The 57,671-nt window shown below is 44.7% G+C and carries 57 protein-coding genes and 1 other annotated feature (2 of these 58 only partly in view); of the genes, 44 read left to right on the plus strand and 13 right to left on the minus strand.

The features are described from left to right. Positions 1 to 1,160, minus strand: partial view of a hypoxanthine/guanine permease PbuO gene (gene pbuO, locus M1D69_RS06245; RefSeq protein ID WP_458104251.1) — the 5' portion only. It extends 139 nt beyond the left edge of the window; the window shows 1,160 of its 1,299 coding nt (coding positions 1-1,160); its start codon is at positions 1,158 to 1,160; its stop codon lies off the left edge, out of view. 96 nt (positions 1,161 to 1,256) lie between these two features. On the opposite strand from pbuO, the gene pepV reads away from it, so the two are divergent. Further along, positions 1,257 to 2,648 carry a dipeptidase PepV gene (gene pepV / locus M1D69_RS06250; protein WP_458106189.1) on the plus strand — a complete coding sequence of 464 codons (1,392 nt, stop codon included), beginning with the start codon at positions 1,257 to 1,259 and terminating at the stop codon, positions 2,646 to 2,648. 33 nt (positions 2,649 to 2,681) lie between these two features. Here the strand turns inward: pepV and cysK are convergent, their stop codons facing one another. Continuing rightward, positions 2,682 to 3,617, minus strand: coding sequence for a cysteine synthase A (cysK, locus tag M1D69_RS06255; protein ID WP_458104250.1), 936 nt, complete (start codon positions 3,615 to 3,617; stop codon positions 2,682 to 2,684). A gap of 148 nt (positions 3,618 to 3,765) precedes the next feature. Here cysK and thpR point away from each other — a divergent pair, with 148 nt between their 5' ends. From thpR to M1D69_RS06280, 5 genes are all read left to right on the plus strand, one after another. Further along, on the plus strand, positions 3,766 to 4,317 hold the full coding sequence (gene thpR, locus M1D69_RS06260) for an RNA 2',3'-cyclic phosphodiesterase (RefSeq protein ID WP_458104249.1): 552 nt from the start codon (positions 3,766 to 3,768) through the stop codon (positions 4,315 to 4,317). Between the two features lie 23 nt (positions 4,318 to 4,340). After that, the gene (locus M1D69_RS06265) at positions 4,341 to 5,255 is read left to right on the plus strand and encodes a hypothetical protein (protein ID WP_458104248.1); all 915 of its coding nucleotides are present in this window, start codon (positions 4,341 to 4,343) and stop codon (positions 5,253 to 5,255) included. A gap of 48 nt (positions 5,256 to 5,303) precedes the next feature. After that, positions 5,304 to 6,233, plus strand: coding sequence for a YegS/Rv2252/BmrU family lipid kinase (locus M1D69_RS06270; protein ID WP_458104247.1), 930 nt, complete (start codon positions 5,304 to 5,306; stop codon positions 6,231 to 6,233). 25 nt (positions 6,234 to 6,258) lie between these two features. Then, positions 6,259 to 8,415, plus strand: a complete 2,157-nt coding sequence (gene pulA, locus M1D69_RS06275) for a type I pullulanase (RefSeq protein WP_458104246.1) — start codon at positions 6,259 to 6,261, stop codon at positions 8,413 to 8,415. Positions 8,416 to 8,596: 181 nt separating this feature from the next. Then, positions 8,597 to 9,391, plus strand: a complete 795-nt coding sequence (locus M1D69_RS06280) for a phosphotransferase family protein (RefSeq protein ID WP_458104245.1) — start codon at positions 8,597 to 8,599, stop codon at positions 9,389 to 9,391. 3 nt (positions 9,392 to 9,394) lie between these two features. On the opposite strand, the gene M1D69_RS06285 is transcribed toward M1D69_RS06280, so the two are convergent. Then, on the minus strand, positions 9,395 to 9,673 hold the full coding sequence (locus M1D69_RS06285) for a YtzH-like family protein (protein WP_024122528.1): 279 nt from the start codon (positions 9,671 to 9,673) through the stop codon (positions 9,395 to 9,397). Between the two features lie 208 nt (positions 9,674 to 9,881). On the opposite strand from M1D69_RS06285, the gene trmB reads away from it, so the two are divergent. The 3 genes from trmB to M1D69_RS06300 all read left to right on the plus strand — a co-directional run bounded on the left by trmB (position 9,882) and on the right by M1D69_RS06300 (position 13,222). Beyond that, positions 9,882 to 10,523: a tRNA (guanosine(46)-N7)-methyltransferase TrmB gene (gene trmB, locus M1D69_RS06290; protein ID WP_458104244.1), complete on the plus strand. Its 642-nt coding sequence runs from the start codon at positions 9,882 to 9,884 to the stop codon at positions 10,521 to 10,523. Between the two features lie 70 nt (positions 10,524 to 10,593). Then, a complete protein-coding gene (locus M1D69_RS06295) occupies positions 10,594 to 11,439 on the plus strand; it encodes a YtnP family quorum-quenching lactonase (protein ID WP_458104243.1) in 846 nt (281 codons plus the stop codon). Between the two features lie 82 nt (positions 11,440 to 11,521). After that, positions 11,522 to 13,222, plus strand: coding sequence for an NAD-dependent malic enzyme (locus tag M1D69_RS06300; RefSeq protein ID WP_458104242.1), 1,701 nt, complete (start codon positions 11,522 to 11,524; stop codon positions 13,220 to 13,222). A 54-nt stretch (positions 13,223 to 13,276) separates the two neighbouring features. On the opposite strand, the gene M1D69_RS06305 is transcribed toward M1D69_RS06300, so the two are convergent. Continuing rightward, complete coding sequence (locus M1D69_RS06305; protein WP_010331516.1) at positions 13,277 to 13,594, minus strand: PepSY domain-containing protein; 318 nt, start codon at positions 13,592 to 13,594, stop codon at positions 13,277 to 13,279. 157 nt (positions 13,595 to 13,751) lie between these two features. On the opposite strand from M1D69_RS06305, the gene M1D69_RS06310 reads away from it, so the two are divergent. After that, entirely contained in the window at positions 13,752 to 14,825 is a 1,074-nt protein-coding gene (locus M1D69_RS06310) for a M42 family metallopeptidase (protein WP_024122524.1), read from the plus strand. Between the two features lie 57 nt (positions 14,826 to 14,882). Here M1D69_RS06310 and M1D69_RS06315 read toward each other — a convergent pair whose 3' ends face one another. Continuing rightward, on the minus strand, positions 14,883 to 15,329 hold the full coding sequence (locus M1D69_RS06315; RefSeq protein WP_024122523.1) for a YtoQ family protein: 447 nt from the start codon (positions 15,327 to 15,329) through the stop codon (positions 14,883 to 14,885). 77 nt (positions 15,330 to 15,406) lie between these two features. Between M1D69_RS06315 and M1D69_RS06320 the strand changes: the two genes are divergently transcribed. The 13 genes from M1D69_RS06320 (at position 15,407) to motS (ending at position 27,374) form a co-directional block, all read left to right on the plus strand. Continuing rightward, positions 15,407 to 15,523, plus strand: coding sequence for a hypothetical protein (locus M1D69_RS06320; protein WP_125825412.1), 117 nt, complete (start codon positions 15,407 to 15,409; stop codon positions 15,521 to 15,523). A 39-nt stretch (positions 15,524 to 15,562) separates the two neighbouring features. Continuing rightward, positions 15,563 to 15,886 (plus strand): thioredoxin family protein, encoded by a 324-nt coding sequence (locus M1D69_RS06325; protein ID WP_010331513.1) that lies wholly within the window; start codon positions 15,563 to 15,565, stop codon positions 15,884 to 15,886. 15 nt (positions 15,887 to 15,901) lie between these two features. Further along, positions 15,902 to 16,711, plus strand: coding sequence for a DUF1444 domain-containing protein (locus M1D69_RS06330; RefSeq protein ID WP_024122522.1), 810 nt, complete (start codon positions 15,902 to 15,904; stop codon positions 16,709 to 16,711). A 16-nt stretch (positions 16,712 to 16,727) separates the two neighbouring features. Beyond that, entirely contained in the window at positions 16,728 to 17,333 is a 606-nt protein-coding gene (ytpR, locus tag M1D69_RS06335) for a YtpR family tRNA-binding protein (protein ID WP_458104241.1), read from the plus strand. 160 nt (positions 17,334 to 17,493) lie between these two features. After that, the gene (locus tag M1D69_RS06340; protein WP_458104240.1) at positions 17,494 to 20,211 is read left to right on the plus strand and encodes a DNA translocase FtsK; all 2,718 of its coding nucleotides are present in this window, start codon (positions 17,494 to 17,496) and stop codon (positions 20,209 to 20,211) included. Between the two features lie 246 nt (positions 20,212 to 20,457). Beyond that, the gene (gene murC, locus M1D69_RS06345) at positions 20,458 to 21,756 is read left to right on the plus strand and encodes a UDP-N-acetylmuramate--L-alanine ligase (protein ID WP_458104239.1); all 1,299 of its coding nucleotides are present in this window, start codon (positions 20,458 to 20,460) and stop codon (positions 21,754 to 21,756) included. 162 nt (positions 21,757 to 21,918) lie between these two features. Beyond that, complete coding sequence (locus M1D69_RS06350; protein ID WP_024122518.1) at positions 21,919 to 22,338, plus strand: DUF948 domain-containing protein; 420 nt, start codon at positions 21,919 to 21,921, stop codon at positions 22,336 to 22,338. Between the two features lie 30 nt (positions 22,339 to 22,368). After that, positions 22,369 to 22,824: a YtxH domain-containing protein gene (locus M1D69_RS06355; RefSeq protein WP_458106188.1), complete on the plus strand. Its 456-nt coding sequence runs from the start codon at positions 22,369 to 22,371 to the stop codon at positions 22,822 to 22,824. Between the two features lie 24 nt (positions 22,825 to 22,848). Then, positions 22,849 to 23,175, plus strand: coding sequence for a bacillithiol system redox-active protein YtxJ (gene ytxJ / locus M1D69_RS06360; protein ID WP_458104238.1), 327 nt, complete (start codon positions 22,849 to 22,851; stop codon positions 23,173 to 23,175). Between the two features lie 236 nt (positions 23,176 to 23,411). Next, on the plus strand, positions 23,412 to 24,488 hold the full coding sequence (locus M1D69_RS06365; protein WP_458104237.1) for a bifunctional 3-deoxy-7-phosphoheptulonate synthase/chorismate mutase: 1,077 nt from the start codon (positions 23,412 to 23,414) through the stop codon (positions 24,486 to 24,488). 281 nt (positions 24,489 to 24,769) lie between these two features. Then, a complete protein-coding gene (ccpA, locus tag M1D69_RS06370; RefSeq protein ID WP_024122513.1) occupies positions 24,770 to 25,774 on the plus strand; it encodes a catabolite control protein A in 1,005 nt (334 codons plus the stop codon). 69 nt (positions 25,775 to 25,843) lie between these two features. Beyond that, a complete protein-coding gene (gene motP, locus M1D69_RS06375) occupies positions 25,844 to 26,662 on the plus strand; it encodes a flagellar motor protein MotP (protein WP_458106187.1) in 819 nt (272 codons plus the stop codon). After that, positions 26,652 to 27,374, plus strand: coding sequence for a flagellar motor protein MotS (motS, locus tag M1D69_RS06380; protein WP_458104236.1), 723 nt, complete (start codon positions 26,652 to 26,654; stop codon positions 27,372 to 27,374). Before motP ends, motS begins: the two co-directional genes overlap by 11 nt. Positions 27,375 to 27,385: 11 nt before the next feature. Here the strand turns inward: motS and M1D69_RS06385 are convergent, their stop codons facing one another. Genes M1D69_RS06385 through acuA form a run of 3 tightly spaced genes read right to left on the minus strand, consistent with a single transcriptional unit; the run spans position 27,386 to position 29,852 of the window. Next, positions 27,386 to 28,552: an acetoin utilization protein AcuC gene (locus tag M1D69_RS06385; RefSeq protein WP_458104235.1), complete on the minus strand. Its 1,167-nt coding sequence runs from the start codon at positions 28,550 to 28,552 to the stop codon at positions 27,386 to 27,388. After that, positions 28,549 to 29,193, minus strand: coding sequence for an acetoin utilization AcuB family protein (locus M1D69_RS06390; protein ID WP_458104234.1), 645 nt, complete (start codon positions 29,191 to 29,193; stop codon positions 28,549 to 28,551). Before M1D69_RS06390 ends, M1D69_RS06385 begins: the two co-directional genes overlap by 4 nt. Before the next feature lie 26 nt (positions 29,194 to 29,219). Beyond that, positions 29,220 to 29,852, minus strand: a complete 633-nt coding sequence (acuA, locus tag M1D69_RS06395; RefSeq protein WP_069487059.1) for an acetoin utilization protein acetyltransferase AcuA — start codon at positions 29,850 to 29,852, stop codon at positions 29,220 to 29,222. Positions 29,853 to 30,012: 160 nt separating this feature from the next. On the opposite strand from acuA, the gene acsA reads away from it, so the two are divergent. The 3 genes from acsA to sr7p all read left to right on the plus strand — a co-directional run bounded on the left by acsA (position 30,013) and on the right by sr7p (position 33,606). Next, complete coding sequence (gene acsA, locus M1D69_RS06400) at positions 30,013 to 31,734, plus strand: acetate--CoA ligase (protein WP_458104233.1); 1,722 nt, start codon at positions 30,013 to 30,015, stop codon at positions 31,732 to 31,734. Positions 31,735 to 31,788: 54 nt separating this feature from the next. Continuing rightward, positions 31,789 to 32,030: a binding site (T-box leader), on the plus strand. Positions 32,031 to 32,078: 48 nt separating this feature from the next. Further along, complete coding sequence (gene tyrS, locus M1D69_RS06405; RefSeq protein WP_069487060.1) at positions 32,079 to 33,347, plus strand: tyrosine--tRNA ligase; 1,269 nt, start codon at positions 32,079 to 32,081, stop codon at positions 33,345 to 33,347. A gap of 130 nt (positions 33,348 to 33,477) precedes the next feature. Beyond that, the gene (gene sr7p / locus M1D69_RS06410; RefSeq protein WP_258182092.1) at positions 33,478 to 33,606 is read left to right on the plus strand and encodes a small protein SR7P; all 129 of its coding nucleotides are present in this window, start codon (positions 33,478 to 33,480) and stop codon (positions 33,604 to 33,606) included. A 21-nt stretch (positions 33,607 to 33,627) separates the two neighbouring features. On the opposite strand, the gene rpsD is transcribed toward sr7p, so the two are convergent. Beyond that, positions 33,628 to 34,230, minus strand: a complete 603-nt coding sequence (gene rpsD, locus M1D69_RS06415) for a 30S ribosomal protein S4 (RefSeq protein WP_003152406.1) — start codon at positions 34,228 to 34,230, stop codon at positions 33,628 to 33,630. A 294-nt stretch (positions 34,231 to 34,524) separates the two neighbouring features. On the opposite strand from rpsD, the gene M1D69_RS06420 reads away from it, so the two are divergent. Beyond that, the gene (locus M1D69_RS06420) at positions 34,525 to 36,267 is read left to right on the plus strand and encodes a diguanylate cyclase domain-containing protein (protein ID WP_458104232.1); all 1,743 of its coding nucleotides are present in this window, start codon (positions 34,525 to 34,527) and stop codon (positions 36,265 to 36,267) included. 43 nt (positions 36,268 to 36,310) lie between these two features. Here M1D69_RS06420 and M1D69_RS06425 read toward each other — a convergent pair whose 3' ends face one another. Continuing rightward, the gene (locus M1D69_RS06425) at positions 36,311 to 36,799 is read right to left on the minus strand and encodes a GAF domain-containing protein (protein ID WP_458104231.1); all 489 of its coding nucleotides are present in this window, start codon (positions 36,797 to 36,799) and stop codon (positions 36,311 to 36,313) included. A 129-nt stretch (positions 36,800 to 36,928) separates the two neighbouring features. On the opposite strand from M1D69_RS06425, the gene refZ reads away from it, so the two are divergent. Beyond that, positions 36,929 to 37,564: a transcriptional regulator RefZ gene (gene refZ / locus M1D69_RS06430; RefSeq protein WP_010335311.1), complete on the plus strand. Its 636-nt coding sequence runs from the start codon at positions 36,929 to 36,931 to the stop codon at positions 37,562 to 37,564. Here refZ and hisJ read toward each other — a convergent pair. After that, positions 37,548 to 38,354 (minus strand): histidinol-phosphatase HisJ, encoded by an 807-nt coding sequence (gene hisJ, locus M1D69_RS06435; RefSeq protein ID WP_458104230.1) that lies wholly within the window; start codon positions 38,352 to 38,354, stop codon positions 37,548 to 37,550. The two genes, refZ and hisJ, sit on opposite strands and share 17 nt — an antisense overlap. A gap of 196 nt (positions 38,355 to 38,550) precedes the next feature. Between hisJ and ezrA the strand changes: the two genes are divergently transcribed. After that, positions 38,551 to 40,239 (plus strand): septation ring formation regulator EzrA, encoded by a 1,689-nt coding sequence (gene ezrA / locus M1D69_RS06440; RefSeq protein ID WP_044153843.1) that lies wholly within the window; start codon positions 38,551 to 38,553, stop codon positions 40,237 to 40,239. Between the two features lie 90 nt (positions 40,240 to 40,329). On the opposite strand, the gene brnQ is transcribed toward ezrA, so the two are convergent. Then, positions 40,330 to 41,670: a branched-chain amino acid transport system II carrier protein gene (gene brnQ / locus M1D69_RS06445; protein ID WP_458104229.1), complete on the minus strand. Its 1,341-nt coding sequence runs from the start codon at positions 41,668 to 41,670 to the stop codon at positions 40,330 to 40,332. 192 nt (positions 41,671 to 41,862) lie between these two features. On the opposite strand from brnQ, the gene M1D69_RS06450 reads away from it, so the two are divergent. From M1D69_RS06450 to M1D69_RS06470, 5 genes are all read left to right on the plus strand, one after another. Continuing rightward, positions 41,863 to 43,008 (plus strand): cysteine desulfurase family protein, encoded by a 1,146-nt coding sequence (locus tag M1D69_RS06450; RefSeq protein ID WP_458104228.1) that lies wholly within the window; start codon positions 41,863 to 41,865, stop codon positions 43,006 to 43,008. Positions 43,009 to 43,011: 3 nt separating this feature from the next. Next, positions 43,012 to 44,217, plus strand: a complete 1,206-nt coding sequence (gene thiI / locus M1D69_RS06455; RefSeq protein ID WP_458104227.1) for a tRNA uracil 4-sulfurtransferase ThiI — start codon at positions 43,012 to 43,014, stop codon at positions 44,215 to 44,217. 92 nt (positions 44,218 to 44,309) lie between these two features. Next, positions 44,310 to 44,525 carry an alpha/beta-type small acid-soluble spore protein gene (locus M1D69_RS06460; RefSeq protein WP_010335306.1) on the plus strand — a complete coding sequence of 72 codons (216 nt, stop codon included), beginning with the start codon at positions 44,310 to 44,312 and terminating at the stop codon, positions 44,523 to 44,525. A 178-nt stretch (positions 44,526 to 44,703) separates the two neighbouring features. Then, positions 44,704 to 46,293 (plus strand): acyl-CoA synthetase MbcS, encoded by a 1,590-nt coding sequence (gene mbcS, locus M1D69_RS06465; RefSeq protein WP_458104226.1) that lies wholly within the window; start codon positions 44,704 to 44,706, stop codon positions 46,291 to 46,293. 19 nt (positions 46,294 to 46,312) lie between these two features. After that, the gene (locus M1D69_RS06470; protein ID WP_458104225.1) at positions 46,313 to 47,911 is read left to right on the plus strand and encodes an amidohydrolase; all 1,599 of its coding nucleotides are present in this window, start codon (positions 46,313 to 46,315) and stop codon (positions 47,909 to 47,911) included. 17 nt (positions 47,912 to 47,928) lie between these two features. On the opposite strand, the gene M1D69_RS06475 is transcribed toward M1D69_RS06470, so the two are convergent. Beyond that, complete coding sequence (locus tag M1D69_RS06475) at positions 47,929 to 48,732, minus strand: NAD kinase (protein WP_024122495.1); 804 nt, start codon at positions 48,730 to 48,732, stop codon at positions 47,929 to 47,931. 184 nt (positions 48,733 to 48,916) lie between these two features. On the opposite strand from M1D69_RS06475, the gene sppA reads away from it, so the two are divergent. The 10 genes from sppA to argH form a co-directional block, all read left to right on the plus strand. Beyond that, the gene (gene sppA, locus M1D69_RS06480; RefSeq protein ID WP_458104224.1) at positions 48,917 to 49,924 is read left to right on the plus strand and encodes a signal peptide peptidase SppA; all 1,008 of its coding nucleotides are present in this window, start codon (positions 48,917 to 48,919) and stop codon (positions 49,922 to 49,924) included. A 12-nt stretch (positions 49,925 to 49,936) separates the two neighbouring features. Then, entirely contained in the window at positions 49,937 to 50,431 is a 495-nt protein-coding gene (locus M1D69_RS06485; RefSeq protein WP_044153850.1) for an RDD family protein, read from the plus strand. Between the two features lie 75 nt (positions 50,432 to 50,506). After that, complete coding sequence (locus M1D69_RS06490; RefSeq protein ID WP_044153851.1) at positions 50,507 to 51,187, plus strand: DUF2953 domain-containing protein; 681 nt, start codon at positions 50,507 to 50,509, stop codon at positions 51,185 to 51,187. Positions 51,188 to 51,200: 13 nt separating this feature from the next. Then, a complete protein-coding gene (ytfJ, locus tag M1D69_RS06495; protein ID WP_024122491.1) occupies positions 51,201 to 51,656 on the plus strand; it encodes a GerW family sporulation protein in 456 nt (151 codons plus the stop codon). 110 nt (positions 51,657 to 51,766) lie between these two features. Beyond that, the gene (gene tpx, locus M1D69_RS06500) at positions 51,767 to 52,270 is read left to right on the plus strand and encodes a thiol peroxidase (protein ID WP_024122490.1); all 504 of its coding nucleotides are present in this window, start codon (positions 51,767 to 51,769) and stop codon (positions 52,268 to 52,270) included. A 61-nt stretch (positions 52,271 to 52,331) separates the two neighbouring features. Beyond that, positions 52,332 to 53,318 (plus strand): class I SAM-dependent methyltransferase, encoded by a 987-nt coding sequence (locus M1D69_RS06505; protein WP_458104223.1) that lies wholly within the window; start codon positions 52,332 to 52,334, stop codon positions 53,316 to 53,318. 346 nt (positions 53,319 to 53,664) lie between these two features. Continuing rightward, the gene (locus M1D69_RS06510) at positions 53,665 to 54,852 is read left to right on the plus strand and encodes an acetate kinase (protein ID WP_024122488.1); all 1,188 of its coding nucleotides are present in this window, start codon (positions 53,665 to 53,667) and stop codon (positions 54,850 to 54,852) included. A 79-nt stretch (positions 54,853 to 54,931) separates the two neighbouring features. Next, a complete protein-coding gene (locus M1D69_RS06515; protein ID WP_458104222.1) occupies positions 54,932 to 55,444 on the plus strand; it encodes a MogA/MoaB family molybdenum cofactor biosynthesis protein in 513 nt (170 codons plus the stop codon). 168 nt (positions 55,445 to 55,612) lie between these two features. Further along, entirely contained in the window at positions 55,613 to 56,824 is a 1,212-nt protein-coding gene (locus M1D69_RS06520) for an argininosuccinate synthase (RefSeq protein WP_458104221.1), read from the plus strand. Further along, positions 56,821 to 57,671, plus strand: partial view of an argininosuccinate lyase gene (gene argH, locus M1D69_RS06525; protein ID WP_458104220.1) — the 5' portion only. The gene runs 535 nt beyond the window's last position; only the first 851 of its 1,386 coding nucleotides appear in the window; it begins with the start codon at positions 56,821 to 56,823; its stop codon lies beyond the right edge, outside the window. Before M1D69_RS06520 ends, argH begins: the two co-directional genes overlap by 4 nt.

Raw genomic sequence — 57,671 nt, forward strand, 5'->3', positions numbered from 1 at the left:
GTAAGAGGCATGGTCAGAACAACGAGAAATGCCGGAAATGCCTCGTCCATCTCCTTCCAGTTAATATTCGACACCGAGCCCATCATCAGGCTGCCGACAATAATCAAAGCCGGTGAGGTGATGGCGGATATGCCGGATAAGGCGCTGACAAGCGGACTGAAAAACATCGAAGCTGCAAACAATACCGCGACAGTTAAAGACGTAAGACCTGTTCTTCCCCCGGCTGCGACGCCAGCTGAAGACTCGACAAACGCGGTTGTCGGACTTGTTCCGAAAACAGCACCGACTGTGGTCGCCGTTGAATCAGCAAGCAGCGCTTTACGCGCGTTCGGGAGCTTGTTGTTTTTCATCAATCCGGCTTGCTCGGCCACACCGATCATCGTACCGGTCGTATCAAAAATCGTTACCAGCAGAAATGAAAAGACGACAGCGTACAGGCCGTGATGGATCACATCGCCAAAAGCGGAGAACGGATTTGAAATAATCAATCCCTCAGGCAAATGGGGAAAAGACATAAAGCCTTTAGGGAAACGCAGCTGGCCGGTAAAAAACGCGATCAAAGCGGTAGCTGCCATTCCGATAAATAACGCTCCGCTTACATTCAGCACCATCAGGATCACACTGATCAATAAGCCGATCAGTGTTAAGATAACCGCTGGAGAATGAAGGTTGCCGAGTGTGACCAGATTTGATTGATCTGCCGTAATTATTCCCGCCTGCCGTAAACCGATAAACGCAATAAAAAGCCCGATCCCTGTGGTGATCCCGTATTTTAAATTGTTTGGAATCGCTTCTATCAGTTGTTTTCTTAAAGGCGTTAACGATAGAATAATGAAGAGAACCCCTGCTGTGAATACTGCGCTGAAAGCTGTTGCGTACGTGATGCCGCCGCCGCTCGCGCCTACAACGTGATAGGCTAAGTAAGCGTTTAAGCCCATGCCAGGCGCAATGGCAATCGGATAATTTGCAGCCAGGGCCATCCACAGCGTTCCGACAATGGAGGCGATAATCGTTGCGGTAAAGACCTGGTCAAAAGGAACCCCGGCATTAGCTAAAATGACCGGATTCACCACTACAATATAGACCATTGTGAAAAAGGTCGTCAATCCAGCTATGATTTCTTGTTTAATCGATGTTTGCTGCTCTTTTAGATGAAACATAGTAACCTCCAATTACGAACGTTTTAACAAAACACCATTAATATTATTCGTTTTATTTAGTTTTTGCAAGTGATTTATTGCAGAAAGGGGATCATGATGAACTGGGAAGTCGAAGTGATCAGAAAAAAAGATGATTTGATTCGCGATACGCAGGAATTCTTGAGAATCAACAGTGTAATGGACGAAACAACAGCCGGGCCCGGCAAACCATTCGGAGAAGGGGTAAATGCCAGCTTGACCTCTTTGCTTGAGCTTGGAGAAAAAGAAGGATTTTCCGTAAAAAATCTTGACGGGTTCGCTGGTCATATCGAATGGGGCGAGGGTGAAGACATTGTCGGCGTTCTTTGCCATGTTGATGTTGTACCGCCCGGAGACGGCTGGACAAGTGATCCGTTTTCAGCGGACATCCGAAACGGGCGGATTTATGCAAGGGGCGCCATTGACGACAAAGGTCCGACGATGGCGGCGTTCTACGCGCTGAAAATCGTCAAAGACATGAATCTGCCGCTTTCTAAACGTGTCAGAATCATTATCGGAACAGATGAAGAAAGTGATTGGAGATGTGTGGAGCATTATTTCAAGCACGAAGAAATGCCGACTCTCGGTTTTGCGCCAGATGCTGATTTCCCGATTATTAACGCGGAAAAAGGAATTATTGATGCTTCACTGCTCATCCCGCACAGCGCAAACGAAGCCGCTTCAGAAACAGTTCTTGTCTCGTTTACATCAGGTCTCCGCTTAAACATGGTGCCAGACGCTGCGGAAGCCGTTATCAAAGGATCAAATATAGAAGAGGTTCTTGCCTCATTTAAAGACATGCTCCGCGCGACAGATCAAAAAGGTGAAGCTGAGATTGAGAATGGGCAGCTGATCTTGCGCATGCACGGACTTTCCTGCCATGCGATGGAACCGAACAATGGAGTGAATGCCGGCATCAAACTGGCAGAATTTTTGTGCCAGACTGAGTTGGATGCAGCAGGACAGCGTTTTGTTCAAGTCGTGACAGACAAATTTTCAGATGATACGAGAGGAAAGAAACTGAATATTGACTGTGAGGATGACATTAGCGGAGAGCTGACATTAAATGTCGGAACACTGCGCTATACAGAAGGGCAAGGAGGCGAGATCGGAATCAATATCCGCTATCCGGTAACGGCGGAAAGTAAAATGATTCGCGATGCTTTTGAAAGCGCCGCTGAATTTGAGCTTGGAGAATGTAAAGACAGCAAGCCGCATCATGTATCAGCAGACCATCCGCTAGTCAAAACACTGCAAAAGGTATACGAAGGCCAATTGGGCAAAAAAGCTGATTTAATTTCAATCGGCGGGGGAACGTACGCAAGATCTTTGAAAGCCGGCGTCGCATTCGGACCGCTGTTCCCCGGACGTCCCGACAGTGCGCACCAAAAAGACGAATATATTGAAATTGATGATCTCCTCAGAGCGACTGCTTTATATGCGCAGGCCATCTACGAACTTGCAAAATAAAAGGACCGGCTTCTTCTGAAGCCAGTCCTTTTTTTACACAAATGACCATAAATCAGTTGATAAATATCGTTCTCCGGTATCTGCTGTCATACAGACAACGACTTGATCAGGAGAGAGACGTTTGGCTGCTTCAATCGCCGCGAAGCAGGCAGCGCCTGAAGAAGGCCCGACGAGAATTCCTTCCTCCGCAGCAAGGCGTCTGGTTGTCGTATAAGCATCCTCATCAGTGATTTTAATAATTTCATCATATACATCTTGATTTAAAACTGGAGGAATGAAGCCTGGGCTTGTTCCAACCAGCTTATGCGCACCCGGTTTTCCGCCTGATAATACCGGAGACCCCGCAGGCTCGACAACTTGAACCAAAATATCCGGGAAAAGTTCTTTTAGCGCTTCACCGGTTCCTGTAATGGTCCCGCCAGTACCGGAAGAAGCGACAAAAGCGCCTAGCGGTTTTCCGATTTCTTTTATTGCCCGGGCAATTTCAAGAGCAGTTGTTTTTCGATGCGCGTCAGGATTTGCGGTATTATCAAATTGCATCGGAATGAAGCTGTTCGGAATTTGTTCGGCGAGCTCTTTTGCTTTTTTAATGCTGCCCGGCATTCTTTCCGATCCGGGAGTTAACACAACCTCTGCACCATAGGCTTTGAGGAGGTTGATCCGCTCCTTCGTCATTGTATCCGGCATGACTAAAATCGCTTTATAGCCGCGGGCCGCCGCATTCATGGCGAGTCCGATTCCGGTATTTCCGCTGGTCGGCTCAATGATGACTGAGCCAGGCTTGAGTAAGCCGTTTTGTTCTGCTTCTATGATCATATTGTAAGCGGCTCTGTCTTTCACACTGCCGCTTGGATTGAAAAATTCAAGTTTTAAATAGACTTGTGCTGCGTTTTCCGGCTGAAGCCGATTCAATCTCACAAGCGGTGTATCTCCTATAAGATCAGAAGTGTTTTCAACGATTTTCAACATTGTCATTCCTTTCTGAATAAAACAAGTGTCATATAATATCCTAACATAATAAACGTTTGCGCGAGAGTGTTTTCATATGCGGTTCCTCTATTCGCGCAGCCTCTTTATTGATAAAATAATAGCAGTCAAAGAAGGGAGTGTCAGACAGATGTCAGATATCCGGCCTCATTATTTCATCGGCGTGCCCATTCCGCCGGAAATTGCAAATCCGATTTACCAGGCTGCGAAAAGCGAGCCGGCGCTCACGTTTCAAAAATGGGTGCACCCGCTTGACTACCATATCACGTTAATTTTTCTCGGTGCGGCGGACGAAGCGCAAATCAAGCAGCTTGAAGGCTTGCTTGCCGAGATAGCTGTTGATGCCAATCCGTTTACAATCGAGTTTGACAAAATAGATGTGTTCGGAGACCGCAGGCAGCCGCGCGTGTTACATGTGGAGCCGAAGAAGAATCCGGCGCTCGAAACACTGCGGGAGCGTACAAAACAAGCTGTTCTTCAAGCAGGCTTTAAAGTGGAAAAGAGAGCGTATCATCCCCATATGACGCTGGCAAGAAAATGGACAGGCCAAAAGGGATTTCCGGCGCATGTCCCGTTTAAAAGCGGTGAGGTTTCAACGGCTATTGAACGATTTTCACTTTTTCAGACACACTTAAATCAATCACCAAAATATGAGGAAAAATACAAATTTCATTTAACTTAATTCATGCGGAGTGGAGAAACAAAATGGCACAAATCATTAAAATACATGATTATATATCGAGATATGAACTTGATCCGTACCATTATATGAATCAGTTTATACGGCTGAAAAAAGAGCGCTGGCTTTTACTATTAGAAGCAGCGGAGCGCCAGCATGAAGAAAGACAAGCCAGTGCTGAACAGCCGGAACCGGTGCAGAAACGAAAAAATTTTTCTTTGAAAAGAAGAAAAAAAGAGATAGAAGCCGATATACAAGAAGAGAGACACCAATGGTTTGAGGAAGAAGACGATCTGAACGTAAGGCTGCCGAAGAGCAGGATGGCGCTTGCTTCCTTTTATAAAAGACATTTATATGAATTTCAGCTCAAATGGGCAAGCTCTACTCTTTCCGAGATGTCAAATCTGTCAAACCAGGTGAAGCAGGACCGCATTTTGCGTTTTCTGGCCCAACAGCTTCCTGATTCTTATTTTATTATGTATAAGCCTGTGCTCAAAATTCAGCAGGCGGCAGTAGAATTAAGCATAGTGATCATTTCGCCTCTTGACATTTTTTGCGTTTCTTTTATAGAGGCAGAGGAAGACAGTGTGTACATAGGATCTAAACATCGTTTTTGGGAGAAGAAAACAGGCTCTCAGACTGAATCGGTATTAAATCCGGCGTTGAGTCTGTTTCGGACGGGATCTGTTGTGTCGAAGATTGTAAAGGAAAAAGGCGCTGATATTCCAGTATCGAAACTACTCCTGAGCAGAACGTCATACATCGATTACCCCGAGCCGCCGTACGGTCTGGAAATAGTGGACAAACGGGGCTTGGCGGAATGGATGGAGAGGCAGAAGAAAAACACTGCTCCGATAAAACATCATCAATTAAAGGCTGCAAAGGCTTTGTTGTCTTATTGCCTGTCAGACTCCTATCGCAGACAAGAGTGGCTGGAGTAAAGCAGAACGATTTGAGCGGTTTTCTCATAACATAAGCAGGTGAGAAAGATGAGCCAATGGTTTTTTATTATTAATCCGGCAGCAGGGCATCGAAAAGGCCTGCGTGTTTGGAAGTCGATACAAAAGGAATTACTGAAACGAAAGATTGAGCACCGCTCATTTTTAACTGAACATCCGGGACACGCGGAGGTTCTCGCCCGGCAGATTTCAACAATACAGGAACATAAGCTGAAACGCCTGATCGTTATCGGCGGAGACGGAACGATGCACGAAGTCGTCAACGGGCTGAAAGATGTTGACGATATCGAACTGAGTTTTGTGCCGGCTGGCGCGTACAATGATTTTTCCAGAGGATTCTCCATTAAGAAAATAGATCTGATTCAGGAAATCAGACAGCTGAAGCGTCCGTTAACGCGAACGTTTCATTTAGGAAGCATTAATTTGCTTCAGGATAAATCGCAGGTTCTTTATTTTTTGAATCATATCGGAATCGGCTTTGACGCATATGTCAATAAGAAGGTGATGGATTTTCCATTAAAACGGGTGATCCAGTTTCTGCGCCTCCGCTTTGTTGTCTATCCGCTTTCCCATTTGTACGCGTCGGCTACCTTTAAGCCGTTTTCGTTGGCTTGTACAATTGAAGGAGAGACACAGGAATTTCATCATGTCTGGTTTGCGGTCGTCTCCAATCATCCGTTTTACGGAGGCGGCATGAAGGCGGCCCCGCTTGCGAATCCGCGCGAACAGGCATTTGATATCATCATTGTTGAGAATCTGCCGTTTTTGAAAAAGTATTGGTTTTTATGCTTGATGACATTTGGAAAACACACCAAAATGGACGGCGTAACGATGTTTAAAGCGAAAGACATTACGTTTTACACGAAGGACAAAATTCCGTTCCATGCTGACGGAGAAATCATGGGTACAACCCCATTCCGTCTGGCATCGAGCCCCTCACCCTTACGGATCAAAACATAAACGTTTTTGGAGGAGAGAGATTCTGATGGTCAGTATCCAACGCAGCTTTGAAGCGTATGCCGATGAAATGAATATCATTACGGTTCTGATTTCTGCTGATCAAAAAGATACCTTTACGCCGCCTTTTCAGCTTGAGACAGATACAGCGGAAATTCCTCTGACAGTCAGTCAGGAATGGCAAATAGAAGGGAAATACAAGTATGTATGTGTAGCTGAGCAGCCGGTGACTTTCGGAAAAACGCATTATGTCAAAGCATCCGGCGGCGGAAAAACGGATCTCCAAATCGGGGCGGTTGTCAGGACGGATGCCTTTGATGCTGCATTTTATTATGACGGAGAGCTCGGAGCTGTTTACACTTCGGATTATACTGAATTTAAGGTATGGGCGCCTGCTGCGACGTCAGCTGCCGTCAAGCTGTCACATCCCGAAAAAAGCGGGCACACGCTTCAAATGACAAGAATGGAAAATGGAGTATACGCCGTTACAGCGGCTGGAGATCTGCACGGTTATGAGTATGTGTACCGGATTTGCAACAATTTAGAATGGACAGAAACGGTTGATCCGTATGCAAAAGCTGTGACGGTCAACGGAGAGAAGGGTGTTGTGCTGCGCCCTGATCAAGCAAATTCGGCTCCTTCGCTTACACCATTTTCAGACCCAGTTGATGCCATTATTTATGAGATGCACATCCGAGACTTCTCCATTCATGAAAACAGCGGTATGAAGAACAAGGGGAAATATGCGGCGCTTGCTGAAACGGACACCAAAACGAAAAATGGCAGTTCTACAGGACTTTATTATTTAAAAGAGCTTGGCGTTACGCATATAGAGCTTTTGCCGTTAAACGATTATGCCGGAGTTGATGAAGAAAATCCGCTTGCCGCCTACAATTGGGGCTATAATCCGCTTCATTTTTTCGCCCCGGAGGGAAGCTATGCCTCCAATCCTCACGACCCTCAGACAAGAAACACAGAAGTAAAACAATTGATTCACACTCTGCATCAGCATGGCCTGCGTGTCATTCTGGATGTTGTTTATAACCATGTATATCAAAGAGAGCACTCGCCCTTTGAAAAAACGGTGCCCGGTTATTTCTTCCGGCATGATCAATTCGGGATGCCTTCAAATGGCACCGGCGTAGGGAATGACATCGCCTCAGAAAGGCGGATGGCAAGGAAATTCATTACAGATTGCGTCATGTATTGGCTGAAGGAATACGATGTCGACGGCTTCCGCTTTGATCTGCTCGGCATTTTAGATATTGAAACGGTTCTTCATATGAAAGAAAAAGCATCTGAGGTAAAGCCCGGAATCCTTCTTTTTGGGGAAGGCTGGGATTTGGCAACACCGCTGCCGCCTGAACAGAAAGCGACATTGGCGAATGCATCGAAAATGCCGGGCGTCGGTTTTTTTAATGATTCGTTTCGTGACGCTGTTAAAGGGAATACCTTTCATATCGCGGCTGCGGGTTTTGCCCTTGGGAACCGCGAAAAAACGGAAACAGTCATGCACGGGATTGCCGGATCTTCCGGATGGAAAGAAGCAGCCCCGCTTGTGTCTGCGCCGAGCCAGTCCATCAATTATGTCGAGTCGCATGACAACCACACATTTTGGGATAAAATGAGCCTCGCGCTTCCTCAAGAAAGTGAGAGCCGAAAAAGAACCAGGCAAAAGCTGGCGTCTGCAATCATTCTGCTGGCCCAGGGAGTGCCGTTTATTCACAGCGGACAGGAATTTTTCCGGACGAAGCAGGGGGTGGAAAACAGCTATCAATCCAGTGACAGCATCAACCAGCTGGACTGGTCGCGGCGTGAAACATTCAAGCAGGATGTTGACTATGTCCGCAGGCTGATTTCGCTCAGAAAAGCGCATCCGGCATTCCGGCTTACGTCATCAGCCGATATTCAGCGCTGCCTTGAATGTCTGGCTCTCAAAGAGCACCTTATTGTATACCGGCTGTTTAACCTAGGCGCAATCGACGAATGGGAAGAAATCATTGTCATCCATCATGGCAGCCCTGATTCTGTTACATGGCAGCTGCCGAAAGATAAGGCTTACCGTCTTCTATGTGATACTGACGGGTTTCGTGCTGATCCGGAAGAAATCAAGAAAGCGGTTGCTGTAAACGGCATCGGAACGGTTATCTTATATTTAGACCGAGATCTTACGAGTTTTGCTTGACGAAGTTTGTGCTATAGCGCTAAAATTTAAAAGACGGCTATTGATTAGCATATGAGACTCTCAATAGCTGTCTTTTTTATTTTTCATACGATTCGTACGAAAAAGGCATTCGCTGGATAGACTGAAGACGAATAGGCCTTTATTCTAAAATATTTTAAGAAATGATGGGTTGAACATTGATATGAACTGGTTGGGACAATTACTAGGTAGCGATTGGGAGATCTTCCCCGCCGGAGGAGCTACAGGAGATGCATATTATGCGAAACATAACGGGCAGCAGCTTTTTTTAAAACGTAATAGCTCACCTTTTTTAGCTGTTTTATCCGCCGAAGGCATTGTTCCTAAGCTGGTTTGGACAAAACGGATGGAGAATGGGGACGTCATAACGGCCCAGCACTGGATGACCGGCAGAGAGCTGAAGCCGAGAGACATGAGCGGACGGTCCGTTGCTGAATTGCTTCGTAAAATACACACATCAAAAGCCTTGCTGGACATGCTGAAGAGACTTGGAAAGGAACCGCTGAATCCAGGGACTCTGCTGTCTCAGTTGAAACAGGCTGTATTTGCTGTGCAGCAATCTTCGCCGCTGATTCAAGAAGGGATTAAGTATTTAGAAGATCATCTGCATGAAGTGCATTTCGGTGAGAAAGTCGTTTGCCATTGTGATGTCAATCATAATAACTGGTTATTGTCTGAAGACAACCAGCTGTATTTAATTGACTGGGACGGCGCCATGATCGCTGATCCGGCGATGGATCTGGGGCCATTGCTGTACCACTACGTCGAAAAGCCAGCTTGGGAGAGCTGGCTGGGCATGTACGGTATTGAGTTAACGGACGGCCTTCGGCTAAGAATGGCATGGTATGTGCTATCTGAAACAATCACTTTCATTGCCTGGCATAAATCCAAAGGAAACGATAAAGAATTCCATGATGCAATGGAAGAACTGCATATGCTGATGAAGCGGATTGTTTAATAATCAGGAATACGAATCCATTTCCTCTACCCATTGAGACAAGCTGCTCTGATGCTCTTGTATGTGTGAGTCGATGGATTTGGATGATATTCCTGATTGGCTGTATCGGTACACATCTTCCAGCACGTTTTTTAAGTGTGAATCGAGCTCGGTGTTTGCCATCAGCGATTTAATCACACGTTCAAGCTGTTCGTACTCTGCGACTGTTCCGCAGCAGTCTAATTGATGGTCAGTCAAAATGTCCTTCAATAGATCAACTTGATTCTCGTAATTTAAACCCATAAAACGGTACACATCCCTTCAGTATCTTACGGGTTAAATTGTTCAAAACAGGATGGTTTTATGCATGAGACACGAGTGTTCCGACAGATGGGAACCTCTTTTTTTATGTGATCTGCTCTAAAAAGGCGCACCTTCAAAAACAAGCTTGCGGGTCTTTTTAATTCATGGTATGTTGTTAGTCGAAATAATAGATAGAGGTGTCAATCATATGAGAATGCGCCACAAGCCTTGGGCTGATGACTTTTTGGCTGAAAACGCAGATATTGCCATCAGCAATCCTGCTGATTATAAAGGAAAATGGAATACAGTGTTTGGCAACAGCAATCCGATCCATATTGAGGTCGGTACAGGAAAAGGGCAATTTATTTCCGGGATGGCCAAACAAAATCCTGACATTAATTATATTGGTATTGAGTTATTTAAAAGCGTCATTGTGACAGCTGTCCAAAAAGTAAAAGATAGCGAAGCGCCGAATGTAAAGCTTTTGAATATAGACGCGGACACGCTGACAGACGTGTTTGAGCCGGGTGAAGTCAAACGGGTGTACTTGAACTTTTCTGATCCTTGGCCGAAAAACCGCCACGAAAAACGCCGTCTGACGTATTCCCATTTTCTTAAGAAATATGAAGAAGTAATGGGGAAAGACGGAGCAATTCATTTTAAAACAGACAACCGCGGCCTGTTTGAGTACTCGCTGAAAAGCTTCTCGGAATACGGTCTGCTGCTGACATATGTCAGTCTTGATCTGCATAACAGCGATATGGAAGATAACATCATGACAGAATATGAAGAAAAATTCTCAGCACTCGGCCAGCCGATCTATCGGGCTGAAGTTGAATGGAAAGCGTAAAACAGACTCTGACACAGGAGTCTGTTTTTTTTATGCGCTGTTTGCTACGATAATGACAGGGGGGATGAAGATGGAAACGATGAAAATTGGAAACACGACGATAACTTGGCTTGACGGAGGGGTGACTCACATGGACGGAGGAGCCATGTTCGGCGTTGTTCCAAAGCCGTTATGGTCAAAAAAATATCCAGTCAATGAAAAAAACCAGATTGAACTAAGGACAGATCCTATTTTGATTCAAAAGGACGGGCTTAATATCATTGTCGACGCCGGAATTGGGTCCGGCAAGCTGACTGATAAACAAAAACGAAACTATGGCGTGACACAAGAGTCGAATGTGAAAACATCATTAGCGGCGCTCGGATTAACAGCTGCTGATATAGATGTGATTGCTATGACACACCTTCATTTCGACCATGCATGCGGTTTAACAGAATATGAAGGAGAGCAACTTACCTCTGTCTTTCCGAATGCAGTGATTTATGCATCAGCCATTGAATGGAATGAAATGCGCCATCCGAATATCAGATCGAAAAATACCTACTGGAAAGAAAACTGGGAAGCGGTTGCCGGCCAAGTGAAGACCTTTGAAGACACTTGCACGATAACAGAGGGGGTTACACTGCATCATACCGGGGGCCACAGTGACGGCCACTGTATTCTTGTATGTGAGGATGCGGGTGAAACCGCGGTACATATGGCGGATTTGATGCCGACCCACGCCCACCGCAATCCATTATGGGTACTGGCTTATGATGATTATCCGATGACCTCTATACCGCAAAAGCAAAAGTGGCAGGCGTATGCAGCGGAAAAAGACGCATGGTTTATTTTTTATCATGATGCCGAATATCGCGCACTGAAATGGGATGGGGACGAAAGGATTACAGAATCACTCAAACGAAAGAAACAATAGCATATTTTCATGTTTACCCTGCATGATTTCCGGCTAATAAAGCAAACCTAGTACTAATTATGCTCAGAAAGGAAGAGGCAGGGTGAAACAATTTGAAGTAACGAACGAAGGAGAAATTCAGACAACATTAAGAGGCCTTGAAGTACTCTCTGTTCCTTTTTTGAACAAAGGAGTTGCTTTTACAAACGAGGAAAGAAAAGCGCTCGGATTGAATGGCTTTCTGCCGCCGAAGGTATTGACCATTGATGAACAGGCAAAAAGAGCGTACGAACAGTTTTCCTCACAGCCTGATGATTTAAGTAAAAACGTTTATTTGACTGCGCTGCACGATCGAAATGAAACGCTGTTTTACCGTTTGTTAAATGACCACTTAGGGGAAATGCTCCCGATTGTATACACGCCGACAGTAGGTACGGCCATTCAGAGATACAGCCATGAATACAGGAAGCCGAGAGGGCTCTATCTGTCCATCGATGACCCGGAAGGCATGAGAGACGCATTTAAACAGTTTAAAGACAAAAGTGATGCCATCGATTTAATTGTCGCAACCGATGCTGAAGGAATTTTAGGAATCGGAGACTGGGGAGTCGGCGGTATCGCGATATCAATTGGCAAACTTGCGGTATACACGGCCGCTGCGGGAATTGATCCGAGCAGAGTGCTGGCTGTCGTTTTGGATGCGGGCACAAATCAAGAGAGCCTCTTGAACGACCCGCTTTATGTCGGCAACCAGCATTCCAGAGTGCGCGGTGAACGCTATGACCAATTTATTGATGAATATGTCTCACTTGCGAGAGAGACATTCCCGAATGCATTGCTCCACTGGGAGGACTTCGGAGCGAAAAATGCGCGCAGCATCTTGAAACGCTATAAAGATAAAATATGTACGTTTAATGATGATATCCAAGGTACAGGCGCTGTTTCACTGGCGGCAGTCTTATCCTGTGCAAAAGCGTCTAAAGTGCCGCTGAGGGATCACAGAGTCGTCATATTCGGAGCGGGGACGGCAGGAATCGGAATTGCTGAACAGCTGCGGGAAGCCTTGGTGCGCGAAGGGCTGAGTGAGGAAGAATCATACCAGCGATTCTGGTGCATAGACCGGAACGGGCTGTTAACAGATGATATGGATCAGCTTCTCGATTTCCAAAAGCCTTATGCCCGTTCGGCTGATGAAGTGAAGGATTATCAGCGTAACGGAGAAGGCGGGGGCATTGATCTTCTTGAAGTGGTCCGGCAGGCGAAACCGACGATCCTGATCGGGACATCTACGGTTTCCGGTGCCTTTACAGAAGAAATTGTCAAAGAAATGGCGTCACACGTAAAACGTCCGGCGATTTTGCCGATGTCGAATCCGACGACTCTTTCTGAAGCAAAACCGCAAGATTTAATTGAATGGACGGAAGGCCGTGCGCTTATCACGACAGGAAGCCCGTTCCCGCCAGTGGAATATAACGGCGTGACATATCATATCGGACAGGCCAACAACGCACTAGTCTTCCCAGGTCTTGGGCTTGGAACGATTGTCACCAAATCAAAATTAATCACCGATGGCATGTTTGAAGCATGTGCCCGCGCGATCGCAAGTATGGTCAATGTCGGCGTGCCTGGCGCGCCGATGCTTCCGAAGGTGGAGGATTTACGGACTGTATCGGCAACGGTTGCAGTTGAAGTCGCTAAAACCGCCATTAAGGAAGGCGTGGCCACTGAAGAGCCTGAGGACATCATTCAGGCTGTGCAGGACGCGATGTGGTATCCGGTATACAAACCAATTCGCGCGATATAATATAAAAAAGAGCCGCTGCATGGGCAGCGGCTCCTATTTTACGCTTGTCCGGTGTTAAGACGCGATTGTATCGATAACATCTACAATTCTCCCCGTTTTCGCATCCACCATTACTTCATATTGCTCTAGTTCTCCGAAAGCTGACCGTGTAACACCGGTCTTGTACACCTGCACGGTTTCTCCATTCACATTGTAGGGCTCCGGCTGGGTGTAGATCCATGATCCATCAATCGGCCCCCGCTGTTTAAAAGCGGATTTTACGATACGAAGCGCTCTTTCTGAAGAAATATAAGGCTTCATCACATATTGCTTCACAACAACAGCCGTACAAATTCCAAGTCCTGCTCCTAAAAGAAGATGACGCAATTTCAAAATAAAGCACCTCCTGATTGATCGTACTTTCATTATACAGAAACCGCCAAATCCTGTTAAGCGATACGCGGCTCATTGAGCAGATTCAATCAGCGTGCTTGGAAAACAGGATTTTTTCTAATAAAATAAAAGAACTACATAGAAATGAGGGGAAAACATGAATCAAGAAACGAAAGCGCTTTTCCAAACACTGACGCAGCTTCCTGGAGCGCCGGGCAATGAGCATCAGGTCCGCGCGTTTATGAAGCAGGAGCTTGCCAAATATGCCGATGATATCGTTCAGGACAGACTGGGAAGTGTTTTCGGAGTCAGAAAAGGCGGAGAGGACGCGCCGAAAATCATGGTGGCTGGACATATGGATGAAGTCGGATTTATGGTGACATCCATTACAGATAACGGATTACTCAGGTTCCAAACGCTCGGCGGCTGGTGGAGTCAGGTGCTGCTGGCGCAAAGAGTGGAAATTCAAACAGATAACGGCCCGGTTCCGGGGGTTATTTCAAGCATACCGCCGCATCTGTTAACAGATGCTCAGCGAAACCGTCCGATGGATATCAAAAACATGATGATTGATATCGGAGCGGATGATAAGGAAGACGCCATCAAAATCGGCATTAAACCGGGCCAGCAAATTGTCCCTGTATGCCCGTTTACCATTATGGCGAATGAAAAGAAAATATTATCAAAAGCGTGGGATAACCGGTATGGCTGCGGATTGAGCATTGAATTGCTGAAGGAATTGCAAGGAAAAGAACTGCCAAATACGCTTTACGCTGGCGCAACTGTTCAGGAAGAAGTCGGCTTAAGAGGCGCGCAGACAGCGTCTCATATGATCAAACCGGATTTGTTCTTCGCGCTTGACGCCAGTCCGGCAAACGACATGAGCGGCGATAAACAGCAGTTTGGGCAGCTTGGGAAGGGCTTTTTGCTGCGCATACTTGACAGAACGACAGTCATGCACCGCGGAATGAGAGAATTTGTTCTGGATATGGCTGAAACGCATCAGATTCCATATCAATACTTTGTTTCCGGCGGCGGAACAGATGCAGGCAGAGTGCATATTTCAAACAGCGGCGTTCCGTCAGCAGTTATCGGGATCTGCTCCCGCTACATTCATACAAATGCGTCTATTATCCATATTGATGATTACGCTGCGGCTAAAGAAATGCTGATAAAGCTCGTAACTGCCTGTGACAAGCAGACAGTTGAAGCAATTAAAGAAAATATGTAAAACCTGAAGAAAAAGCTTGTTGAGCAAGGCTGTAAGCCATGTCGACAAGCTTTTTTCTTATTTTGTTTCAAATACATAGGAAAGTGCTTTAATGGCTTGGTTCACCGTTTCAACAGTCATATTCGCTTTGTTTGAAAGCTCTTTTAATGGGTGGTGGAGCGATTCAGGACGAATGATGATCAAGGGTTTGCCTTTTGCGATGGCATAGGAAGCATCCATTGCTGTGTTCCATTGTTTATACTTTTCGCCAAACAAGGCGATTACAAAGTCGGCTTTATTCATCAAGACGGCAGTTCTGAAGTTATTGATATCAGAAGCCTTGTCGTCCTTATAGACAGCGTTTGGCTGAGCGCCCATGATTTCTTCACCGATATTGTCTGAACGGTCGTGATGCTCCATCGGGCCGACAAACGTAATCGGCAGCTTCAGTGACTTCGTTTTCTCCTTTATTTCCTCACGCCAATTGCTGTGGATTTCTCCGGCTAAATAGACGATAAACTCCAAACTGGATCCCTCCTTATGTATGACCATTTGTCAATTTGACCCTCATGTAAAAGATGTTAAACGAAACGTGCTTGATAATGCAAATAAAATATGATAATGATAATGGGAAAGCTTATCTTACATATTCATTCGTTGCATATAAGTGGTTTTGCCGCAAGCAGTTTGGTATGATCCAAATGGACGAGTATCGATAAACTAACATGTAAGAACATAAACAACTGGAGGGATATTTGATGAAAAAAATCGAGACAACACAAGAATTGGAAAAAGCGGTAAAGGATGATTGGGCAGTATTTATGTTTTCTGCCGACTGGTGCCCGGACTGCCGTTTTGTAGAACCTTTTCTTCCGGAATTGGAAGCAGACTTTCCTGAATTCACTTACTACTATGTAGACCGCGACAAATTTATTGATACATGCGCAGAGTGGGAGATTTACGGCATTCCAAGCTTTGTTGTGTTTAATGAAGGAAAAGAAGTGAATCGTTTTGTGAGCAAAGACCGCAAAACAAAAGAAGAAATTGAACAGTTTTTAACTGACTCTCTCGCAAAAGCGTAAAGGAGGATATCCGGTTTGAAAATGACCTCAAGGAAGCTGTCAGACATATTGAAACAGCGCCTTCAGCACGAGAATCGCTCCTTTTTATTTGACAGAGAAAAAGACACCCTCCGTGTTGAGGATGAAACAACTAAAAAAGGAATTACGCTCGACCTGCCGCCGATTATTGCAAAATGGGAACTGAAAAAAGACGAAGCCATTGACGAGATCGTTTACTATGTATCAGAAGCCATGACAGCTATGGAAGGGAAGTCGCAGGAAATAACCGGGAAGGAAAGCCGCATTTATCCGGTCATCCGCTCAACCTCTTTTCCGGACAAGTCCAGCGAAGAGATCCCGCTTATTTATGACGATCATACCGCAGAAACAAGAATTTACTATGCTCTTGATCTGGGCAAAACCTATCGTTTAATTGATCAGCGCATGCTTGAGAAAGAAAACTGGACAAGGGAGCGGATCAGAGAAACGGCTGCGTTTAACCTCCGCTCTCTGCCGACGGTTGTCAAAGAGGATACAGTTGCCGGCAATCTCTTTTACTTCTTCAGAGCAAACGACGGTTACGACGCCAGCCGGATTCTGAACGAAGCGATTTTAAATGAGTATAAACAAAATGCTAAAGGTGAGCTTGCGATCTCTGTTCCGCATCAGGACGTTCTGATACTTGCTGACATTCGGAATGAATCAGGGTATGATATTTTAGGACAAATGTCGATGAGCTTCTTTGCAGGCGGCACCGTTCCGATTACGGCGCTTTCTTTCCTGTACAATGAAGGAAAGCTGGAGCCGGTGTTTATCTTGGCAAAAAGCCGTCCGAAAAAGGATTAGAAAGGATTTTTTACTTATGAACGCTTTTTATAATAAAGAAGGTGTGGGAGATACACTTCTGATCTCTCTAAAAGACGTAACGCGCGAGCAAGTAGGCTATGAAAAACACGGCGACGTCGTCAAAATTTTCAATAGCGAAACAAATGAAACGACGGGTTTTAACATCTTTAACGCGTCTTCATACTTAACCATTGATGAAAACGGCCCTGTTGCCCTTTCAGAAACATTCGTTCAAGATGTGAATGAAATGCTAAACAGAAACAGCATTGAAGAAACATTAGTCGTTGATTTATCTCCAAAGTTTGTTGTCGGATATGTTGAATCAAAAGAAAAACATCCGAATGCGGATAAATTAAGCGTATGTAAAGTCAACGTAGGAGATGAAACGCTTCAGATCGTTTGCGGCGCGCCTAATGTTGATCAAGGTCAAAACGTTGTCGTTGCCAAAGTCGGCGCTGTAATGCCGAGCGGACTCGTCATTAAGGATGCTGAGCTTCGGGGCGTACCGTCGAGCGGAATGATCTGCTCCGCAAAAGAGCTTGCATTGCCTGCCGCTCCGGCTGAAAAAGGAATCCTTGTATTAGAAGGAGACCATGAGGCTGGAGACGCGTTTCAGTTTTAGACTCCCATAAACGCGCCGAAAAAATCGAATCATGTTAAAAAAGCCGCTAAGCCCTTGTTTAGCGGCTTTGTTTTGCTGAAAGCTTAATCTTTTCTGGGCCGACAAGCAGTGGTATACTAAAAATCGTCCCAGAAAACTATAAGGGAGTTAGAGATGAATTATGAGTTGGCTTCATAAATTTTTTGATTTGTTTTTAGGAGAGAGTGAAGAGGACGCTGAACGGCAGACAAAACCTGCTCAAATTCCGAAACAGCCAGAATCGCATCACTCCGAAGGGCAATTAAAACGAATGGAAGATCCTAAAATATATTACGAATATCCTAAAGGCAAGTTCCGTTTTCCGGTTGTGCCTGACGGATACCAAAAAAATGATTTGAGAAGGCGCCGCCCGCCATCGGAGGAACCGCAAGCGGAGCCTCGTTCTAGCGCTGCTCAGCACAGAGACCGCACAAATAATGAAAAAGAGCACCATACATATGAAAAATCAGAGCCGGCCAAGAAACCTTTTAAACCGACAAATATACCTTCGCCTGTATATGGATTTAATCAAAAACCATCTGTGAAAAAGGACGTGCCGAAACAATCTGCGGAAAAAAAAGGTGTGCAAAAAAAGCCGGAACCTGCAGAAGAGAAGGTAACGCTGCTTTCAGAAGAAATCGAACGCGAACGCTATCCAATGCAGGACCGGCCGCCGCAGAAACAGAAGAAGGAGCCTCTCTTTTCATATGACCGATTCGAAGAACAGCCTTCTGGCGTCCTAAAAAGTACGAATGAAACAATGGCAAAGCACTCCGCAGAGGAGCTGTCAGACAAAATGGCTCCAAAAGATGCTGAGATGAGGTCAGAAGAAACAGAACAAATGAATATGCAGCAGGAAGAATCTTTCTTGCGCGAAGAAAAATCTTGGGAAGAGGCTGTGACAGGTGCTGAAACTGAGGCAGAAGAGCCGTCAGCCAACGAAGGAAACGTTCGTGAAAAAGCTGTTCCAGAAACTGCTGACACCATGTCAGCCCCAGCAGAAAAAATGGAATTCCATGAGCATGAAAAACCTTTCTTGCATAATGAACGATACGAGGAAGAGACTGTGGCAGATGCCGGGCAAGAAGCAGAGGAACTGTCAGACAGCCATACAGCTGCTCACGAAGAAATCATTCCGGAAGCTGCATCAGCTCAAGTGATAGAGGAAAACAGCCAGCCTGAAGCAACCGCGGCCCAGATAAATGACTATCCAGAACCGGAACATAGCACAGAAGAGGATTCTCAATCCCATTCTGCGGCGGATGAAAGCCGGGAGGAAGAAGTTTCTGCGGGTGAAAGACGCACGGCCCCAGCAGAACAGCAGAACAGAACCGAGAAGTCGGGTGACAATCCTGAACGAAGTCCAGCACTTCAGAAGGGACCGTCTGTTCCTTTTAATGTTATGATGCTGAAAAGCGATGCGCATAAACAGCAAAAAGCAGGGGAGCGCCGCGGAAGCTATGTGTTCCCAAATGTCGCACTGCTCGATGTGCCGCCAGCACAAGTTCAGGACGATTCTGCGTGGATAGAAAACCAGTGTCAGCTGCTTGATTTAACTTTGAAAAACTTTAACGTTCGGGCCAATGTGGTTCATGTAACGCAAGGGCCGTCAGTCACAAGATTTGAAGTACACCCTGAACCGGGTGTAAAGGTGAATAAAATCACCAACCTGTCTGATGACATTAAACTCAGCCTGTCCGCCAGAGATATTCGAATAGAAGCACCGATTCCGGGGAAAAACACGATCGGAATTGAAGTGCCGAACCGCACGAGCAAGGTGGTTGATTTGCGCCAAATGATTCGCAGCTCTGCTTTCAGGACGAGCAAGTCACCGCTTACGGCAGCACTTGGATTGGATATTTCGGGGAATCCTGTTGTCATTGATCTGAAGAAAATGCCGCACGGTCTTATTGCCGGAGCTACAGGATCGGGAAAAAGCGTGTGCATCAATACGATTTTAGTGAGTCTGCTTTATAAAGCTGATCCGAGTGAAGTGAAGGTGCTGCTGATTGATCCGAAAATGGTAGAGCTTGCGCCTTACAACAAAATTCCTCATCTCGTCAGCCCTGTCATTACCGACGCCAAAGCGGCTACAGCTGCTTTAAAATGGGTCGTTGAGGAAATGGAGCGCCGCTATGAACTGTTTGCCCATTCCGGTGTTCGCGATATTGACCGTTTTAATCAATTAACCTCTGATCACCAAACGGGCGAAAAATTGCCGTATTTAGTTGTGGTCATTGACGAGCTTGCCGACTTGATGATGGTAGCTCCAAATGATGTAGAAGAAAGCATTGCCCGGATTGCTCAAAAAGCAAGAGCCTGCGGAATCCATTTGCTAGTCGCGACTCAGCGTCCGTCAGTCGATGTCATTACCGGTCTGATTAAAGCGAATATCCCGACGAGAATTGCGTTTTCTGTCTCCAGCCAGGTTGATTCCCGAACAATCATTGACATGGCTGGTGCGGAAAAACTTCTCGGCAAAGGAGATATGCTCTTTTTAGAGAACGGTTCTGGAAAACCGGTCCGTCTTCAAGGCAACTTTGTATCGGACCGGGAAATTGACCGTGTCGTTTCCCATGTCAGAAACCAGCTGCCGCCAGCTTATTTATTCGAACAGGAAGAATTAGTCAGACAAGGCTCTGCCTTAAAGGAAGAGGATGAGCTGTTTTATGAGGCGTGCGAATTTGTTGTTGAGCAAAACAGTGCAAGCACGTCAAGCCTGCAAAGAAGATTTAGAATCGGATATAATCGGGCTGCAAGGCTGATTGATATGATGGAAGCGGAAGGTATGATCTCTGAGGCGAAAGGAAGCAAGCCTCGAGAGGTGCTGATCACTGCAAGTGATTTAATAAACGAATAATATAGGTTCATTTTCACAGCAAACATGGTATGATAATGGATAGAGCATTTAACAGCTATGCCGCTTTACAGCAAATGGGCATAGAAATCGTGATATTCAGGTTTAATCGGAAAGAAATAACCGGATACTGAACATAACAAAAAATATAAGGATACGCCGTCAGGCGGCTTTTCAGCCGCCGCGGTCGCAAATTGAAATGAACGTCATATACTGGGGAACAGATAGACGTTTGTTGGAGGTACAATTATGACTGTTTATCATTTTGTTGGAATAAAAGGGACGGGTATGAGTCCGCTTGCCCAAATACTTCATGATAATGGATATACTGTCCAAGGATCGGATATCGAAAAATTCATTTTTACACAAACGGCGCTTGAAAAAAGAAACATCACTGTTCTTCCTTTTAGCGCGGATAACATCAAACCCGGCATGACAGTTATCGCCGGAAACGCATTCCCAGACACGCATCCAGAGATTGAAAAAGCCATGTCTGATGGAATTCCGGTGATTCGTTATCATAAGTTTTTAGGTGATTACATGAAAAAATTCACCAGTGTCGCGGTTACTGGTGCGCACGGTAAAACGTCGACTACGGGGCTGCTGGCTCACGTCATCCAAAACGCAAAACCGACGTCTTTCTTAATCGGGGACGGAACAGGCCAAGGAAATGAAAACAGCGAATACTTCGTATTTGAAGCGTGCGAATACCGCCGCCATTTCTTAAGCTATCAGCCTGACTACGCGATTATGACGAATATTGATTTTGATCATCCTGATTACTTCTCAAATATTGACGATGTGTTTGACGCTTTTCAGGAAATGGCTCTTCAAGTTAACAAAGGCATTATTGCCTGCGGGGATGATGAGTATCTGCCGAAAATCCATGCAAATGTGCCTGTCGTTTATTACGGCACAGGAGAAGAAAATGATTTTCAAGCGAGAAACATCGTAAAAAGCACAGAAGGGACAACTTTCGATGTCTTTGTCCGCAATACATTCTATGACACATTTTATATTCCTGCGTACGGCCATCATAATGTATTGAACTCATTGGCGGTCATCGCGTTGTGCCATTATGAGGAAATTGACGCCAGCGTTATTAAACATGGCCTCAAATCATTCGGCGGCGTCAAACGCAGATTCAATGAGAAACAGCTCGGAAACCAAGTGTTAATTGATGACTACGCTCATCACCCGACAGAAATAAAAGTGACGATTGAGGCGGCAAGACAGAAATACCCTGATCGTGAAATCGTTGCGGTATTCCAGCCACATACATTTACGCGGACACAGCAATTCCTTGATGAATTTGCTGAAAGCCTGAGCGGGGCAGACTGTGTGTATTTATGCGACATCTTCGGGTCAGCCCGGGAAAACGCAGGTAAGCTGACGATCGGCGACCTGCAGGGAAAAATTCATAATGCCAGGCTGATTGCAGAAGATGATACATCTGTTTTAAAAGCCCATGATAAAGCCGTTCTCATCTTTATGGGAGCAGGAGATATCCAAAAATATATGAGAGCCTACGAAAACGTCATGGCATAATAAAAAGCAGTGATTTCACTGCTTTTTATTTATCTGAAGAGACATCCTCTTAAAGGATTTTTCAAATGTAATGGAGAATAATATGTATACAGCCCAACAGATATGTTTATGATTTTACAAATCGGGTAAACAGCAGTATATCCTGCAGCAAGGAGGTTTAAGATGATTATCATTCTTTATTTAAGCGTTGCGCTAATCGCAGTAGCATTTCTCGTCTTAGTGATCTATTTGTCTAAAACACTAAAGTCACTGCAGCTGACATTAAAACATGTTGCATCCACGCTCGAAGGGCTGGAGGGACAAATGAAAGGCATTACCACTGAAACTGCCGAGCTTTTACATAAGACCAACCGCTTGGCTGAAGATATTCAGGAAAAATCAGAAAAGCTGAACACGGTCGTTCATGCTGTTCAAGGGGTGGGAACCTCTGTGCAGCAGTTCAATACATCAATGAAGCAGGCGGCAGGGTCTGTATCGGCATCAGTGAGAGAAAACCAAGATAAAATCAATCAGGTTGTCACCTGGAGCCAGGCAGCAATGGAAATTTGGGAGAAGTGGAAGCGAAAGAAATCAGCTCTTTAAGAGAGAAAAACACTTTGAGGAGGAATAATGATGAGCAAAGATGGAATTAATAGTAAAGATTTTTTAATCGGTACTTTAATCGGAGGAATCATCGGAGCCACCACTGCGCTTTTCCTAGCACCTAAATCTGGGAAAGAACTACGAGACGATCTCGGAAATCAAGCTGTTGCTCTGCGGGATAAAACAGATAAAATGACGGCAGACGCAAAAGAAAAAGGCACACAATATGTCAGCATTGCAAAAGACAAAACATCTAACATCACACAGCTTGTCGCCGATCAGTCAGGACAGATCATGAACAAGGTCAAAGATTTAAGAGACCGTTCAAAATCTGCAAATACCGAGTCATCATCTGCTATGCAAGATATGAAAAACGAAGCAATGCAGGCGGCTAACGAAGCAAAAGATCAAGTCCTCCAAACGAAAGAAGACGTAAAAGACGAGCTGAATGATGCACAAAAACAGGCCGAGCACATCAACCGCTGAGCCCGGAAGGAGCAGACTTGACTAATGGCAAAACAGCTAATTCAATCTGAGGAAGAGTTTAAGCGTATTGCAGAAAAGGAAGGCACATTCTTGTTTTTTAAGCACAGCTTAACATGCCCGATCAGCCAAGCCGCATTTCAAGAATTTGATGCCTTTGCAAATCGGCATGAAGAAGTGCCGGCTTACTATCTGCAAGTACAAGAGGCACGGCCCCTGTCAAATTTCATCGCAGAAACATACGGAGTCAAGCACGAAAGCCCTCAAGTTTTCGTGATCCAAAACGGTGAAGTAAAGTGGCATACCTCACATTCACAAATTACAGAAGCGGCGATTGAGCAGCATCTGTCCTAGAAAAAAGCGTCCAGATATGATCTGGCGCTTTTTTTTTTTTGAAAAAACTATTGATCATTTTCTTCACATCATGTACGATAGCATCATACATTACTTTATCACTTAAAAGCGTTTGGGTAATAAAGTAGGCTTTTTTAAAAATTTTGTATTTCAGTATTTCCATTTGGTTTTACTTATAGTAAGATGCATGTTAACTACAAAATAAAAAATGAATGTGCAGGGAAAGGATGAAAAAAATGAGCAACACAGAATTAGAGCTTCTAAGGCAGCAGGCAGACGAATTAAACTTGCAAATTTTAAAATTAATCAACCAGCGCGGAAATGTTGTGAAAGAGATCGGTAAAGCGAAAGAAGCCCAAGGTGTCAATCGCTTTGATCCCGTCAGAGAACGCACAATGTTAAATAAAATCATTGAAAACAATGACGGACCATTCGAAAATTCTACTATCCAGCACATTTTTAAAGAAATCTTTAAAGCAGGTTTAGAACTTCAGGAGGAAGATCACAGCAAAGCGCTTCTTGTTTCCCGTAAGAAAAAACCTGAAGATACAATCGTTGATATCAAAGGTGAAAAAGTCGGAGACGGCCAGCAAAGATTTATCGTCGGACCGTGTGCGGTTGAGAGCTATGAGCAGGTGGCGGAAGTGGCTGCGGCTGCTAAAAAACAAGGGATTAAAATTCTTCGCGGAGGAGCCTTTAAGCCTCGTACGAGCCCATACGATTTCCAAGGCCTCGGTGTAGAAGGACTCCAAATCTTAAAACGTGTAGCGGACGAATTTGACCTGGCTGTTATCAGCGAAATCGTAACGCCGGCTCATATTGAAGAAGCGCTTGACTACATTGATGTGATTCAGATCGGTGCGCGTAATATGCAGAACTTTGAATTGCTGAAAGCTGCAGGTTCCGTGAAAAAGCCTGTCCTTCTGAAACGCGGACTTGCTGCAACGATCTCGGAATTCATCAATGCAGCTGAATACATTATGGCACAAGGAAATGATCAAATTATCCTTTGTGAGCGCGGTATCAGAACATACGAAACAGCAACGAGAAACACGCTCGATATTTCAGCTGTGCCAATTCTGAAACAGGAAACGCATTTGCCGGTCTTTGTTGATGTGACGCATTCAACGGGCCGCCGCGACCTCCTTCTTCCGACAGCTAAAGCCGCTTTAGCGATCGGTGCTGACGGCGTAATGGCAGAGGTTCATCCTGATCCATCAGTCGCACTTTCTGACTCTGCTCAGCAAATGGCGATCCCTGAATTCGAAAAATGGCTGAATGAACTGAAACCAATGGTGAAAGTCAAAGCCTAATGGAATGAGATCAATACAAAAGGCCGCATATGCGGCCTTTTTTTGCGCTTTCTCGTTTATTTAATTATAAAACTCAAGTATACGTTTTCATCATCTATAAAAACGTGTATAATTTCATGAGAAGTATTTAAATTTGATGAATAATGAAAAATAATGTAGACTACTGACTTACGCTTACAAATCATAAACGACATAAATTCGGACATTATGACATTTCTCTACATAAAGTGTTTATGCTATAGATAAGGATAAGTGTATCCAGTAAAAGGAGTGGTTTTAGGATGAGCAATATTACGATCTACGACGTAGCGAGAGAAGCTAATGTAAGCATGGCAACCGTTTCCCGTGTCGTGAATGGAAACCCGAATGTAAAACCGACAACGAGAAAGAAAGTCTTGGAAGCCATTGACCGTCTCGGCTACCGTCCAAACGCGGTGGCAAGAGGGCTTGCAAGCAAAAAAACAACAACTGTAGGTGTCATCATTCCTGATATCTCAAGCATTTTCTATTCAGAGCTTGCGCGCGGAATTGAAGATATCGCGACAATGTATAAATATAACATCATTTTGAGCAACTCTGACCAAAACTTGGAGAAAGAGCTGCACTTATTAAACACAATGCTCGGCAAACAGGTCGACGGCATCGTATTTATGGGCGGAAACATTACGGACGAGCATGTAGCGGAATTTAAGCGTTCGCCAGTGCCGATCGTGCTTGCCGCTTCTGTTGAAGAGCAGGGTGAAACACCATCAGTCGCAATTGATTACGAGCAGGCGATTTATGACGCGGTGAAGCTTTTGGTTGATAAGGGGCACACTGATATCGCGTTTGTTTCCGGCCCGATGACAGAACCGATCAACCGCTCAAAGAAACTGCAAGGCTACAAACGGGCGCTTGAAGAGGCGAATCTTCCGTTTAATGAACAATTTGTCGCTGAAGGTGATTACACGTATGATTCCGGACTTGAGGCGCTTCAGCATCTCATGAGCCTGGACAAAAAACCGACAGCGATTCTTTCCGCAACTGATGAAATGGCGCTCGGCATTATTCATGCCGCACAGGATCAAGGCCTGTCCATTCCTGAGGATCTCGACATTATCGGCTTTGATAATACGAGATTAAGCTTGATGGTTCGGCCGCAGCTTTCAACAGTAGTTCAGCCGACGTATGATATTGGCGCGGTTGCCATGAGACTGCTGACAAAGCTCATGAATAAAGAGCCGGTGGAAGAGCATATTGTCGAATTGCCGCATCGCATAGAGTTAAGACAGTCAACCAAGTCATAAGAAAAACAAGAAAGCAAGCTTCACCTCTAAGGTGGATTCTTGCTTTTTTCGTATGAGTGAGGAGAAATGATGAAACGTTTTGATTATCTTACACCTGTTGGTTTTGTGTTAGGAACGATTATTATTGTGATTGGAATTATTTCCGGATCGGGAATAAGCGGTTTCCGCTCTTTTCTAGATCTGACTTCTTTCTTTATCGTAACAGGAGGGCTTTGCGCCGCTGTTTTTATCAGTTTTCCGCCAAGAGAGCTGAAAAAAACGCCCACTGTGTTAAAGCAGGCATTTATCCGCCAGGAAGACAATGTAAAAGATCTTGTGAAAACCTTCGTTTCCCTTTCCGATCATGCGCGAAAACATGGGCTTTTATCACTGGATGATCAGGCCAGAGAAATCAGAGATCCATTCTTGAAAAAGGGGCTGCTTCTGACGGTTGACGGCTGGGATGAAGAAACGATTCGGCTTGTCATGGATTCAGAAATTGCAGCAATGGAGGAACGGCACCGCAAAGGGCGGCGTGTTTTGGAGAAGGCGGGGGAATTTGCTCCGGCATGGGGCATGATTGGAACACTGGTCGGGCTGGTGCTGATGCTCAAAAACTTAAATGACCCCGATATGCTCGGTCCGAATATGGCTGTTGCACTTTTGACGACCTTATATGGATCATTGCTGGCAAACATGGTATTTAATCCGATTGCGGCTAAGCTCGAAGAAAAAACAGAAAGTGAAATCTTCATCAAACAGGTGATGGTGGAAGGTATCATCGGGATACAATCCGGAAAAAATCCGCGCAATCTGGAAAGCCAGCTCGTTGTTTTCAGTTCTCGGGAAGAATGGCGGAAGCAGCATAATCAAGTAAAGACAAAAAAGGGATCTGTACATGAAGCTTAGAAGAGACCGCTTTGAACGAAGGAATGGAAACGGGAAAAACAATCAATCATCCTCGGGCTGGATGGTCACCTTTACAGATCTGGTTACGCTGATCCTTGTGTTCTTTATTTTACTTTTTTCGATGTCGCAGATCGATCTGCAGAAATTTAAAGCAGCGGTGGACTCAATCCAAAAGGAAGGCAGCGGACTTCAGCCGGACCAAACGTCCATAGAAAAAAAGGATACATCGCCAGCCGATGCAGAGAAGCAAGAGGATCAGCAGGATCAGCTTCTCAAGAAAGTAAATACATATATAAAAGACAATCATTTGAAGGCCACAGCCAAACGAGATGAACGCGGTGTCGTGCTCGTTCTGCAGGAGGCTGTGCTGTTTGATACAGGTGAGGCAAAGGTGCTGAAAAATGCCGAAACGCTTCTTCACCAAATTGCAGTCCTTCTTCAGACTATTCCAAATGATATACAGGTGGAGGGCCATACAGACAGCCGAAACATTTCAACGTACAGGTATCCGTCCAACTGGGAGCTATCCGCAGCACGGGCAAGCGGAGTCATTCAATATTTCACATCAAAAGAGAAACTCCCGTCGAAGCGATTTATCGCTGTTGGCTATGCGGATACAAAGCCTGTAAAGGATAACAAAACAAATGAACACATGAAGGAAAACAGACGTGTAGAAATCGTCATCAAAAAATCAAAAACGACCTCTTCGTGAAGGTCGTTTTTTTATTTTGTTTTTTCCTGACGCTCTGAACGTATCGCATATAACGCTTTGCTGACGGTTTGGGCATTTTTTTCTGTAATTTCTGGCTTGCGTGGAATCGCCGGATATAAATCGGCGGGATCGCTCCAGCTGGACGGAAGGGTGACTGGGCATTGCTTTTGCCATTTTGCGATCCATTCAGATGGAATGTCATGTCCCGGATCGATCCCTTTCATTTCAAGCCATACTCGGGCCCAGGCACGGGGCACCACACGCCAAATATCATATCCGCCTCCTCCGACGGCGATCCATCTTCCGCCGCAATATTGATGCGCTAAAGCGTGAGCAAGCCGCGGAATCTGTTCGTAAATGGCAATCGTTGCCGACAAATGCGTCAGCGGATCGTAGTAATGGGCATCAGCTCCATTTTGGCTGATAATCACATCCGGCTGAAAATAAGCGGCGATTTCTGAAGCTGCTGTCTGGTAAGCCTCAATAAATGAATCATCCTCTGTAAACGCATCAAGCGGGATATTAAAGGAATATCCGTAGCCTTTTCCGCTGCCTTTTTCCTGAATCTGACCGGTTCCGGGGAATAAATACCGCCCCGTTTCATGAATGGACAGGGTGCATACGTTGGGATTATCATAAAACGCAAATTGCACACCGTCTCCGTGATGGGCGTCCGTATCAATATACAGCACCTTGGCTTGATATTTTTTCTGAATATATTGAATCGCTACAGCGCTGTCGTTGTATATGCAAAATCCCGAAGCCCTTCCGCGAAACCCGTGGTGCAGGCCTCCCCCGAGGTTGGCAGCATGCAGTGCTTGTCCAGACATGACATAATCCGCAGCTGTTAAGGTTCCGCCGACTAATAGTGAGGCCGCTTCATGCATGCCTGCAAAGACGGGTGTATCTTCAGTGCCGAGCCCGTAGCTTTCCCCTTCTTCGGGTGGAAGTTTTCCGGCGCCGGCAAGCTGTACTGCCTGAATATAATCGTCCGTATGCACAAGAGCCAGCTCATCTTCTGCCGCAAGCCGGGGACTGACGATATCCCCCTCGTCAAAGGCATCCATCGATTTGAGCAAATCATATGTCAGCAGAACACGCTGCTGATTAAAGGGGTGCTCCTGATGAAACATATAAGTCTGATAAGAGGGAGAATAAATAAACACACTGTCCCTCATAGCTGATCCCTGTGCTCTGACGGCCAGACGATGAGATGCCCGTTTTTTTGCAATTCCTGCAAAAACGGCAGCGGATTCATCGTCTTGATACGGAATACAAGCACCTTTGCGCCGGAATCGTCATGGGGATAGACAAGAACGCTCAGTATTTTGACCTGAAGTCTTTGGCAGAGGCTACTGATATCGGCGAGGCTTTTTGTGATGTCATGTACTTTTATTTCAACCTGCGATCCGGGCTGGTCAGCGCCTGTCAGCTTCACAAAAGTCCGCAACAAATCGGTTTTTGTCAGAATGCCGATTACCTCTTGATGCTGCACGACTGGAAGGCAGCCGATGCCGTGCTCGTAGAAAACGGCTGATATTTCTTCAACAAAATCAAGCGGATGGGCGCACACGACGTCTTTTTTCATAATTGATTCCACGCTTCGTGTGAGAAAACGGCTGCGTTTGCTTTCTTCAAAAATGCTGGGGCTGGCCTGTTTCATATCTCTGTCTGTAATCATCCCAATCACATGACGGTCTTCATTAATAATAGGCAAATGCCTGATATGAAATTCCTCCAGCTTGTGTATGGCCGTTTCAAGCGTATCCGTTTTCGTTAATGTGATGACATCCTTTTTCATGATTTGCTCAACAATCATTATCTTTTCCCCTTTGTCAGTGTCAGTTAATACATATAACGATGATAAAAACGGAGCCTGTCAAATCGTTCAATTGATTCCTGGCTGACGTTTTTTCCGATGCGCGCCATCAGGCAGTTCGCAGGATGGGAGCTGATCTCGGGCTCATCGGTGGCAAACCAGACCAATCCGCCTGCGTTCATCATTTTCTCCATGATCTTTCTGTACTCCCACACATCCTTTTTCATCCCTTTTAAATCCCAATGCCAGTAATATTCTGTCGTCATCACAATGTAGTTCTCCATTTGCTCGTCCATCATGCTGACGGTCAGAAGTGTTTTTCCGACAGAACATCCCCGGTATTCCGGTGCCACCTCAATGGCTCCGAGCTCAAGCAAATCCTCCATATTTCCTTCTGACCATCTTTCGAGCGGGTCAGGGTATAGATACGTCACATAGCCGACAATGGCCTGGCCGTCTCTGGCAATGATAATGCGTCCCTCAGGAAGGCCGGCAATATCGACTAATGCTTCATGCTGTTCCCGGGGCGGCCGAAATGCGGTCAAATCCTTATGAAACTCATAACCTGCCAAGTCTTCTGGAGAGACAGGCCCTTCTATCAGTAAGGAGCCGGTTGCTGTTTTGATGTTTGCAGAGTGATATGTTTTATGATGTTCCACTGATTCACCGTCCCATCAATTTCTATAAAAAATACATGCCTCCTTTAAGAATAACAAATTATAAAGCGTTTTCAACATGGTTTATATTTTAAAAATTGAGAAGAATATGAATATATACTATAATAAATGTGACAACTTCAGCAAAGGGGGATGTTTGGACATGAATTTGAAAGCGTTGCCAGCGATAGAGGGGGATCATAACCTAGAAAACTACGATGAAACGTATCGGCAATTTGATTGGTCCGAAGCGGAGAAACATTTCTCTTGGCATAAGACAGGGAAATTGAACGCGGCTTATGAAACGATAGACCGCCACGCCGAATCTTTTCGGAAAAACAAAATAGCACTTTATTATAAGGACGCAAAACGGGATGAAAAATACACATTTAAAGAAATGAAAGAAGAAACAAACAGAGCCGGGAATGTGCTGAGACGGTATGGAAATGTGGAAAAAGGGGACCGCGTTTTTATTTTTATGCCGAGATCACCCGAGCTTTATTTTATTATGCTAGGCGCTATCAAAATTGGCGCAATCGCCGGGCCGTTATTTGAAGCGTTTATGGAAGGGGCTGTTAAGGACCGGCTGCAAAACAGCGAGGCAAAGGTTATTGTCACGACGCCTGAGCTTTTGGAAAGGATTCCGGTTGACAAGCTGCCTGATTTACAGCATATATTCATAGTCGGCGGCCAGGCTGAAAAGAGCGGGACAAACATCATTCATTATGATGAAGCGGCTAAGCATGAGAGTACAAGACTGGACATTGAATGGATGGACAAAAAAGACGGCTATTTGCTTCACTATACATCAGGATCTACGGGTACGCCGAAGGGTGTGCTTCATGTCCATGAGGCGATGGTTCAGCAGTATCAGACAGGAAAATGGGTCCTTGATTTAAAGGAAGAGGACATTTATTGGTGCACAGCCGACCCAGGCTGGGTGACTGGAACGGTGTACGGGATTTTTGCGCCGTGGCTGAACGGAGCGACAAATGTGATAGTCGGCGGACGATTCAGCCCGGAAAGCTGGTATGGAACGATTGAGCAGCTTGGCGTAAACGTCTGGTACAGCGCGCCGACTGCCTTTCGAATGCTGATGGGGGCCGGAGATGAGATGGCTGCCAAATATGATCTGACTTCACTCCGCCATGTGCTGAGTGTCGGTGAACCTTTAAACCCGGAAGTGATCAGATGGGGGCATAAAGTTTTTAATAAACGGATTCATGATACATGGTGGATGACAGAGACGGGCGGCCAGCTGATCTGTAACTATCCTTGCATGGATATTAAACCAGGCTCGATGGGAAAACCGATTCCCGGTGTAGAAGCAGCAATAGTTGACAATCAGGGGAACGAGCTTCCGCCGTATCGAATGGGGAACCTCGCCATTAAAAAGGGCTGGCCTTCTATGATGCACACGATTTGGAACAACCCTGAAAAATACGAATCTTATTTTATGCCTGGCGGATGGTATGTGTCGGGTGATTCTGCCTACATGGATGATGAAGGGTATTTTTGGTTCCAAGGCAGAGTGGACGATGTCATCATGACCTCCGGTGAGCGTGTCGGACCATTTGAAGTGGAAAGCAAGCTTGTCGAACATCCGGCAATTGCGGAGGCGGGGGTCATTGGAAAACCTGATCCCGTGCGCGGCGAAATCATCAAAGCCTTTATCGCTCTCAGAGAAGGGTTTGAGCCGTCTGATAAACTGAAAGAAGAAATCCGCCAATTTGTCAAACAAGGCCTTGCAGCCCATGCGGCTCCGCGTGAAATTGAATTTAAGGATAAGCTGCCAAAAACACGGAGCGGTAAAATTATGAGACGTGTGCTGAAGGCGTGGGAGCTGAATCTTCCGGCCGGAGACCTATCAACGATGGAGGATTAAAAGGCGCCGTTGACACGGGATTTTATTTATGTTAAAAATGAGATAGCTTCATATGAAAAGGTAAAGATTGAGACAAGTAGAATATCCTTACGTTCCAGAGAGCTGATGGCCGGTGAAAATCAGCACAGACGGATATATCGAATACACTCATGAACCGCTTTTGCAAACAAAGCCGCTCAGGCTTTCAGTAGTGAAAGAACGGACCTGATCCGTTATCAGGCAAAGTGATAAGAGCGAAAAGCTGTATGTATGCTCTTATTAGTAGGGTGGTACCGCGATAATCAATCGTCCCTTCGTTTACACGAAGGGGCGTTTTTATTTTATTAAAAAAGGAGCTTTATCTCATGACAAACTTACTTGAAGACTTATCCTTCCGCGGATTGATTCAGCAAATGACGGATGAAGAAGGACTGAATAAACAGCTGAACGAAGAAAAAATCCGCCTGTACTCAGGCTTTGATCCGACAGCAGACAGCTTGCATATCGGGCACCTGCTGCCAATTCTAACACTCCGCCGTTTTCAGCTTGCGGGGCACCATCCGATTGCGCTTGTGGGCGGCGCGACGGGTTTAATCGGCGATCCAAGCGGAAAAAAAGCTGAGCGTACGTTAAACACGGCTGATATCGTTGTCGAATGGTCGCAAAAAATCAAAAATCAGCTTTCAAGATTTCTTGATTTTGAGTCAGCGGAAAACCCGGCTGTTATGGCAAACAACTACGACTGGATCGGAAACCTGAATGTGATCGACTTCCTTCGTGACGTCGGCAAAAACTTCGGCATCAATTACATGCTGGCAAAAGATACAGTCAGCTCCAGAATCGAATCCGGCATTTCTTACACGGAATTCAGCTACATGATTCTTCAATCTTATGATTTCTTAAACCTGTACAGAGAGAAAAACTGTAAGCTGCAAATCGGCGGAAGCGATCAATGGGGCAACATTACAGCTGGCCTTGAGCTGATCAGAAAATCTGAAGAAGAAGGAGCAAAAGCATTCGGTCTTACGATTCCGCTTGTAACGAAAGCGGACGGCACAAAATTCGGAAAAACCGAAGGCGGCGCAATTTGGCTTGATAAAGAAAAAACGTCTCCATATGAGTTCTATCAATTCTGGATCAATACAGATGACCGTGATGTAGTGAAATATTTAAAATACTTCACGTTCCTTTCAAAGGAAGAAATCGAAGAATATGCTGAAAAAACTGAAACAGCACCTGAAAAGCGTGAAGCGCAAAAACGCCTGGCAGAAGAAGTGACAGCGCTCGTTCACGGACGCGAGGCACTGGAGCAAGCGATTAATATTTCCCAAGCATTGTTCAGCGGCAATATTAAAGAGCTTTCTGCCCAAGACGTAAAAATCGGTTTTAAAGATGTGCCTTCTCTAGAAAAAGACAGCGCTGAAGAACTGTCACTCGTAGATGTGCTGGTTGAATCGAAACTGTCACCGTCTAAACGCCAAGCCCGTGAAGATATTAAAAACGGAGCCGTTTACATTAACGGTGAACGCCAGACAGAAATTGACTATATCTTATCTGCTGAAGACCGCATTGAAGATCAATTTACTGTTCTGCGCCGCGGGAAGAAAAAATACTTCCTTGTCACATATAAATAAGAAAAAAACATCCTTTGCTTAATTGGCAAAGGATGTTTTTGGTTTAGCGCATAGGAATTTGAGGGAAAGAGTATATTAGATAGGGCAAACACGACCATTCACCACCTTTTCATAGGAGGGAGAGCTCACCGTGAATCTCATGTGTACGATCGCCAAAGAAAGATTACAGCGGGATTATTGGGAGCAGCAGGCCAGAGAAAGTGTTGTCCAGCAGGAAACGGTAGAAGAATCAGACGAAAAAAAACCCCCGACCGCATAGCGGCAGGGGGTTTTTAAACGATTAACGAGAGTAGAACTCAACGATAAGCGCTTCGTTAATTTCCGGAGCAAGTTCAGAACGCTCTGGAAGACGAGTGAATGTACCTTCAAGCTTTTCAGCGTCGAAAGTAAGGTATTCAGGAACGAAGTTGTTTACTTCAACAGATTCTTTGATGATAGAAAGGTTTCTTGATTTTTCGCGAACACCGATTGTTTGACCAGGTTTTACTTGGTAAGACGGAATGTCAACGCGGCTTCCGTCAACAAGGATGTGACCGTGGTTAACTAATTGGCGTGCTTGACGGCGAGTGCGTGCAAGACCGAGCTTGTACACAACGTTATCAAGACGTGCATCTAAAAGAATCATGAAGTTTTCGCCGTGTTTACCAGTCATTTTTGCAGCTTTGTCAAACAGTGTGCGGAATTGACGTTCGTTTACACCGTACATGTGACGAAGCTTTTGCTTTTCTTGCAATTGCAAACCGTATTCTGATAATTTTTTACGTTGTCCTGGGCCGTGTGGACCTGGAGCGTAAGGGCGTTTTTCTAATTCTTTTCCTGTTCCGCTAAGAGAGATTCCTAGACGGCGGGACAGTTTCCAAGATGGACCTGTATAGCGAGCCATAATGTGACTCCTCCTTTGGTTTTATTTTTGTGGAAAATAAAAACCGTCTGTTCTATTCGACCATGTACATTTTGTTTTCATGTATCCTCGCTCCAGCAGCAGAGAGTTACACGATACACCTTATTGATAAGGAACAAAATGAAAACATAGAAGCTGAACAAAAAGGCTGCAATATTTCACACAAAGGTCATTATATAATTTATTTGTTTTGAAGTCAACCATTCATCCATTATCGCTTTGCTGTTTATGATATAATAAACAAAAATTAGTGGTAAACTTTTTAGGTGATAAAACATGATAGAACAAACAAAAGATCAATTACCCGCCTTTCGTTATCATATACTCGAATTTTTATTAACCAAATCTGTAAAGGTCTCATTCACCGACTCTCTTTTATGGCTGACATCGGCTATTCAAACATATTTTCCATCACTTTGCGTATCCCTTATACCGTCTCCATCTGATCGCATGGCACAAATGTCAGAGGATGAAGTGCATTTTTCTGCATCGAAAATAAATGCCTCATTTTATGTTATCGAGGATCATGTCTCCGGCAGGAGCTTTCATTTAACATGCAGGCAGGACGAAGTGTTTCCGGAAGAGCTTCCGGATTTGATTTCTTCTTTTTTGAATCAGTCAATGAAACAGGAAAGACTTTATATCAAAACAATCTATCAAAAAAAGATATACAAGATGACAGAACTGTTCCATTCGCTGCTCGATCAGACGGAAGTGTTGAAGAAGCTTCTTGAAAGCTTACACACCATGTTTCCCCTGTTTCAATTTTCTCTGTTTATTTCTCATGATCAGGACCAATGTATAGGTGTTCCTGCAAAGGAACTGTATATGGAAGGGGAAGATGCCGATTCCTTTGCGCTTAAAGTCTATCTATCCGGGGACATTTTGCGGAAAAATGAAACGGTCGCTTACATTCCAATTAAAGGGCAGCAGGGAACGTACGGCGTTCTGATGGCAGGTGGGGCGGGAGACAGTCCTCTTACCGACGTGTACCTTGATGAAATGTCACTGATAGCAAATGCGGCGGGAAAGGCGTTTGAAAATGCCCAGCTCTATGAACAATCCAAAACAAGTATTGCAAACTTGGAATTAATTAATGAAACATCGCGCCGTCTCAATCAGCGGCTGACGCTGACGGATACGATGAACGATCTTGCTGTGAGAATGGCTGAATCATTTCATGCTGAAGAAGTGGGCTTTTTCCATATTGACCATTTTGAACATCAGACACTGCTTCCCGGGAGCACAGCATTTTTTAAAGAAACGAAGGCGTCTGATATATATAATGAAATAAAAGAAAAACTGTACGAAGGAGAGAATGGCGTTTTTATCGGAAATGGACAGTCTGTGTTTGGAAAAGCCGGATACGGTTCACTTATGGCTGTTCCGATGATGGAGAATGACCAGCTCCTGGGATTCGCCGTTTTGCTGAAAAAGGAAATGTACGCTTTTACATTTGAAATGTACAAGCTGTTCCAAGCGCTGATTCATCACGCAACGCTGGCTGTGACCAATTCGATGCTTCGCGACCGCCTTGAGCATCTGGTGAAAACGGATCAGCTGACAGAGCTGTATTCAAGAGTCTATTTAGATGAAAAAATCCAATACAGCATGAAAATTCATCAAAAAGGCGTTTTTATTCTTGTTGATATTGATAATTTTAAAAATGTAAATGATACGTACGGACATCAGACAGGGGACGAGATTTTAATACAAGTCGCTTCCGTTATCAAAAGCAATATCCGAAAGCATGATGTCGGCGCCCGCTGGGGGGGCGAGGAGCTGGCGGTTTATCTTCCGAATGTGACGGTTGCTGTCGGGAAACGGATTACCGAAAGGCTTGTTTGTGCGGTGAGAAAAAGCACGAAGCCTGAGGTGACGATTTCATGCGGAATCTCCTGCTGGGACTCAGAATCGAAAAAATCCTTGAAGGAGCTTGTTCACGAGGCCGACGAAGCGCTTTACACCGCGAAACGCAACGGGAAAAACCGTTTGATGATTCACGAGTGGATAAAATGAAAAAAGCCCAAAACGCACATGTTTTGGGCTTTTGTTGTATGCTCTACACTAAAGCTTTTTCAAGGATTTCTACAAATTGTGTAAGATACTTTTCATCGATCTCATCAAATCGGTTTTTGACAGGGCTGTCAATGTCCAAAACACCGACTAGGTTTCCGCCTACATGAATCGGAAGTACAATTTCTGATTGAGATGCTGCATCACAGGCGATATGTCCCGGAAATGCGTTTACATCCGCAACTCGCTCCACTTTTCCGTTTGCATATGCTGTTCCGCAAACGCCTTTGCCGAAAGGAATACGGACACATGCCGGCAGACCTTGAAACGGTCCTAACACAAGCTGTCCTTCCCCTTCTTTAGCAAAATAGAAACCGGCCCAGTTGACCTCAGGCAATGAATGATAAAGCAGTGCTGACGCATTTGCGTAGTTTGCAATGTGGTCTGTTTCGTCTTCTGTTATGGCTTCGAGCTGTTTGAGCAGAAGCTGATAGTCTTTTTCTTTATCTCCAGATTGTTGTTCGACATGAAACATGGAAAACCCTCACTTTTTCTATAATATAAAACAAAATCCCGGCTTTTCTGCCGGCATTTGTCGATAAGTTCTTACAGGAACAGCCGGTCTCCGCCTTGAATTTGTAACAAGAGGAAGGAGTGAGCCGGTATGAAAGTAAGCACCAAAGACAAAATTATTGAATCTGCTGTCATGCTCTTTAACCAAAAAGGATTTTCTGGCACATCTGTCCGTGAAATTGCAAAGTCAGCTGATGTAAATGTTGCGCACATCTCCTACTATTTTAAAGGCAAAGGAGGTTTGATGGAACACTTAGTTTCAGAGTTTTACGAAGGCTACAATAAAACACTTGAAACAGCGGCAGGCAACATCTCTTTTCAAAGCACGCAGGAACAGCTTCTCCAATTGGTTTTCGATATTTTATCCTATCAGCATAACAATCGTCAATTAACTAGGTTTGTCTACCGGGAAGTCACGATTGATTCGACTTTAATAAGGGAAATTATGTCGACGTACCTGATGAAGGAAAAGTATATTTTCCAGCTGATTATTGAGGAGGGAGAAAAACAGCGAGAACATTTAACGCTGCCGCTGCCTCATTTTATTCTTCAATTAAAATCTCTCTTGATGATGCCCTATCTCCAGCCTCAATATATTTCAGAAGTGCTCTATATGCAGCCGCACGAGCCGTACTTTTATAAAATGTATTTTGAAGAAATCAAGATTTGGATCAGAAGCGTATTCCGGACAGGAGACATGCGGTCACAAATTAGCGCAGTTCAGTAAATTTCTCATACGCGTATCCGACATCACCCGCTTGATGGGCATCAGACCCGAATACAAGCGGGATGTTTTTTTGCTTCGCCGCCTCAATCATCCATTCCTCCAGATAAATATTCCCCGCGTATGTTTTTCTCAGACCTGATGTATTAAAGTCGAGCTCCATTCCGTTTTCCTTGACAGCGTTCAGGCACTCAGAAGCAAGTCTGCGAATATGATCGGACATTTTATAAGGAAACAGCCTGATGAATTTTTTAACGAGTGTGATGTGACCGACTCTTTTTGGCTTATAGGCGCCGAGAGATGCTACAATAGAAGAATAAATGCTGCGGTAATACAGTTCATATACAGCTTCGATGCTTCCGCACTCTGAGATCAGCTTTTTAAATGTATGCTCATCATAGTCGAGGCACAGATAGGACGAGCCCGTGCGCAAAAAATGAACGGATAAGATGCTGTCATCTAAAAATGGGCCGTATGTATTCAGAAACGATTTGATTTGGTCTTCGTATTCAGCAATATAATCGACCTCAAGCCCGGTCCGTATGTCAAGCTGTCCGCGATATTCTTTTTTTAATCCGGAAATTTCATTAATGTAGCGTTCCAAAGAGGCTTGCGCCATCGCGCTGTCTTTTTGCGGTGTCGGATCGGTAAAAGAGGGGGGCAAAGGAGCGTGTTCTGTAAACGTAATCGATTGAAAGCCTTTTTTTATCGCTTCCTCCGCATATTGTCTGAGTGTGTCTGTTGTTCCGTGAGGGCAAAATGGTGTGTGAATATGTCCGTCTCGCTTTAGCATTGCTGTCACCCCGTGAAAAAATAGTCAAATCCTGCCGATTTTGTACAAAAAGTTTTTGATTTCTGCTCAAAAAATGTTGGTTACATGGTATCATAATAACAATGAAAACGACAGTTTTTCTCAATACATATCCTGAAATCTTTCTGAATAAATAAAACACCCTGACAGATTAAGATTAACAGCAAGGGGGCTCATTATGGAGTTTGTCATTGGATTATTAATTGTACTGCTCGCACTGTTTGCGGCGGGCTATTTTTTCAGGAAAAAAATCTACACGGAAATTGATCGTTTGGAATCTTGGAAGATTGAAATTCTCAATCGATCGATAGTGGAAGAAATGTCCAAAATTAAACATCTGAAAATGACGGGGCAGACAGAAGAGTTCTTTGAGAAATGGCGTGAAGAATGGGATGAGATTGTCACTGCCCATATGCCGAAAGTTGAAGAGCTCCTTTATGATGCCGAAGAATGCGCGGACAAATACCGGTTTAAAAAAGCCAATCAAGTGCTCGTTCATATCGATGATCTCCTGACAGCGGCGGAATCGAACATTGAAAAGATACTCCGGGAAATCAGCAATCTCGTCACAAGTGAAGAAAAGAGCCGCGAAGAGATTGAACAGGTAAGAGAACGCTACTCAAAGTCCCGAAAAAACCTGCTGGCATACAGCCACCTTTACGGAGAGCTTTATGACAGCCTTGAAGCAGATCTTGACGAGATTTGGAGCGGGATCAAACAGTTTGAAGAAGAGACAGAGGGCGGGAACTATATTACTGCAAGAAAAGTTCTCCTTGAGCAGGACCGCAATCTAGAACGGCTTCAGTCGTACATAGATGATGTGCCGAAACTGTTAGCCGACTGCAAGCAGACGCTGCCGGGCCAGATTGCAAAGCTCAAAGACGGATATCGCGAAATGAAAGAGAAAGGGTATAAGCTTGAGCATATCCAGATTGATAAGGAACTGGAAAACCTGTCAAATCAGCTGAAACGGGCAGAACATGTTTTGATGACTGAGCTGGATATTGATGAAGCATCTGCCATACTGCAGCTCATAGACGAAAATATTCAATCTGTTTACCAGCAGCTCGAGGGTGAAGTTGAAGCAGGCCAATCTGTGTTAAGCAAAATGCCTGAGCTGATCATTGCTTACGATAAGCTGAAAGAAGAGAAGGAGCAGACAAAGGCGGAAACTGAACTGGTGAAGGAAAGCTACAGACTGACAGCTGGTGAGCTGGGCAAACAGCAGGCCTTTGAAAAGCGCATTGATGAAGTCGGCAAGCTGCTTGCGTCAGTAAAAGATAAGCTGGATGCAGAGCATGTCGCCTACTCTCTTTTAGTTGAAGAGGTCGCATCAATTGAGAAGCAGATTGAAGAAGTGAAAAAAGACCATACGGATTACCGTGAAAAACTGCAGGCTCTTAGAAAAGAAGAACTGCAGGCGAGAGAGACACTTGGCAATCTGAAAAAAACAATTTCTGAAACAGCAAGACTGCTGAAGACAAGCAACATCCCGGGCATCCCGAGTCATATTCAAGAGATGCTGGAAAACGCGCATCATCACATTCAAGAAACGGTCAATCAATTAAATGAAATTCCTTTAAATATGGAAGAGGCCGGAGCCCATCTTAAACAAGCGGAAGATATCGTGAACAGGGCAAGCCGGGAATCAGAGGAACTGGTAGAGCAGGTTATGCTGATTGAAAAAATCATTCAGTTCGGAAACCGATTCAGAAGCCAGAACCATATTTTATCTGAACAGCTGAAAGAAGCGGAAAGACGGTTTTACGCTTATGATTATGAAGAATCCTATGAAATTGCGGCTGCAGCTGTAGAGAAAGCTGCGCCAGGTGCTGTGAAAAAAATAAAAGCTGATTTATCCGCTTAATTTCAGATCGTAAAAAAGAGCCCGCAGTTTATGAGCGGGCTCTTTTTTATTAAAAAAAACGCCTGCGCAGTAACGCAGGCGACCATAACATTAACTTATTTCTTTAAGCTGCTGTTTGGATGTACCGATGAAAAAGGTAAGAATATAGCCGATAACCGCGGCGATGATTCCAGGAATCACCCAGCCGATGCCAAGGCTGTATAGCGGCAGATTGTCATTTAAAAACGTATTTAGAGCTCCGAGCGAAAAGCCGGCTGCTTTTATTCCGTCTAAAATACTGAATAATCCTGTGCCGATTAAGCATGCAATGTAAACTTCACGTCTTTCTTTAAAGAGCTTATCAATAAATGAAAGAACGATAATGACAATGGCAAGCGGATAAATAGCTGATAAAATAGGAACTGAAAAAGCGATAATTTGAGCAAGCCCGAAATTAGAAATCATCAGGCTGAATAAAGTGACGATGGTTACGACAACTTTATATGATAACGCAGGGATAAGCTTTGAAAAATATGCGCCGCAAGAAGTGACAAGCCCAACGCTTGTGGTTAAACACGCGACTGTGATAGCTGATCCAAGTACGATATTTCCTAATGAACCGAATAAATAATGGGACGATGCTGATAAAATTTTAGCTCCTTCACCAACAGGCCCGATTGCGTTTGTGCTTGTTGCACCTAGGTAGGCCAGAGAAACATAAATGAATGTCAGCCCTAATGCAGCAATTATTCCGGCTTTAATACAAGCTGCGGCAAGAGCTTTTGATTGTGTAACGCCTCTGCTTTTCACAGCATTTACAACGACAACACCAAATACGATTGAAGCAAGCGCGTCCATTGTTTTGTAGCCTTCCAAAAATCCTTTAAATACCGGTGTTCCTTTATATGCTTCCGTTACTGCACCTAAACCGCCCATTGGCGTGATAATCGCTTTGAGAACAATCACTAAAATAATTGTGAATTTAATTGGAGTGAGAATTTTTCCGATTCGATCCACGACTTTTGTTGGGTTTAGCGCTAAATAGTAAGTAATGCCGAAAAAGATGAGTGTAAAAATTAATAAAGACAGTCTTTCAGGAACGCCAGTCAGAAACGGAACTGCACCAATTTCATAAGAAACGGTTCCTGTTCTCGGGATGGCGAATAATGGTCCGATTGATAAATAAAGCACAACAGTAAATACTGTACCGAATGCAGGGTGAGCTTTATCAGCAAGACCTTTAGCATCCTTGCCGGTTAATGCGATAGCGATAATTCCGAGAAGCGGCAGACCTACCCCGGTCAGTAAAAATCCGCCGATGGCTTTCCAGACATTGTGTCCGGCTGCTTGTCCAAGTTCCGGCGGATAAATCATATTTCCTGCTCCAAAGAATAGCGCAAATAGCATGAACCCAATAATAATGGTATCTTTGACAGGCAGTGAGTGTTTCATGAAAATCCTCCTAATAATTATGTTAAAATATTCAGTCAATTAATTGTCAGATAATATGACGAAACGAACAAATCTTATTATATGGTAAAAAAATTAGAAGTCAATACTAGCTTTTTGTAATTTTCTATTAAATTTTGTTATGGTAACATAAATATCATACCTTGTACCGCTTTCATAAAGGAGTAAAAAAAGATGATATATTTAGATAATAGTTCAACGACCAAACCGTATAATGAAGTCTTGAACGTTTATGAACAGACTAGCAGCCGATATTTTGGCAATCCTTCATCTTTGCACCGATATGGAGCCGAAACGGAACAGCTGCTCCAGGCAGCCAAAAATCAAATAAAAAGAGCCTTAGGCCTAAAGAATTATGATATTGTATTTACGTCAGGTGCTACAGAAGCTAATAATGTGGCTTTAAAAGGAGCCGCTTTGTCAAAGATAAAAACAGGCAAACATATCATTGCCACTTCTATCGAACATCCGTCCGTTACTGAATCTTTGGAGCAGCTGACAGAGCTATTCGGGTTTGAAGTAACTTATCTTTCAGTAAATGAAGATGGATTTGTGTCCATTAAGGAACTGAAAGGTGCGATTCGGCCGGATACCGTGCTTGTCAGCATGATGCATGTGAACAATGAAGTTGGCTCCGTGCAGCCGATTGAAGAGGCCGGAGAAGTGCTGAAGCAGTATCCGAACATTCTGTTTCACGTCGATTATGTGCAAGGCATCTTTAAAGTTCCCTTGGCGATCGAGAATGCCGGCATTGATCTTTGTTCCATATCCGGCCATAAATTCCACGGACTGAAGGGGACAGGTGCACTTTTAGTAAAGGAAGGAACGCGTCTTATCCCGCTGATAACAGGCGGCTCTCAGCAAAAAGGCATACGTGCAGGAACCGAGCACACAGCAGGTGCGGTTTCACTGGCCAAAGCCATCAATCTTGCGGCTGATGATTATCATCATCACCTTGAAAGAATGGCGGCCGCAAAGGAATTGTTTATGAAAAGGCTGAGTGATTCAGACGGTGTTGTCTTAAATACGCCTCACTTCAATAGCGCTCCGCATATCATTAATTTTTCTGTGCCGGGTATAAAAGCGGAGGTGCTTTTGCACATGCTGGAGGAAAAGGATATATTCGTTTCAACGACATCAGCCTGCTCGGCAAAGGAACATAAACCGAGCAAAGTCCTGTTACAGATGGGCAAGGGAGAGCAGATCGCCGGAAGCAGCATCAGAATCAGCTTAAACTACAGCCAGACAAGCGATGTGACAGAGCCATTTATGAACGCGCTTGTGCCTGGCATCAAAAAACTAAAAAAAATGATGAGGTAGAACATGAATTACGATCATATATTAATTCGTTTTGGGGAGATATCAACCAAAGGAAAAAACAGAAAAAGCTTTATTGAACGTTTAAAGCAAAACGTCAGGCTTGTCCTGAAAGACTATCCGACATTAAAATACTTTTCTAATCGGGATCGTATGACGATTACATTAAATGGAGTGGATCCTGAGGCTCTTTTTCCTCACTTGAAACAGGTGTTTGGCATTCAAAGCTTCAGTCTGGCCATTAAGTGTGAGAGCCGCCTTGATGATATTAAGACAACAGCCCTGCAGGCGATCAAGGATCAATATCAGCCTGGTGATACGTTTAAAGTCGAAACGAAGAGAGCGTATAAACAGTTTGAATTAGATACGAATGAAATGAACGCTGAAATCGGCGGTCATATTTTGCGAAATACAGAAGGGCTGACAGTTGATGTCCGCAATCCAGACATTCCGCTCAGAATTGAAATCAGGGAGGAAGCAACCTTTTTGACAATTCGCAATGAAAAAGGCGCCGGCGGTCTTCCGGTCGGTTCAGCGGGGAAAGCGATGCTGATGCTTTCGGGCGGTTTTGACAGCCCGGTAGCCGGTTTTTACGCAATGAAAAGAGGACTCTCGGTAGAAGCTGTCCATTTCTTCAGCCCGCCATACACAAGCGAACGTGCGAAACAAAAAGTGATGGACTTAGCGAAGTGTCTGTCTCGCTTCGGAGGAAGCATGACGCTTCATATCGTCCCGTTTACAAAGACGCAAGAGCTGATTCAAAAACAAATTCCTGAAAACTATACGATGACGGCAACCCGCCGCTTAATGCTTCAAATTGCCGACAGAATCAGAGAAAAAAGAAACGGGCTCGCCATTATTACGGGGGAAAGCCTCGGACAGGTAGCGAGCCAGACGCTTGAAAGCATGTACGCGATTAATGCGGTTACGTCTACACCGATTCTGCGTCCGTTAATCGCCATGGATAAAACAGAAATCATCGAAAAATCACGGGAAATCGGCACATATGAGACAAGCATTCAGCCGTTTGAAGACTGCTGCACGATCTTTACGCCGCCAAGCCCGAAAACCCGCCCTAAAAAAGAAAAAATCGAACACTTTGAAAGCTTTGTTGATTTTGAGCCGTATATTCAAGAAGCGGTTGATCACATTGAAACCATGACGCTGTATAGCGAACAAGAAGCAAACGATAAATTCGCGGAACTCTTTTAAATCAGTTTCAGCTCCTGTATACAATTACCAAAGTTTTTTTGAATGAAGCCATGTGTTTTAACACATTCTATACTCACAAGGAGGTGAGACACATGGCACAAAACAGTCAAAACGGTAACAGCAGTAACCAACTTCTAGTACCAGGAGCTGCTCAAGCGATCGACCAAATGAAATTAGAAATCGCTTCTGAATTCGGTGTAAACCTTGGAGCAGAAACAACTTCTCGCGCTAACGGTTCTGTTGGAGGAGAGATCACAAAACGTCTTGTATCTTTTGCTCAACAAAACATGGGCGGAGGACAATTCTAATTTACAATTTCACATAATGGCTTTGGAGTGGGGGAATCCCCACTCCTTTTCATTTTTTACATATAAAAAAGGACCAGCGGCCTATAAAATCTATGTTTACGGAGGTTGTTTTTAGGCATATCCTTACGGAAAGAGCCTGTATTTATGTATAATGGGTGGAGAAAGTGAGGAGTTGTTCGTGTTGAAACGAGAAGATTTAATCGCCCCAATGCAATATAATTTAGTGAATGAAATGGAAAAGTTCAGTGCCGCTGGACAAAAAACCGCCCTTTTGTGGGAGGATGAGTCGGGCAAGCAAGAATCTTGGACTTATGAAAAGCTGATGGAAGAAACAAATAAAATCGGAGCCGTCTTAGCTGATCTTGGATTTAAAAAGGGAGACAAGCTGATTGTAATGGTTCCGCGGGTGCTTGAAGCCTATGCCGTTTATTTGGCTATCCTGAAATCTGGAATGGTCGTCATTCCGTGCTCTGAAATGCTTCGTGCGAAGGATCTTGAATATCGGATTGAACATGCAGAGGTAAAAGGCGCCATCGTCTATTCCGAATTTATCGGCGCTTTCCGGGATGTAAGTACGGCTGACAAACTGATTACACTGTCTATTGGTGAGAATGATGCCGGCTGGAAAAATCTCTTATCAATTGAAGCGGACGGAAGCCAATTTAAAACAGCTGACACAACAAGAGATGATATGGCTTTCTTATCTTATACTTCCGGGACAACAGGTCAGCCGAAAGGTGTTGTACATACACATGGATGGGCATTTGCTCATTTAAAAACTTCTGCCGGCGCTTGGCTTGATATTTCTGAAAAGGATATCGTCTGGGCAACTGCTGCCCCTGGCTGGCAAAAGTGGGTATGGAGTCCGTTTTTAGCGGTGCTTGGCAGCGGAGCAACGGGTTTTGTGTACCACGGCAGATTCAAAGCAGAAAAATATCTAGAGCTTTTAAATCGTTACAAAATCAATGTTTTCTGCTGTACGCCGACGGAATACCGCTTAATGGCGAAGGTCGAAGGCTTGGACCGCTTTGATCTTTCTGCCCTTCACAGCGCTGTTTCCGCAGGCGAGCCGCTCAACCGTGAAGTCATTGATGTTTTCCAAAAGCACTTCGGCATTAAGGTACGGGACGGATACGGCCAAACAGAAAGCACGCTCTTAGTCGGTGTTTTGAAAGATACAGCTATTAAACCGGGAAGCATGGGAAAACCGACACCGGGAAATCAGGTGGAGATCATCAATGAAGACGGTGAAATCTGCAAAACTGGTGAGGTTGGCGATATCGCTGTTCACCTCAGCACCCCGGCGCTCTTTAAAGAATATTTTAAAGATCCGGAAAGAATGAAAACACAAATTCGCGGCGATTATTTCCTGACAGGAGACAGAGCAAGAAAAGATGAGGATGGTTACTTCTGGTTTGAAAGCCGGAATGACGATATCATTATCAGCTCCGGCTACACGATTGGGCCATTCGAAGTGGAAGACGCGCTCGTGAAGCACCCTGAAGTCAAAGAATGTGCTGTCGTCGCAAGCCCTGATGAAATAAGAGGCTCCATCGTTAAAGCATACGTTGTCCTGCAAGATCACGAAAAACGCAGTGATGAGCTTGTCAAAGTTCTGCAAAATCATGTGAAGACCATTACGGCTCCATACAAATATCCAAGAGAAATTGAATTTGTCGAAAGCCTGCCGAAAACGGCTTCTGCAAAAATCAGACGAGTGGAATTAAGAAAACGTGAAGAACAGCTCAAAGCCAATAAAAAGGCGTAAAGAAAGAGAGTGAACGTGAATGAAGGCGATATGGCACGGCGGTTTCATTTATACGATGCTCGAAGAAGGCCGTCAAACGGAGGCTGTTTATGTTGAGGATGGTGTCATAAAAGGCACCGGCAGCTATGAGAGTCTGAAGAAGAAATACAGTTCACCGGAAACAAAAGACATCAGCTTGAACGGAGCAGTCATGTTTCCCGGTTTTGTGGACAGCCATTTGCATCTGATCGGGCACGGAGAAAAACAGCTCCAGCTTGATCTGTCTTCGTTTACATCTAAAGAAGCTGTGCTGCAGGCTGCGAAGGCAAGAGAAGAGAGCCTGTCTGAAGACGATTGGCTCATTGGAGAGGGCTGGAATGAAAATCAATTCCAGAAGCCGGCTTATTTGACGAAGCATGACCTTGATCCTTTATTCCCGGACAGGCCCGTCCTGCTCAAGCGGGTATGCAGGCATGCAATAGCGGTCAATTCTGCGGCGCTGCAAGCCGCAGGAATTTCAAAAGCCACTCCTGATCCCGATGGCGGAGTGATTGGCAGAGATGCAGACGGCGAGCCGACGGGGCTTCTGTTTGATAAGGCGCAGGATCTGGTCCTGCAAGCCGTTCCGCCTGTATCTCAGCACTATGTTGATCAGGCGCTTACAGCGGCCATTCAGGATTGCTGGACAAAAGGCCTGACAGGCGGCCATTCGGAAGATTTGTCTTATTACGGCGATGTGTCCGTTCCGATGAAAGCTTATGAGACGGCCGCGGCAAGCGGGAAGTATCCGTTTCGCTGTCATTTGCTCGTTCATCATGAAGCGGTTGATCGGTGGGAGCAAATGAAGAAGCCGTCTGGCCCGTACGTTGAATTCGGTGCGATGAAACTATTTTCTGATGGAGCGCTTGGCGGGAGAACAGCTTTGTTAAAAGAACCGTATCATGACGATCCTTCCACAAACGGTGTTCAAGTCCATGATGATGAAACACTCAGCCGCCTCGTTCAAAAAGCGAGAGAGAAAGGAATGGAGGTTGCCGTCCATGCCATTGGCGACCTTGCCTTTGAAAAAGTGCTGCAGGCTGTCGAGCAGCATCCGCCAAAAAGCGGACGGCATGATCGTCTGATCCATGCTCAGGTGCTGAATGATGAGCTGATTGAAAAAGCAGCTCGCATGCCGATTGCTCTTGATCTTCAGCCTCATTTTGTCGCCAGTGATTTTCCGTGGGTGATTGAACGTCTTGGAGAAGACCGTATGAAAACAGCATTTGCTTGGAAAACACTGATCTCTAAAGGCATTTTATGTGCAGGGGGTTCTGATGCTCCGATTGAGCCTGTTGAGCCGCTTCTCGGCATTCAGTCTGCGGTGCTCCGGACAAGCAGCCGCGAACAGAACGGTCCGAGCTATAACGAAAGCGAGTGTTTAACAGTATATGAAGCTATCAGGCTTTATACAGCAGGAAGTGCTGAGATCATTTACAAAGAGCAGACACGGGGGAAAATAGCCGAAGGGTATGACGCGGATTTTACAGTTCTCAGTGACGATCCGTTTACAACTGACCCGAAACAGCTTCATCTTTTAAAGATAGAAAAAACCGTTATCAACGGTCAGATTGTATATGAGAAAAGGACAGGCGAATAGCCTGTCCTTTTCTTTTTCTATAAAAATGTCCGTTTTACTTTTTCCCAAAATGAATTGTCCTTTAGTTTCACTGTTTTTATTTTTTTATCAGACAGCTTGATTTCAATCGTTTTCACGTTTCTTGTGCTGAGTGCTTCATTGTCCAAACCGATAATCGGGTGTTCATTTCCGGCTTGCACCACACGAAGCGTCAGCTTTCGTTCAGAGCTGAGGACAAACGGAGAGCCTAGAGTGCGGTAGGTATTATTGTTAAGCGAAGCAAGCTCCGTCACCTGCATGCAGGGAAGCAGCGGATCAACGACAGCTCCGGCCACAGACTTATTATAAGCTGTGCTGCCTGTAGGCGTGGAAATAATCATCCCGTCTCCTCTGAACGTTTCGAAGTGCAGATCGTCAATCAGCACATCCATCACAAAGGTTTTAATTATGCTCGAACGAATGGAAACTTCGTTTAAACAATGAAAAGGACTGGTCTGATCCACTGTCACTTCAATCAGCGGATATTTTCTGACCTCAATTTGTTCAAACGTCATCGCATCCACCATTTTTTCATGCTCATCACTATTAAAATCACAGTATAAATGAGCTTTCCCCTTTTTGGTGATGCCGACGTATAAGCAGTCGTCACGGAAATTCGTCTTTCTGACCGCCTGCAAAAATGTACCGTCTCCGCCTACACTGGCAATAATATTGGCGTCAGAAGGCTGATTGACAACAGTAAAACCGTTCTCTTCAGCCAATTGTGTTAAGGAGCTGACTTGTTTGTTTGTTTCCTGGTCCTGTTTGTGAAAAAAATAAACATTACGGCGATGATCGGTCATATCCCATTTCCCCTTTGCTGTCATATTTAAGTTTTTCTGCCATCCAGTATTTGTGATAAAATACCTTTGGTCATAAGTGTACCACGTTTGCCGGCAGCCCGTTAAGCCGGAGCTTTCTCATCAATGAAACATTTTTTCATTTGAATCGTATAATGAGAGAGTTTGGGAAAAAGGAGGAGAAAAAATGAATGCAAAAAGATGGATCGCATTAGTGATCGCCCTTGGAATTTTTGGCGTGTCCATCATCGTCAGTATCTCAATGAGTTTCTTTGAAAGTGTCAAGGGTGCTCAAACAGACCTTACGTCACTGACAGATGAATCCCAGGAAGTGACGCTTGAAAACGGAAGCCTTTCCAGCAAAATCGCCGTTTTGGAGGTCAGCGGCACCATTCAGGATAATGGTGATTCAAGCAGTCTGCTCGGTTCAGGCGGGTATAACCACCGAACATTCTTAAAAAATCTTGAGCAGGCAAAAGAGGATGATGCGGTTAAAGGGATCGTACTCAAGGTAAACTCTCCGGGGGGCGGAGTGTATGAAAGTGCCGAAATACATAAAAAACTGGAAGAAGTAAAAAAAGAAACAAAAAAACCAATCTATGTGTCAATGGGATCGATGGCAGCTTCCGGAGGTTATTATATCTCAACAGCTGCCGATAAAATTTTTGCGACACCGGAAACCCTGACAGGATCTCTAGGGGTTATCATGGAGAGCGTGAATTACTCAAAGCTGGCTGATAAGCTCGGCATCTCTTTTGAGACCATTAAAAGCGGGGCTCACAAGGATATTATGTCTCCTTCCCGTGAGATGACAAAAGAAGAAAAAAATATCATGCAATCTATGGTTGATAACTCCTATGAAGGCTTTGTGGATGTCATTTCAGAAGGCCGCGGCATATCGAAAGCGGAAGTAAAGAAAATCGCGGACGGACGCGTGTATGACGGGCGGCAGGCGAAAAAACTGAATCTTGTGGATGAACTCGGATTTTATGATGATACAATTGCGGCCATGAAAAAAGATCATAAAAACTTGAAAAACGCTTCTGTCATCTCTTACGAGGAAAGCTTCGGATTAGGCTCTCTGTTTACCATGGGAGCGAACAAAATGTTTAAAAGTGAAATTGATTTTCTGAATATGAGAGAAGTTCTTTCACAATCCGGTTCGCCGAGAATGATGTATCTCTATGCGAAGTAGGAGGGGTCAATAATGGATGCGACATATGAAGAGTTAGAGCGCAGCGACATCGCAGGCCCGGATCAAGCGGAACAGCTCACACACGCATATGCGGGCTTTTGGGTCCGTTTTTGGGCTTTCCTGCTTGATTGGCTCGTTGTGTGGGGGTTAAACCATTTAATCGTTTCTCCCATCTTTACTTTACTGGATCTGCCGAAAACATCCGGCATGTTCACCATCTCAGCGTACAGCATCACAACGCTTTTCGTTTATCTGGCATATTTTGCGCTGATGACCAAATACTTCAGGCAAACGCTCGGAAAAATGGTGTTCGGCCTCAAAGTAATTTCTGTCAAGCAGGGCCATAAGCTGACATGGAGCACTGTGATTTTCCGTGAAGTGGTCGGGCGGTATATTGATAAAATTTGGATTTTATATATCGTCATCGCTTTTTCTCCTAAAAAACAGGGGATTCATGATTACATTGCTGATACAACTGTGGTGCACGAAAAATTATATCGTAAATAACAAATAAACCCGGACCCCGTCCGGGTTTATTTTTTGCTGAATGGGCGATAATGCTTCCTAGAGGAAGTGAAGAATATGGTATATGTGCTGTCAGCCATTCTTATTCTTATAGGTATCGTGCTGCTTCTCAGAATGAAAATTCATGTTGCCGCGGAGTATCTTCATGCTGAGGATAATGACAAAATAACTTTGAAAATTACAACGCTGTTTGGCCTGGTTCGGATTAAAAAAACAATTCCGGCGATTAAGGTGAACAAAGATGACGGAACAGTCAATATCAGACAGAACACAAAATCGAAAGTGAAAAAAAGCAGCAGCAAGAAAAAAATTACGTTTGATGATGTGCAGCAAAGCATCAATAAAATTGAAATGCTTCTGCATCATGTCACTAAGTTAAGGAAAATCAGCGCCTCTTTTATGGCGCATTTGCATATCACAAAACTCGAATGGATCACAGTTGTCGGGATTCATGACGCAGCGGTGACAGGTGTGTTAACGGGTGCCGTATGGGGAGTCAAAGGCGCTATCGCAGCTATGCTTCATGACCATTTAGACTTTGTGAATAAGCCTGTTTATGAAGTGATTCCATCGTTTCAAGTCCCTGTTTCCAAGACCCATTTTCAGTGTATATTCTTTTTTCGCTTTGGACATGCTATGCTTGCAGCTTTCAAATTCGTCAAATACGGACGGGAGCTTTCTGTATTAAAGAAGAATCCGTCAGCTCGAATGACTTCAAAGAATGATTCATCAGTTTAAGGAGGAAGCGTATATGGCAGACCATCCCATCCAAGGTTTAATGAAAACCGCAATGGAAAACTTGAAGGAAATGATTGATGTTAACACAATCATCGGGGATCCGGTTGAAACACCGGATGGAAGCGTGATTTTAACCGTTTCTAAAGTCGGATTCGGATTCGCCGCAGGCGGCAGCGAGTTTGGCGGCAAGCCGGCTGAGAAAAAATCGGAAGACGATGAAACAAGAGAACAAAAACTGCCCTTCGGAGGCGGAAGCGGAGGCGGTGTGTCCATTACGCCGATCGCGTTTTTAATTGTCGGTTCGACTGGCATCAGAATGCTTCATTTAGATGAAAATACTCATTTGATTGAGAAAATTCTAGACGCAGCCCCTCAAACACTGGAACGCATACAGCAAATGTTTAAGAAAAATAACAAGAATCAAAACCAAGGCCAAAATCAAAACCAAATGAACAATATGAATTATTAAAGAAGGGTTAACTGCGGCGGCCGCAGTTAACTTTTTTTTTGGCATAAACTTTGCAGTTTGCAAGAAACTTTACTATGATAGAGACATACATACGAAAGGGAGGAATTATAATGGCTGAAATTACATTCAAAGGCGGTCCGGTTACGCTTGTCGGACAAGAAGTGAAAGTAGGGGATCAAGCTCCTGATTTCACAGTGCTGACAAACAGCCTTGAAGAAAAATCGTTAGCTGACATGAAAGGAAAAGTAACGATTATTTCTGTTATCCCTTCAATTGACACAGGCGTTTGCGATGCACAAACCCGCCGATTTAACGAAGAGGCTGCAAAGCTTGGAGATGTCAACATTTACACAATCAGTGCAGACCTTCCATTTGCGCAGGCGCGCTGGTGCGGAGCAAACGGAATTGACAAAGTGGAAACTCTGTCAGACCACAAAGACATGTCATTTGGCGAAGCGTTCGGTGTATACATAAAAGAACTTCGTCTGCTTGCGCGTTCCGTATTTGTGCTTGATGAGAACGGAAAAGTCGTTTACGCTGAATATGTAAGCGAAGCAACGAACCACCCGAATTATGAAGAGCCGATTGAGGCTGCCAAGGCATTATTGAAGTAAGCAGGTGAAAAAAGCTCCAGGCTGCCGCCGGAGCTTTTTTCATGGCAAGGAGGAACACATTATGCAAAACGATCATGTAGGTGCGGTATACGAGCTGCTGGATGATGCCGCGATCATCATAAAAAATGAATTGCAGATTTCATATATAGAAGCGCTTGCCGAAGCGGGAGAAATGTATTTTCTTGAAAAAACGGATCAGCTGAAGCTGCCGAATAAGAAGGCTGAAAAGCTTCAAGCACTGCTTGAAAAAGCCGAATTTGACACATATGAGCACGAGTGGGTGCGCAAAGCATTCCAGCTTGCCGTCCTAAAGGGATTAAAGGATATATCCCATCCAAACAGACAAATGACGCCGGACACAATCGGGCTTTTTATCAGTTATCTGGTAAATAAATTTATGGCGGAAAAAAAGGAGTTAACGCTTCTTGATCCGGCTGTCGGAACGGGAAATCTCCTGTTCACCGTGTTAAACCAGCTGTCTGAAAATACGGCGAAAAGCTATGGCATAGAGATAGATGACGTTCTCTTGAAAATCGCCTATGACCAGGCGAACCTTCTGAAAAAAGAGCTGGAACTGTTCCACCAGGACAGCCTCGAGCCGCTGTTTATCGATCCGGTTGACACAGTGATATGCGATCTGCCGGTTGGCTATTATCCGAATGACGAGGGAGCAAAAGCCTTTGAACTGAAAGCGGATGAAGGCCATTCCTTCGCTCATCATTTGTTTATTGAGCAAAGCGTCAAGCATACGAAACCGGGCGGCTACCTGTTCTTTATGATCCCGAATCATTTGTTTGAAAGCTCTCAAAGCGACAAGCTGAAGCGGTTTTTCAAGGACAAGGTTCATATCAATGCACTATTGCAGCTGCCGAAATCAATTTTTAAAGACGAAGCCCATGCCAAAAGTATCCTTGTGCTTCAGAAAACAGATGAAGAGACGAAAGCGCCGAACCAAATTCTGCTTGCGAATCTGCCGTCTTTCTCCAACCAGAAGGCGATGCTCGACATGATGGCGCAAATAGATGCGTGGTTTACTAAGGAAAAATAGAAATGAAAAAACAGTTTGAGCGTCCGTCATATGAGGAAGCTTAAACTGTTTTTTTGTATGAACATCTGGGGGCAGATAAACGAATTGAATAGGGTTTCAAAACACAAAATACGAAAGGAGAAAATGCCGAATGTAAGCGTTAATCAATGTGAAGCGCAAAGGTAATGTGTCTGAAAATAACGACTTCTTATTGTAAGCGTTATCAATACGTAAGTTGACTTGAAAAGCCGACATGACAATGTTTAAATGGAAAAGTCAGATATTTTTCGGGAGAAAATGATGATTCACCCGGGAAAAAAGTACGAAAAACGAAGATGTTGATACAGAGTAAAAAGGAGCGTCAAACATGTCCAAAATTATTGCAATTAACGCAGGAAGCTCGTCTTTGAAATTTCAGCTTTTCGAAATGCCTTCAGAAACCGTTTTAACGAAGGGCTTAGTTGAACGAATCGGTATCGCCGACAGTGTGTTCACGATTTCTGTAAACGGCGAAAAAAATACAGAAGTAACTGATATACCTGATCATGCGGTAGCGGTTAAAATGCTGCTTAATAAGCTGACAGAATTCGGCATTATCAAAGATTTAAATGAAATTGACGGAATTGGACACCGCGTGGTACACGGCGGAGAAAAATTCAGCGATTCCGTTTTATTAACGGACGAAACAATTCAGGAGATTGAAGATATTTCTGAATTGGCGCCGCTGCACAACCCGGCAAATATCGTCGGAATTAAAGCCTTTAAAGAAGTGCTTCCAAATGTTCCTGCGGTTGCTGTTTTTGATACGGCATTCCACCAGACAATGCCTGAGCAGTCTTACCTGTACAGCCTGCCATACGAATACTATGAAAAATTCGGTATCCGTAAATACGGCTTCCACGGCACTTCACATAAATATGTGACTGAGCGTGCGGCAGAGCTTCTCGGCCGTCCGTTAAAAGATTTACGCCTGATTTCCTGCCACCTTGGCAACGGCGCAAGTATTGCAGCTGTTGAAGGGGGAAAATCAATTGATACATCTATGGGCTTCACGCCGCTTGCCGGTGTTGCAATGGGGACACGCTCTGGAAACATCGACCCTGCCCTTATCCCATACATTATGGAGAAAACAGGCCAGACAGCTGACGAAGTACTGAATACATTAAACAAAAAAAGCGGACTGCTTGGCATCTCCGGTTTCTCAAGCGATCTTCGTGACATCGTTGAAGCAACGAAACAAGGAAATGAGCGCGCGGAAACTGCGCTTGAAGTCTTCGCGAGCCGCATCCACAAATACATCGGTTCTTACGCTGCCAGAATGAGCGGTGTTGATGCGATTATCTTTACTGCCGGTATCGGTGAAAACAGCGTAGAAGTCCGAGAACGCGTTCTTCGCGGTCTGGAATTTATGGGTGTATACTGGGATCCTGCGCTTAATAACGTACGCGGTGAGGAAGCGTTCATCAGCTACCCTCATTCTCCAGTAAAAGTTATGATCATTCCGACTGATGAGGAAGTCATGATTGCACGAGACGTTGTTCGTTTAGCTAAATAATGCAAAAAGCACATTCTCTTGAATGTGCTTTTTTGTTGAAGCATGATTAAAGATAGACAAAAAACAAAGAGGTGAGCCAATGAGCGTTCAAGAGCATAAACAAGAAGCACCCGATATTGTCCGGTGTAAAGTGATTACTGTCAGTGATACGAGAACGGAAGAAACGGATAAAAGCGGCAGGCTGATGATCTCATTTTTAGAAGAAGCCGGCCATCAGATTGCTGCATATGAAATTGTAAAAGACGAAAAGGATGTCCTGCAGCGGTCTGTCTTAGCGGGATGCATGGATGATCAGACGGACGCGGTTCTCTTAAATGGCGGGACGGGTATTGCAAAGAGGGACGTTACCATTGAAGCCATTTCGCCGTTGTTTTCTAAAGAGCTGCCCGGCTTTGGAGAAATATTCAGGATGCTCAGTTATACAGAAGACATCGGCTCCAGTGCGATCATGTCGAGAGCTACAGCCGGCGTTATCCAACATACAGCCGTTTTTTCAACGCCAGGCTCCAGCGGTGCGGTAAAGCTGGCGATGAATAAGCTGATTATTCCGGAGATCGCCCATGTGGTCAGAGAAATCAGAAAAGACAAGTAAATGAATAAATACTACGAAACTTCACCTGGAAAAATGGGTGAAGTTTTTTTAATAAAAGGCTTGAAAAAAAGGAACTTACTTGTTAAAGTGTATACATACAAAATGTATTTTTATTAAATATAATTTATTTTTATACAAAAGAAACAGGGTTGAGAGGAGATTTTTATCATGGCAGAACAGAAAAAAGTCGTATTAGCATACTCAGGGGGTCTCGATACTTCCGTCGCGATAAAATGGCTTCAAGAGCAAGGGTATAATGTCATCGCCTGCTGTCTGGATGTCGGCGAAGGCAAGGACTTGGCGTTTGTTCAGCAAAAAGCGCTTGAAGTCGGCGCAACAAATTCTTACGTGATCGATGCAAAAGAAGAATTCGCCCAGGATTACGCGCTGTTATCTTTGCAGGCTCACACGATGTATGAAGGGAAATATCCGCTCGTGTCCGCTTTGTCTCGACCGCTTATTGCAAAAAAATTAGTCGAGATCGCAGAAAAAGAAGAGGCGCAGGCAATTGCGCACGGATGCACAGGGAAAGGAAATGACCAGGTGCGTTTTGAGGTATCAATTAAATCATTGAATCCTGACCTTGAAGTCATCGCTCCGGTTCGGGAATGGCAATGGTCTCGTGAAGAAGAAATTGAATATGCGGCAAGCCGCGGCATTCCAATTCCGATTAATCTTGACAGCCCATATTCCATTGATCAAAACCTTTGGGGACGCGCAAATGAGTGCGGCATTTTAGAAGATCCGTGGGCGGCTCCGCCAGAAGGTGCATACGATTTAACAGCTCCGCTGGAAAAAACGCCGGACACGCCGGAAGTGATTGAAATCGCATTTGAACAAGGCGTGCCTGTATCCATCGACGGCGTCTCTTACTCACTTTCTGAATTAATTTTAAAACTGAACGAAATTGCAGGCGCGCATGGTGTTGGACGTATCGACCACGTGGAAAACCGCCTTGTCGGCATTAAATCCCGTGAAGTATACGAATGCCCGGGTGCGATGACGCTTATCAAAGCACACAAAGAACTGGAAGATTTGACATTAGTGAAAGAGGTCGCGCACTTTAAACCGGCCATCGAACAAAAGCTGTCAGAAATCATTTACAACGGCTTATGGTTCTCGCCTTTAAAAGACGCGCTGCACGCTTTCTTAAAAGAAACGCAAAAACACGTTACAGGCATCGTTCGCGTGAAGCTGTTTAAAGGCCATGCGATAGTTGAGGGGCGTAAATCAGAATACTCTCTATATGATGAAAAGCTTGCAACATATACAAAAGACGATGCGTTTGACCACCATGCGGCAATCGGATTTATCGAGCTTTGGGGACTTCCGACAAAAGTGAACAGCATCGTGAAAAAGAAGGAGCAGATGAAAGCATGAAGAAGCTTTGGGGAGGCCGATTCCAAAAAACACCTGAAAAATGGGTCGACGAATTCGGCGCGTCCATATCATTTGACCAACATTTAGTGACTGAAGACATTACAGGGTCTCTCGCACATGCTGCCATGCTGAAAAAATGCGGTATCCTGACAGAAGAAGAAGAGCTGAAAATCCGTGAGGGACTGAATGCCCTTTTGCAAAAAGCAGAAGACGGGACATTAGAGTTCTCAGTTGATTATGAAGATATTCATTTGAACATTGAGAAAATGCTCATTGACGAAATCGGCCCTCTCGGCGGCAAGCTGCATACCGGAAGGAGCCGGAATGACCAGGTGGCAACTGACATGCATTTGTACCTGAAAAACCATGTCGCTCACATTATCGAGCTGATAGAGGCATTCCAAGGCGCGCTCATTGATAAGGCAGAAGCAAATGTTGAAACCATTCTGCCGGGCTACACTCATCTTCAGCGCGCCCAGCCGATTTCATTCGCTCACCATCTGCTTGCGTATTTCTGGATGCTGGAGCGCGACAAGGAACGTTTTCAGGATTCAATGAAGCGGATCAATAAATCTCCGCTCGGATGCGGAGCACTAGCGGGTACCACCTTCCCGCTCGATCGTGAGTATTCAGCAGAGCTGCTCGGCTTTGATTCCATTTATGAAAACAGCTTGGACGGCGTCAGCGACAGAGATTTCATTTTGGAATTTTTAAGCAACAGCAGCATGCTGATGATGCACCTTTCCCGTTTCTCTGAAGAAATCATTCTGTGGTGCTCTCAGGAGTTTAAATTCATTGAGCTAGACGATACGTACGCAACAGGAAGCAGCATGATGCCGCAGAAGAA

The sequence above is a fragment of the Bacillus sp. PK3-037 genome (assembly GCF_054161355.1).

What these genes read in the sequence shown, in the direction of transcription:
- pepV (WP_458106189.1), top strand. Translation starts at nt 1,257, where the DNA reads ATGAACTGGGAAGTCGAAGTGATCAGAAAAAAAGATGATTTGATTCGC.
- cysK (WP_458104250.1), bottom strand. Translation starts at nt 3,617, where the DNA reads ATGTTGAAAATCGTTGAAAACACTTCTGATCTTATAGGAGATACACCG.
- thpR (WP_458104249.1), top strand. Translation starts at nt 3,766, where the DNA reads ATGTCAGATATCCGGCCTCATTATTTCATCGGCGTGCCCATTCCGCCG.
- M1D69_RS06265 (WP_458104248.1), top strand. Translation starts at nt 4,341, where the DNA reads ATGGCACAAATCATTAAAATACATGATTATATATCGAGATATGAACTT.
- M1D69_RS06270 (WP_458104247.1), top strand. Translation starts at nt 5,304, where the DNA reads ATGAGCCAATGGTTTTTTATTATTAATCCGGCAGCAGGGCATCGAAAA.
- pulA (WP_458104246.1), top strand. Translation starts at nt 6,259, where the DNA reads ATGGTCAGTATCCAACGCAGCTTTGAAGCGTATGCCGATGAAATGAAT.
- M1D69_RS06280 (WP_458104245.1), top strand. Translation starts at nt 8,597, where the DNA reads ATGAACTGGTTGGGACAATTACTAGGTAGCGATTGGGAGATCTTCCCC.
- M1D69_RS06285 (WP_024122528.1), bottom strand. Translation starts at nt 9,673, where the DNA reads ATGGGTTTAAATTACGAGAATCAAGTTGATCTATTGAAGGACATTTTG.
- trmB (WP_458104244.1), top strand. Translation starts at nt 9,882, where the DNA reads ATGAGAATGCGCCACAAGCCTTGGGCTGATGACTTTTTGGCTGAAAAC.
- M1D69_RS06295 (WP_458104243.1), top strand. Translation starts at nt 10,594, where the DNA reads ATGGAAACGATGAAAATTGGAAACACGACGATAACTTGGCTTGACGGA.
- M1D69_RS06310 (WP_024122524.1), top strand. Translation starts at nt 13,752, where the DNA reads ATGAATCAAGAAACGAAAGCGCTTTTCCAAACACTGACGCAGCTTCCT.
- M1D69_RS06320 (WP_125825412.1), top strand. Translation starts at nt 15,407, where the DNA reads ATGCAAATAAAATATGATAATGATAATGGGAAAGCTTATCTTACATAT.
- M1D69_RS06325 (WP_010331513.1), top strand. Translation starts at nt 15,563, where the DNA reads ATGAAAAAAATCGAGACAACACAAGAATTGGAAAAAGCGGTAAAGGAT.
- ytpR (WP_458104241.1), top strand. Translation starts at nt 16,728, where the DNA reads ATGAACGCTTTTTATAATAAAGAAGGTGTGGGAGATACACTTCTGATC.
- M1D69_RS06340 (WP_458104240.1), top strand. Translation starts at nt 17,494, where the DNA reads ATGAGTTGGCTTCATAAATTTTTTGATTTGTTTTTAGGAGAGAGTGAA.
- murC (WP_458104239.1), top strand. Translation starts at nt 20,458, where the DNA reads ATGACTGTTTATCATTTTGTTGGAATAAAAGGGACGGGTATGAGTCCG.
- M1D69_RS06350 (WP_024122518.1), top strand. Translation starts at nt 21,919, where the DNA reads ATGATTATCATTCTTTATTTAAGCGTTGCGCTAATCGCAGTAGCATTT.
- M1D69_RS06355 (WP_458106188.1), top strand. Translation starts at nt 22,369, where the DNA reads ATGAGCAAAGATGGAATTAATAGTAAAGATTTTTTAATCGGTACTTTA.
- ytxJ (WP_458104238.1), top strand. Translation starts at nt 22,849, where the DNA reads ATGGCAAAACAGCTAATTCAATCTGAGGAAGAGTTTAAGCGTATTGCA.
- M1D69_RS06365 (WP_458104237.1), top strand. Translation starts at nt 23,412, where the DNA reads ATGAGCAACACAGAATTAGAGCTTCTAAGGCAGCAGGCAGACGAATTA.
- ccpA (WP_024122513.1), top strand. Translation starts at nt 24,770, where the DNA reads ATGAGCAATATTACGATCTACGACGTAGCGAGAGAAGCTAATGTAAGC.
- motP (WP_458106187.1), top strand. Translation starts at nt 25,844, where the DNA reads ATGAAACGTTTTGATTATCTTACACCTGTTGGTTTTGTGTTAGGAACG.
- motS (WP_458104236.1), top strand. Translation starts at nt 26,652, where the DNA reads ATGAAGCTTAGAAGAGACCGCTTTGAACGAAGGAATGGAAACGGGAAA.
- M1D69_RS06385 (WP_458104235.1), bottom strand. Translation starts at nt 28,552, where the DNA reads ATGAGGGACAGTGTGTTTATTTATTCTCCCTCTTATCAGACTTATATG.
- M1D69_RS06390 (WP_458104234.1), bottom strand. Translation starts at nt 29,193, where the DNA reads ATGATTGTTGAGCAAATCATGAAAAAGGATGTCATCACATTAACGAAA.
- acsA (WP_458104233.1), top strand. Translation starts at nt 30,013, where the DNA reads ATGAATTTGAAAGCGTTGCCAGCGATAGAGGGGGATCATAACCTAGAA.
- tyrS (WP_069487060.1), top strand. Translation starts at nt 32,079, where the DNA reads ATGACAAACTTACTTGAAGACTTATCCTTCCGCGGATTGATTCAGCAA.
- rpsD (WP_003152406.1), bottom strand. Translation starts at nt 34,230, where the DNA reads ATGGCTCGCTATACAGGTCCATCTTGGAAACTGTCCCGCCGTCTAGGA.
- M1D69_RS06420 (WP_458104232.1), top strand. Translation starts at nt 34,525, where the DNA reads ATGATAGAACAAACAAAAGATCAATTACCCGCCTTTCGTTATCATATA.
- M1D69_RS06425 (WP_458104231.1), bottom strand. Translation starts at nt 36,799, where the DNA reads ATGTTTCATGTCGAACAACAATCTGGAGATAAAGAAAAAGACTATCAG.
- refZ (WP_010335311.1), top strand. Translation starts at nt 36,929, where the DNA reads ATGAAAGTAAGCACCAAAGACAAAATTATTGAATCTGCTGTCATGCTC.
- hisJ (WP_458104230.1), bottom strand. Translation starts at nt 38,354, where the DNA reads ATGCTAAAGCGAGACGGACATATTCACACACCATTTTGCCCTCACGGA.
- ezrA (WP_044153843.1), top strand. Translation starts at nt 38,551, where the DNA reads ATGGAGTTTGTCATTGGATTATTAATTGTACTGCTCGCACTGTTTGCG.
- brnQ (WP_458104229.1), bottom strand. Translation starts at nt 41,670, where the DNA reads ATGAAACACTCACTGCCTGTCAAAGATACCATTATTATTGGGTTCATG.
- M1D69_RS06450 (WP_458104228.1), top strand. Translation starts at nt 41,863, where the DNA reads ATGATATATTTAGATAATAGTTCAACGACCAAACCGTATAATGAAGTC.
- thiI (WP_458104227.1), top strand. Translation starts at nt 43,012, where the DNA reads ATGAATTACGATCATATATTAATTCGTTTTGGGGAGATATCAACCAAA.
- M1D69_RS06460 (WP_010335306.1), top strand. Translation starts at nt 44,310, where the DNA reads ATGGCACAAAACAGTCAAAACGGTAACAGCAGTAACCAACTTCTAGTA.
- M1D69_RS06470 (WP_458104225.1), top strand. Translation starts at nt 46,313, where the DNA reads ATGAAGGCGATATGGCACGGCGGTTTCATTTATACGATGCTCGAAGAA.
- M1D69_RS06475 (WP_024122495.1), bottom strand. Translation starts at nt 48,732, where the DNA reads ATGACCGATCATCGCCGTAATGTTTATTTTTTTCACAAACAGGACCAG.
- sppA (WP_458104224.1), top strand. Translation starts at nt 48,917, where the DNA reads ATGAATGCAAAAAGATGGATCGCATTAGTGATCGCCCTTGGAATTTTT.
- M1D69_RS06485 (WP_044153850.1), top strand. Translation starts at nt 49,937, where the DNA reads ATGGATGCGACATATGAAGAGTTAGAGCGCAGCGACATCGCAGGCCCG.
- M1D69_RS06490 (WP_044153851.1), top strand. Translation starts at nt 50,507, where the DNA reads ATGGTATATGTGCTGTCAGCCATTCTTATTCTTATAGGTATCGTGCTG.
- ytfJ (WP_024122491.1), top strand. Translation starts at nt 51,201, where the DNA reads ATGGCAGACCATCCCATCCAAGGTTTAATGAAAACCGCAATGGAAAAC.
- tpx (WP_024122490.1), top strand. Translation starts at nt 51,767, where the DNA reads ATGGCTGAAATTACATTCAAAGGCGGTCCGGTTACGCTTGTCGGACAA.
- M1D69_RS06505 (WP_458104223.1), top strand. Translation starts at nt 52,332, where the DNA reads ATGCAAAACGATCATGTAGGTGCGGTATACGAGCTGCTGGATGATGCC.
- M1D69_RS06510 (WP_024122488.1), top strand. Translation starts at nt 53,665, where the DNA reads ATGTCCAAAATTATTGCAATTAACGCAGGAAGCTCGTCTTTGAAATTT.
- M1D69_RS06515 (WP_458104222.1), top strand. Translation starts at nt 54,932, where the DNA reads ATGAGCGTTCAAGAGCATAAACAAGAAGCACCCGATATTGTCCGGTGT.
- M1D69_RS06520 (WP_458104221.1), top strand. Translation starts at nt 55,613, where the DNA reads ATGGCAGAACAGAAAAAAGTCGTATTAGCATACTCAGGGGGTCTCGAT.